Here is a 57671-nt window from a genome sequence, read left to right as displayed (position 1 = left end):
AATCCGCCGCTGAAGGAAGTTGAGCGGAATAATCCTTCCGAGTCAAATAACGGTAGTCAGTAAGCAAATTTTTTGTAAGTCGCTGCGCCAGCACAGAACCGCATGTCGCAGCGACTGGCTGAGCATGTTAAGCTGTTCCTTTGGGCGCAGCCCTACATTTTTTGTATCTCATAACCTGTTACAGGACACCCATGTTGCGAACTATTTATGCGCTTTGCGCCATAATTGCTGTGTTTGCCAATGCTCATGCTCAAGCAGCTTCCATCGAATACAATGCAACCTGTTATACAGCACCGAATGACAGCTATGCCGCCATGCAAGCCCAGTTTTTGCAACGCAATCCGGGGCGAAGCGCAGAACAATTTCAGCAGCGTCTAAGTGAAGATACGTTCAATGCCATGCGGCGCGATATTAATTGTCGCTGGATTGTTTATCAACATGACGGTGTTTATATCGGCGGCTTTGCCCTCATCCCACGCAACGTTGAAGGCCCTCTGCCAGTCATTATTTATAATCGTGCAGGTCACGGACCGACTGGCGCCGTGAATTTTGATCAGCTCGTGAACGAACTACGGCCATTGGCCGAAGCCGGTTTTATGGTCATTGGTAGTCAGTATCGTGGCGGTGGTGGCGTGTTCCCGCAAATGCCCAATGGCACCGACGAATATGGTGGCGCTGATGTGTTAGATGTTTTAGCCCTGCCAAGTGTTGCCGCGCAAATTGCCGACATTGACGAACAGCGTATTGGCCTACTCGGCCGTGTACGTGGCGCGATGATGAGTTTCCTCGCCGCCAAGGCACAACCGAACACCTTCAAAGCGATTGCTTCTGCAGTGACGATTAGCGACTTGAATGCGTGGGTCAACGACTGGGGCGCTGAACACCATCCGGCCAGTCGTTTTATTCCTAATTTTGTCACTGATGGTGAGGCACAAATGCGTGCCCGTAGTGCCGTGCAATGGGTCGATGAACTTCCCGCCAATCTACCCATTTTACTTATTCATGGTGGCCGCGATTGGGAAGTGGATCGTGCTCAGTCCGAACAGTTTGCAGCTGCACTTGAGGCTGCTGGGCGCCAGCACGAATTGACAATATACTCCCATGCCAACCATCAACTGGCGCCTTATCAAGACGATTTTATCACCGATGTGATCGCATTTTTTCGGGCCAATCTGTAATCACAGAGTCGGCCTAAGCGTTAGCAACTGCGTTGGCAGTGGCCTTGTTCAGTTAATGCCTTGCGCAAATTCTCATCGTCACTAGCAAACTGTTCAGCGGCACTAAAAAGCTGCTGAGCCTGTTCGTCGTTTTGTCGATGCTGTTCGACCTGAGCCAAGCGCAATTGCACCCAACCTTGGCTCATGCCTTCTGGTAAGCGGTCTTCCGCAAGCAAGTAAGCGAGAAACTCGGCGCCTTGGTCAAGCTCTTGCCCCGATACTGCGGCTAACTTACCCCATTGATACTGTAACTGGGTCAATACTCGGCTATCTGCTTCATCGTCACTTGTAACAACCAGTGTTAGCGCAGCCTGTAGCTGTTCGAGCGCACGTTCATACTGTTCCTGATTGATCTTTTGTGCCGCATAGTTAACACGAATTTGGGCATTCTCCGGTTGCGACGCAAACAGCGCGTCCCACGCGGCTAACTCGGCAGCTTCATCTTCTTGCACCATGGCAATGACAATATCTGCCATAAAGCGGTGCTCGCTGTCGAGCTCGTGTAAACGGTCTCGATGTTTGAGTGCATCGTCCAAACTACCGCCGACGATTCCTGGTGCGTTGGCGAGATATTGCACCAAGCTAAAATGTGCTAACTCATGATTCGGATCATACTCTACGGCTTGTAACCAATGATTGCGCATCCGTCGCGCTAAAAAAGGTAAGCGCAGCGCACCCGCATCATTCATTTGCAAGAGCGTGACGATACCGCTGAGAAACTCAAAGTCGGCAGTTTTACCATGCTGTCGCTCCAAGCCCTTCAGCACCCGTTGTGCAGCCTTGTGATCGCCATCACGAAACGCTTCTGCTAGCGGCTGGTAAACTGGGTCAAACTGTTCGAAGTTAATATTCTGCTGTGCCATTGCAGTACCGCCAAAGGCGGTCGCGAGGCCAATTAATACTGCTAAAATCCAGTGCCGCATGAGAATTCCTTGTTGTTATTGTTCAAACGTTCGACTCTATTGACACAGATTAGTGCCGATCGGGTAAAAAAAATAGCGGCCGGAGCCGCTATTTTTGTCATCAATTGTCACGCTTAGTCGTTATTTTCTTGCTGCGCACGGCGACGTTCAATGCGAATTTCACGCACTTTTTCACCGGCTAACTCGCGTGCTTCGCGGGCTTTCTCGCGAGCTTCACGAATAAGCTCACGATCTTCATCACTCAGATCACGCATGTGAATCACACGCGAACCCTGCTCGATGCGACGTTCTTGGCCCATCGCTTGAAAACGCTCCACAAACGTTTCTTGGTCAATGCGGCCTGTACCTGCTTGGTCAAGGCGCTGGAACATGCGCTCAGCGCTCTCCTTCGCTTGATTGACCATGTACTCAGTCACTTCGTCTTGAGTAATGTAGCCATCACGATTCAAGTCAAAGTTCTCGAACTGCTTTTCGAGAGCAGCTTCACGATGAATCATCACGCGGCCACGAATTTCTTCACGGCTCAATGGCTCGCCGTCGCTGTCAGTTAAATGTTGGGTCCACATCATCCGTTGGCCGCGCATGTCGCCACGTGCTCGACGCGCCTCGTCCATATTCACAGTGACTTCGTCACCCTGAACCGTAATCACGCGAATTCGCTCGCGCTTCTCTTGTGGCTCGTCAGCTGCAACCGTCGCGCCGGTCACTACGAGTGCTGGGAGTACAAGCGCCATCAGGCTGGCAAGTTTAGTCATTTTTTTCATCATCACTTCCTCTCATTACGAGATACATTTAAGTCAAACTTTGGGAGAGTTCACTTCACACGGTACTGACTTTACCCCCTGACCATGGAGAGAATATGCTGAAATTATGGAGAAATTGTGGAGAAAATTTATTCGGTATAACGGTAACCAACCCCGTACACCGCCTGAATCACGTCATCAGCGCCAGCCGCTTGTAGCTTCTGGCGCAAATTCTTGATGTGACTGTCGACTGTCCGATCACTGACGATGCGATGATCATCGTACGCAGCGCTAATCAGTTCGTCGCGGCGAAAGACGCGTTGCGGGTGCTTACTCAGGGTGTGCAGTAAGCGAAATTCGACTGGTGTTAAGTCTAAAACCTGCCCTTGCCAGCGGGCGACGTACGACTCGGTATTCAACTGTAAACCCGTCTGCACAACCTCTGCTTCAGCGCGCCAGCGTGCACGTCGCAACAAAGCCTCAACGCGGGCAACCACCTCACGTGGACTAAACGGTTTGACGATGTAATCGTCAGCGCCCATGCGCAAGCCCACAATCCGATCCACTTCGTCATGCCGAGCGGTAATAAAAATCACGGGTACATGCGAAACTTCGCGCAATTGCCGGCAGACTTCTAAACCGTCCAAACCGGGCATCATGACATCCAGCAGCACTAAGTCGGGCTGCTCTGTACGCGCTTGGCTCAGCGCATCGTTGCCATTGTCGACAGCGACTGTGGTGTAACCGCTTTGCTGCAAATAATCGACCAACAGCTGGCGAATATCCTGTTCATCTTCGGCGATTAATATTGTACTCATGACCGTTCCCGTGGCAGTGATATGGTCACTTTGAGGCCGCCGAGCGCACTTGGTTCCGCGCAAATATCGCCTTGGTGCGCTTGGCAAATTTGACGGCTAATCGCTAAGCCCAAGCCACTGCCGCCGGAGCTGCGTTGGCGATGCGATTCAGTCCGATAGAAGCGTTCAAAAAGATGTTCAAGATGTTCGTTAGCAACACCTGGGGCGCTGTCTTCAACTTCAATAAGCACCGCAGTGCCACTTGTTGTCAGGGTTACCTGAATCACGCCAGGCGCTTGGGTATAACGTAGGCTATTTTGGAGCAAATTCTGTAGTGCTTGTTGCAAGCGTGCCGAGTCTGCAAACACAGTGATCTCAGCCGCAGCGGTGGCAGTGAAACGCAGGTCCAGTTGCTGTTGCTGCGCAAGCGGTTGGAATTGTGCGATCTGCTGCTCAAGCCACGCGCGAATGGCAAGGCTTCGACGTTGGTAACTCATGCCGCCGGCTTGAGCCTGCGCCAAGGTGTCGATGTCGGCGACCAAGCGAGTTAACTGCTCGGTTTGCTGTTGCAAACGCGCACAGAGCACCCGATCGGGCTCGCGAATACCATCTTCAACGGCTTCAAGCTCACCTTTTAGCACAGTTAAAGGAGTGCGCAGTTCATGCGCAATATCGGCCATAAATGCGCGCCGCTGTTGCTCAGTATTATTGAGGGTCGTTGCCATACTTTGCAGTGCTCGCGCAAGTTCAGCAATGTCATCGCGTTGTTCACTACCCAATAGTCGTGGACTCAGTTCGCTACTGTAGTTCCCCGCCGCAATCTCTTGGGTGGTGCGTTTTAATAACGCTAAACGCGCACGTAACCGACTGGCAATGAGCCATGCAACCAAGGCACCGACCAATAGCGCTAAGGCGCCTGCCCAGAGCAAGGATTGCATTTGCTGCTCGCGAAAAACTTCGTCAAGCGGCTGCATTTGGCTGGTCGGCAGCTCCGTGCTTAAGGTGGCAATAATTTGCCCTTTGGCAAGCACTAACACCGACACGGGTTCACGAATATCCGGCCCGAAAATGCGCTCGCCACTGACGGTTTCAAGCGTGAGCGCGCTAAAACTCAGTTCCGGGTCGAGGTTGACTCGTTCCGGATTAATCACCGAATCGCGTTGAATGGTTTGAATCACTTGACGCCAAAGTTCGCGCTCGGAAAACTCCGCGCGGACGCGAGCCGGCATTTGCCGATGAATGGTTTCGTAATATTCCGACAACACCACCGCAACTTGCTGCAAACGCCGTTGCTCTTGCTCGGCCAAGTAGTCGGAGAAATTCTGCAGGAAGTAGCTGCGCACACCGAGTAACACCACAATCACCAGAAACACTCCGGTACCGGCAATGGCTAAAAAAAGCTGCTGTTGAGTGCTTAAGCGACGCAGCAATGCTGTTTACTCTTGGTTGCTTTTGCCATCGAGCGCATCGAGGCGATCTTCGAGCTCTTCGACACGCTTACGCAGGCGCATAACCAGCTCCTGCTGAATATCCATTTCTTCGCGGGTCACGACGTCGAGTTTGCCTAACTGCGACTGCACCGCTTGCTTCACTTTTAATTCAATATTGTCAGCCGCTTCCCGAACACCAGAAGGAATGCTGGCGGTAATTTGGCGGGCAATTTGTTCAATTTTCTTTGCGTCGATCATACAGTTACACTCTTTTCAGCAGTTTTATTCGTGGTTTCATGACATCGATATTTACTATAGCACGGGCTGAATGGCGAGCGTATTGCTATATTCTCAGCGCAACTCTCGGTACAATACCGCCTCGTTTGTTTCCCCGTTGATCTCTAGCAGGACTTGTTCGACATGCAACTCAACCCACAACAGCAAGCAGCCGTGGAATACATTAGTGGCCCAACGTTGGTGCTCGCTGGTGCTGGTAGTGGCAAAACCCGCGTGATCACCGAAAAAATTGCCTATCTAGTCAATAGTGCCGGCTATAAACCACATCATATAGCTGCAGTGACGTTTACTAATAAGGCCGCCCGCGAAATGCGCGAGCGCATCAATTTGCGTTTAGGTCGGAAAAATTGTCGTGGGCTGCGCGTTTCCACTTTCCATACGCTTGGTCTCGACATGATCCGACGCGAAGTTAGCATGCTTGGCTTCAAACCTGGCTTTTCATTATTTGATGATCAAGACAGTTTTGCGCTACTCAATGCTTTATCGGAAGATAGCATCGACGGTGACAAAGCAATTTTGCAGCGCTTGCAGCAAAAGATTAGCCACTGGAAGAACGCGATGTTGCTACCTGAGCAGGTACAACCAACGCCTGGCGACGTCGAAGAGCAGCTTTTTGCTGAACTCTACACGGCCTACCAACGCAACATGAGAGCCTGCAATGCGCTCGACTTTGACGACCTAATCTTGTTGCCGACCTTGCTCTTACAACAAGTCCCGGAAGTGCGTCAGCGCTGGCAACAGCGTATTCGTTATCTCCTTGTCGACGAATATCAAGACACCAATAGTAGCCAGTATCAGTTAGTGCGCTTGCTCGTCGGCGAACGTGCTCGCTTCACTGTGGTTGGCGACGACGATCAGAGTATTTACTCATGGCGCGGCGCGCAGCCGGAAAACTTAGGATTACTGCAGCAACATTTTCCAAGTTTAAAAGTGATTAAACTTGAGCAAAATTACCGTTCGGTTGGGCGAATTCTAAAAAGTGCCAACATCTTAATTGCGAATAATCCGCACTTGTTTGAAAAGAAATTAGTGTCGTCCATGCAGTACGGCGACCCGTTGCGCGTGATTTACGGCAAGAACGAAGAGAACGAAGCCGAACGCGTGGTGGCCGAAATTATACGTGAGCGCTTTTTAGACAATACCCGCTATGGTGACTACGCCATTCTCTATCGTGGTAATCATCAATCGCGCTTGTTTGAAAAGGCACTGATGAACAACCGTATTCCGTATAAAATTACCGGCGGACAGTCGTTTTTTGCGCGGGCGGAAATCAAAGATATTCTTGCTTACTTGCGTTTAGTGGTGAATCCCGACGACGACAATGCGTTTTTGCGGATCGTGAACACCCCTCGTCGTGGCATCGGCCCGCAGACCATGGAACGAATTGGCGAGTTTGCCCATCAGGAAAATCTGAGTTTATTTGCCGCAGCTTTGCATCCCGGTTTAAAAACGATTTTGGCGACTCGAGCTTTCCAAGACTTGCAGCAATTTTGTCAGCTGATTCAACATGCGGCGCGCGAGTCTGATTCGGGTGAACAGCACGCCACGAATGCGGTGAAACAGCTCTTGCAAGACATTCACTATGAAGACTGGTTGTTTGAAACCAGTGGCAGTCCGACTGCGGCGGAAATGCGCATTAAAAACGTCAACGAGCTCTACCGTTGGGTCAGTGAAATGCTGATGGGCAACGACGACAACGAGCCGATGTCATTGGAGCAAGTTGTCGCGCGCTTAGTCTTACGCGACATGCTCTCGCGCCAAGAAGAAGACGAAGACGGCGACCAAGTGCAGCTTATGACGTTACACGCTTCTAAAGGTCTCGAGTTTCCTTATGTGTTTTTGGTAGGTATGGAAGAAGGCCTGCTGCCCCATCAAACCAGTATCGATAATGACGATATCGAAGAAGAACGACGCTTAGCATACGTTGGCATTACTCGCGCCCAACAAAAGTTGACCTTTACATTGGCCAAAGAACGTCGCCAATATGGCGAAGTATTGCGCCCTGAAGTGAGCCGCTTTTTAATGGAATTACCGCAGGACGATATTGAGTGGGAAGATCAGCGTAAACCGGAGTCATTAGAACAGAAACAGCAACGAACGGAGTCGAATGTCGCTCGCCTACGAGCGATGTTGCGCGATAAACGTTAACCGGCCTGAATTGTTTTTTTCGATATTTTTGGTTCTTCGGCTTGCTGCTCAATCATTTCTGAAGTGGTCACAATACCTGCTTCACCGAGCAAATTACCTTGGCCGATGCGGACCCCAAGGTCGAGCAGGACTTCAATCTGATCATCCGTTTCAATACCCTCGGCGGTTAACTCAATCCCAAGATCTTGGCATAACGTGACGATATGGCGAACCATGGCCTGAGCTCGCTCTTTATGCCCGACTTGCTTAATAAATCGGCGGTCGAGTTTAATAATGTCGAACGGAAAATTGTAGATAAAGTGCAGTGGTCCTGTCGTTCGACCAAAGTCGTCGAGTGCAAGGGTAAAACCGGCGTCCTTAAGTTTACGCAAGCTCGCCATGGTACGCCGCGTATCTTCTTGCTGCAGTGCCTCTTCTCCGAATTCCAACACAATCTTGGTTAAATCAGCCTTCTGTTCCGTCGCGACATCAATGAGCGCTTGAATGTGACGTGGTCGCAGTAAATGTTGCACGCACACGTTGATATGCACCGGCGCGCATTCGCGTTGGCTACTGCCGGCCTTTTGCTGAACTTTAATCGCTTCACTCAACACCCAGCGGTCGATCTCGATAATGGCACCCGATCGTTCCGCGAGTGCTAAGAACTCCGCAGGTAACACCATGGTGTCACCACGCCGCCAGCGCACAAGTGCTTCAAAGGCAACCACACGGCGACTTTGCGGATGGCTCGCTAAACGATAAAGCGGTTGCATCCACAAAATGAAATCTTTCTTCGCTTGCGCGTGTCGCAGCGCAACTTCTTGGTTTAAAGCGGAGACCAAGCCATTGCGAATGGTCTCGTCGAAAATAACGTAACGCCCTCGACCCATGCTTTTTGCTTCATACATGGCAGCATCCGCATCGCGCAGCAGACGATCCACGGAGTCATTCGGTCCATGACAGGTGGCAATCCCGATACTGGCACCGGAAAAATGCTGTTGATCATTGAGTTCGAATGGCTCTTTCATGACGTCAATAACACGCATAGCGACGTCTTTTGCGTCATCAATATTTTTAATCGGCTCGAGTAAAATAACGAATTCGTCACCGCCTAAACGCGCCAAAAAGTCAGGCTCGCGAATTGCGCCAGTAATTCGGCGACTCACTTCTAATAAAAATTCGTCTCCGGCTGAATGTCCTAGCGTGTCATTAATATTTTTGAAGCGGTCGAGGTCAACGAATAACAAGGCAAAATTCTCTTTCGGGAAGCGTTTCTGCCGCGCCAATGCCTGTTTCACCCGCTCCGTGAACATCGCACGGTTAGGTAAGCCCGTTAAATTGTCGTGATGGGCATCATGATACAACTTGGCTTCAATTTCTTTCCGCCGCTCAATTTCCTCAACCAATTCTTCAGTTCGTTCTGCAATTCGACGCTCCAAGAACGTATTGGCTTTTGCCAGTTGCTCTGCTGCGCGCCGACGTTCGATTGCAACCGATACGTGATGGGCAACGAAGTTGAGTAGTTCAAGATCTTCTGGCGAAAACGGCTTTTCTTTCGAATACGTCTGAGTGGAGATAACACCAAAAGTTTTGCCGTCTGCCATCAGCGGCGAGCCAAGCCATTGGTGTGCAAGCTGACCGCGCGACTCAGACACCGCCACTTCACCTTTAGTCACCAAGGCGTCACGCACTTTATGGTCGACGAACAAAGGCTTACGTGAACGAATAACGTACTCGGTTAAGCCTTTTTGTAGACTTCGCTGCTTCGCTTTGAAGCCACTTTCATCAATGTAATACGGGAAATACACTTGCTGACGGTTTTCTGTCAACAAGGCAATAAAGAAGTTGTCTGCGGTAATTAAGCGCGACACTTGGCGGTGTAAAGCTTGATAAAAGCTCTGCATGTCCGCGGCCGAGTTTGTCAGTTCGGAAATTGCGTAAAGCACCGCATTCTGTCGTTCGGCTTTCTCGCGATCGATAATTTCACGACGCAAGTTCTCGTTAATGTCACTGAGTTCGGCAGTTCGCTTGGAAACTTCCGACTCGAGGTATTCACGGTGACGGAAACGCTCAAGTGCATTCACAACGTGTTGTGACACGAACATCAATAACTCAAGATCGTCGTGCCGATAACGGACGTCTTCGGAGTAACTCTGAACGACCATCGCACCGATAAACTCGTCATTGGCAATTAAAGGAACACCTAACCAGTCCACCGGCAATGATCCGAGGAAGTGAACCTCGCCTTGCTCGACCAATTCATTGATTTTATCGCGAGAGGCCAATAGCGGCTCTCCGCTGCGCAAGACGTATCCCGTCATGCCACGCATCAGATTTTCGACGGGAATTTCTGCGATCGAACGAGCGTCGTCGTACTGGTCGACAAAGTAGGGGAAGTTAAAGGTTTTACGGTCGTCGGAGTAGAGGCAAATGTAGAAGTTCTTCGCTTCCATCAATTTGCCGATGATGCGATGAACCGAGGTATAGATCTGGTCCATGTTCTGCGCAGAAGTGGCTAGCTCGGAAATGCGAAACAGAGCCTGCTGAATAACTTCAGCTTGCCTGTACTTATTCGTCAATATTTTTAAGCGAGCGACCACCTTTTCCAGGCGTCGTATGGCTACTGACGAATCCTGTCCCTTTCCTGCAGCGCTCATTCCCTCGCGCATCTCCCCTTACTTGTTATTGCTATTGTAATTGTTGTCCCAAAAAAGAAATGGTTGGTTAACAAGTAACCTGACTAAATAGTGAACCGACCTTCAGTATATAATGAGTTGTAGAGAAAGCAACGAATTTGTTAACAAAACGTAGCAATAAAAAAACCGCTCAAAAAGAGCGGTTTTTCAGGTAACTAGCGGGCTTTAGAGATCGGCAATCATGTACTCAATTGCTGACTCGATTTCTTCGTCAGTACAGTTCATGCAGCCACCGCGCGGAGGCATTGCATTGAAACCGTTAATCGAGTGCTCGAGTAACACGTCCATGCCTTGTGCTAAACGGTCCGTCCAATCTTCAGCGACGTTTTTGCGTGGTGCACCTAACACACCACCGGTGTGACATGCAGCACAGGCTTGGTTGTATACCTGCTCTGCCGTACGGCCACCTTCAGCGGCTTGTTGAGCATTGGCTTGCGCAGTTTCATCGCCGGCTAAACGCACCTTCGCCACTGGTTTAATACGCTCTGCAATGGCTTCACGTGACATGTCTGATGACATGGCCATCACACCACCGGCAACGGCAATGCCTGCGACTACAGCGACAACTTGTTTCCAATTTAAAAGATTTGACAACTTCACGGCCTTCTCCTGATCAATTCAGTGGCGAACACTCCGACGACTCGGAGTTGATTTGTGGCGATTATAACGCCAAATTTCGGTGGATGAAACTCCTGTTCCGCACATTTCCTGAAAGCACCGAATTTTTATCGGTTGTGGTACGATGACGTACCGTATTTTTAACGCGAGTGAGTCGAATTTGGTTCAGTCACATCAGGGTTCTCAGGAAACTTCTCGGGCCCGTAAAATCGCTTTGCTTGATCTCGACGCGTTTTTTGCGGCCGTCGAAGTACTTGATCAACCTGAACTAAAAAATAAACCATTTGCCGTCGGTGGCGGCGGCGAGCGCGGCGTTGTTGCCACGGCGAATTACCACGCGCGCAAGTACGGTGTCCGCAGCGCCATGCCTGGCCATCAAGCACGTAAATTGTGCCCTGAGCTGATCTTTGTAAAGCCAAATATGGCTAAATACAAAGCGGCTTCCAAACGCGTCTACGAAATTCTTACCCGCTACACGGATTTAATTGAACCTGCATCGATCGATGAATTCTATCTCGATTTAACCGCGAATCAGGCTTTTCAAGGTAGTGCCACCTTAACGTTAGAATCGATTCGAGCTGAGCTGCGGCAATTGGGAATCACCGCCTCGGCTGGAATTTCTTGTCAAAAAATGGTCGCCAAAATTGCCTCAGAAGAGCGCAAACCTGATGGCCAATTTGTAGTACCACCGGATCAGGTTCTAAGTTATTTAGCCGAACTACCGATCCGTCGCATCCCTGGTGTCGGGCCGAAAAGCCAAGAGCGTTTAGCCGCAGCAGGCTACCATGTGGTCCGTGATATTCAGCAAACCGATCCCGCTCGCTTACAACGCATTCTCGGCGACCATTCCGGCATGCTGTTGTTTCAACGTTGTCTCGGTGTCGACGATCGCCCCGTCAGTCTTTCCCGCACACGTAAACAAATTAGCGTGGAAGAGACTTTGCACCGTGACTTTACCCATGCCAAAGACGCCGAACGCTTTTTAGAAAACACGTTATTACCCGCATTGCACCGTCGCATTCAACAACATGCCGAATACCGCGAGCAAGCGACATTGCGTTGGCAAGATGTGCGAGCGAAGGCGCAAACGGTCAAATTGAAGTTTAATGACTTCACCCAAACCACGGTCAGTAAAGTATCAAACCGAGTGTCACCGGCATTGTATTATCAATTGCTGCAAGAAGCATGGCCGCGTGGTCGCGCGCGGCCCGTGCGCTTGATTGGCCTTGGGATTACGCTTCCGGATCCGGATGAGCAGCGTCAGTTGGAGCTTGACTTGGAATAATCGGCTCTTGATGCAAATAGCATCCCGTCTCGTTTTCAACAAATCCAAGCTCGGTCAGTAACTCTTGGGCTTGATAAACATATCGGAGTAGCCAAAGCAAATAGCGCACGTCGCTATGAATCAGACGGTGCCGATCCGCAGAAAAATGCCAGTCGCTCAATATAGCAGGGGTGGTGCTGTCAAAGACTAAACCAATGAGTTCACCGTTAATATTGGTCGTCGGACTACCCGAACTACCGCCGGTGCCGTCCGCTGTGGAGAGGAAATTCACGGTCAAGTCTTCCGTACTTGCCGCGAAACACCCAGCGCCATGCACGGCAACCGCCGCATGCATGGCAAATGGCAATTCATAACGAGCTTCCGTTCCAGCGAGGGCGAGTAACGAGCTTAGCGTGGTATGGCTGGGCTCACCATTGTCGCCACGCACAAACCCACGACTGAGTCGGTAGGTTCGATTGGCATTATCGGCAAGCCGCGATTCCTGCGCGCGTTTAAACTGACGCCAAGCGGCATACCATAATGCATTGCCTTGTTGTTCAAACCCGCGCAACTCACGTTCGGTTAAATCCCAGTCTAAGCGCGCTTGTGCGGTCGTCACTGCAAACTGCAACCAAGGGTCTGGATGGCGACGCAAATCGTTCACATTCATGTTCATGAAAGTCGGTAAGTTATCCGCATCGGCCAACTCAGTCTGCTGATAGAGCGCAGCCACAAAGGCACGAATTTCAGCCCTGCTGCTCTGTTCTTGCAATTGAAAAAAATCGCGGATGAAAGAAATTTGCTGGCGCTCAGGAAGCTGTTGATGCCGTTCAAGTAGGTAGGTGAGCAAATCGACTTCAACTTGCGCATCAAATTGCCGTTGCATACTTAAAAACTGTGCCCGTAGCGCCGGTATTTGCTGAGCCTGATAGCCACGTGTACGACGATCATCGCTACGGCTGTTTTCCTGTGCGAGACGATACAGTTGCTGAGCGAGCATGGGCAATCGCAGTTCTTGAAAGAAGCTCCACCAGATTTGTCGCTCGAGCTGTTCTGCTCGAGTTGTAGTTGCCCGTTTTATTAATTCAACACTCTGCTGATACTGGGCCTCTCGCTCCTCTTCAGCCAGCCAAAGTCGCAGGCTTTCCTGCTCCATCGCGAGCAAGGAAAGTAAATCCTCGGCGTCTGCGGTGGTCTGCATGCCTGCGTAGTTTTGATATCGATTGCCCCAGCGCACTTTCGACGGTGCGTAGCGTAAATGCAGCTCGGCATCCGTGTCGGTTTGCTGCTGGGTAATGGCCAAGAAATCACTCAGATATTGTTGAGCTTGCGGATAAAAGTGCTGTAATGCGAGTTCTGCTTCGGCAACTGGACGATGGCGTTGCGTTAATCCGGGGAAGCCCGCCACAAACACCGCTTCATCCAGCATCGGCGCGGCAGGTGACAATGGTAACCAATGTTCAGGTTGGAAGGGCTTGCCGTCGGCATCATAGACCCGTACGAGCGCGAAATCGGCGCTGTGACGTGGCCATTGCCAATTATCGTCAACACCACCAAAATGCCCGACTTGCACGGGTGGTGCCCAGACTAAACGAACTTCAGAAAACACCCGGTCAGTCACGAGTAAATAACCTTGACCACCATAATAGTCGGCTACACGACATTGTCGGTTCGCCTGCTGTTCACAGCGACGCAAGACGTCATTTCGGTTCGAGGCAATTTGATTGAATCGCGCCTGGCCGGTTAACCGCGATGAAACGCCTTGTAGGACTTGTTCAGAAACATCCTGACGGCTAAGGGTCATACTGACGGTGAAATCGCGCGGCGCAACTAACTCCAGATCCGGCCGTAACGCCAAAAAACCATCTTGAAAATAATTTTGCGCAACCGTCGACCGATACTGCAGCACTTCAAGAATACAATGGTGGTTGGTCAGCACTAAACCATGCGGCGAAACAAACGTGCCGGAGCAGCCTCCAACTTTAACTACCGCCGATTGCGGTGGTTGCACCCAAGGCGGTTGTTGTTCAGGCAACCACATACCCTCTTCAGCGACCGCAAATGCAAGACAGCAGAACAGGCTGGCACAAAGTGTGATGCCGAGTTGCGTAACACGCGCTGCCAAACCCTGCCGCATAATTCCTCCCAAGTCCGTGAGTAAGTGTACGTGAGAAAGTCAAAATTTGGGCATAGGATACTTAAATTTTAAGCAAATGCGACCGCAGAAAGCCGGCGCAGTCGCGTAAATTTGAGAATCCGTGCAAAAAAGGAGCATATGCTGCTATAATCCGCGCCTTAAAATTTTCCGCAACTGATTTGCAGGAGCAAACCATGGCATCTGTGCTGATATTAATGGGTTCGACATCGGACTGGCCGGTCATGCAAGCCGCAGCCCGCATGTTAGAAGACTTAGGTGTAAGTTGGGAAGCTCGGGTGGTTTCGGCACATCGAACACCGGACTTGCTGCCAACCACCATGCAAGAAGCTGAGCAACAAGGTGTCCAAGTCGTCATTGCCGGTGCCGGTGGTGCTGCTCATCTACCAGGCATGCTTGCGGCGTTCACTTATTTACCGGTATTTGGTGTACCTGTGCCAAGCAAGCAGTTGAAAGGGCTCGATAGCCTCTTGTCGATTGTGCAAATGCCAAAAGGTGTCGCAGTCGGTACCTTAGCAGTCGGCGAAGCTGGTGCGGCAAATGCTGGATTACTCGCGGCGCAAGTGATTGCTATCACTGACGCGAACGTTCGCGACAAGGTCATTACCTTCCGCCAGGAGCAGCGCGACAAAGTTCTCGCCAATAGTAAGTTGGAGCTGGAATAAGCATGAAACTTCTGATTCTGGGCAATGGTCAACTTGGGCAAATGCTGGCACAAAGTTGTATTCAACTCGGCCACGAAGTCTTGCTGGTGAACACACGCAGTAATCAAGTGGTTCCTGCTGCAGCCCACATCGCATTCGATATGACCATTGCGGAAGCCATGCAGTGGGCCGACATCGTCAGTTGGGAACACGAGCAGCTTGATCCTGAGCATGTGCAACTCGCTGCGGACAAATTGTTGACCGACGCTGACAAAATCAGACCACTGACCCACCGTCAGTTGGAAAAAGCCATGTGCGATGAGCTCGGGATCAAAACCTCACCTTGGAATGCGTATGACTCGCAAACTGCGTTTGTTACTGCCCTCGAAAAATGGCAACAAGCGGTTGTGATCAAGGCTTCATTCGGCGGCTATGACGGCAAAAGCCAATGGCGCTGGCAGCCCGGCGAAGACGTCCAAGCGCTCGTTGCCCACGCAGGTCAGCAGCCCGGTATTATTGAAGCCATGATCCCGTTTCAATGCGAAGTGTCGATTGTCGGTGCGCGCGCTCGTGACGGGCGAATTCTGTGTTACCCATTAGTAGAAAACGTCCATCGTCAGGGCATCTTGAGCCATACCTTTGCTGCCTTTGACACCTTCCCCGCGCACCTGCAACACGCCGCCGAAGACGCGTTCCGTAAAATTACTGAGCACCTTGGCTATGTCGGCACCTTAGCCATTGAATTTTTCGTGGTCGGCGAAGGCGAAGAAGCCGAACTACTCGTGAACGAAATTGCGCCGCGGGTCCACAATTCAGGGCACTGGTCACTGACCGGCTGTAATGCAAGCCAGTTTGACCTGCACATTCGTGCACTGACCAATATGCCTTTCCCGCAATTAACCGTCAGCCCAACGTTGATGCTCAATGCCATTGGTTGTGAAAAGATTGCGGATGCACTTTGGCAACATCCTCACAGTCAGGTGTTCTGGTACGGTAAAGAACCACGTGTTGGTCGCAAAGTCGGCCACATTAATTTCCGCGACCTCAGCAAAGACCAAGCAAATTCACTCGTCGAAGATTGGACAGAGGCGTTGCAGCTGCTATCGTAATCTTTTCAATTGCTGAAAAGAGAGTCGCCAGTGAGCAAATCGTACATTCTCGCCATCGATCAAGGCACGACGTCCAGTCGTGCCATGCTGTATAACGCGCGCCTGCAGGTAATCGGCCGTGGCCAATTCGAATTCAAGCAATATTTCCCGGTCAACGGCTACGTCGAACATGATCCCGAAGAAATCTGGCAAACCACTCTGAAAGCCTGTCGCCAAGCACTTGCGGATGCCAATGTGCAAGCCCAAGATGTCGCCGCGATTGGCATCACCAACCAACGAGAAACATCCATCGTTTGGGATCGAAAAACCGGTAAAGCCATCTATCGCGCCATTGTTTGGCAAGATCGGCGCACCGCCGAAACCTGTCGCCAGTTACAACACGACGGCCACGAGGCATGGGTTCAAGAACGCACGGGTTTACTCCTTGACCCCTATTTTTCCGCCACGAAAGTCGCTTGGATTCTCGACCATGTTCCGGGTTCCCGCGCCCGCGCCGAGAACGGCGAACTCGCCTTCGGCACCATCGACTGTTTTTTACTTTGGCGTTTAACCAACGGTCAGGTTCACGCCACCGATGCAACCAATGCGTCCCGCACACAATTGATGGATTTACGCAGTCGCAAATGGGACCTGGAGCTTTGTGAATTGTTTCGCGTACCGCAGTCGTTACTCCCTGAAATTCGCGACAATGCCAGCGACTACGGCTACACCGACGCGAACTGGTTTGGTGTTGAGATCCCGATTACCGCCATGATTGGCGATCAACAAGGCGCCTTGGTTGGACAAGCCTGCTTGCAACCTGGTCAAATCAAAAGTACCTATGGCACCGGCTGCTTTGCATTGGTGAATACCGGTGAGCACTTGGTGAAATCGGAACACCGATTACTCACCACGTTAGGTTATCAATTGGATGACCAGCCGACCTATGCACTAGAAGGCAGTATTTTTATGGCCGGCGCTATCGTGCAGTGGCTGCGCGATAAACTTGGCATCATTCAAACCGCCGCAGAAACTGAACGGCTTGCTGAAGGTGTTCCCTGCGATCAAAGTGAATTGTTGATCCCCGCCTTTACCGGTCTCGGTGCGCCCTATTGGGACCCAGACGCGCGTGCTGCTATTTTCGGCATGACCCGCGATACCGGCAAGAAACAGCTAGCCGCTGCGGCATTGCGCAGCGTGGCGTTACAAACACGTGATTTACTGCAAGCGATGATCGAAGATGGTCAAGCCATCGAGACGCTGAAAGTTGACGGCGGCATGACCGACAACGGTTGGTTTATGCAAGCGTTGGCGGACATCACGGGATATCGGGTGCTACGCGCCGATACGGCTGAAATCACCGCTCGCGGTGCTGCCTTTTTGGCCGGCTTGCACGTCGGATTATTTGAACAACTTCATGACCTACAACAACTTTGCCGCTCAAAAGGGACATTTACCGCGGAAATTACCTCCAAAGACCGTGATAAACTCTACCAACGTTGGTTAGCAGCGGTCGCAAAAGTCAGGTAGAATAACTCCCCTTTTTTGAAAAATTAATGAGAGTTGGTATGCCAAACAGCGCCCCGCAAATGAGTGAGCAGGATCTGGTCGCAGCGGTTAAAGAAGCTCAAAAGCAAGCCTACGCGCCGTACTCGAATTTTCCCGTCGGTGCTGTGATTCGCACCGCCAGTGGTGCGGTGTACTCCGGCTGTAATGTCGAAAATGCGTCGTATCCGGAAGGGACGTGTGCCGAAGCTGGTGCCATTGCCAATATGGTGATGCAAGGTGATCGAGACATTGCCGAAATCTATGTCATCGGTAATGGTGACGGTCTCGTGTCACCTTGCGGTGGTTGCCGTCAGCGCATTCGCGAATTTTCCAACCCGAATACGACCATTCATATTTGTGGACCCGAAGGCGTTCGCAAAGTGTTAACCATCAGCGAATTGTTACCTTATTCATTTGGGCCGGAGCATTTGGCTCCAAAGCAAGCAGGCTAAGGAATTTCCATGACCGATTTGAGTTCGCGCCAAGCACAAGCAGCGCAGGCGTTTTCATTACTCGACTTAACCAGTTTAACCGACCAAGAGACGGTGAGTGACATCGAAGCCTTGGTCAACAACGCTAGCTGGCGCAATGCCGATGGTGAGCGTATTCACGTTGCTGCCCTTTGTGTCTTTCCACGCTTTATTCCGTTAGCACGCAAACTACTCGATGAACAAGACTTACAAGCCGTTCGACTAGCAACGGTCACCAACTTCCCCCTTGGCGGCGATGACATCGATATCGCTGTGAAAGAAACCCGTGCGGCAGTCGCTTATGGTGCTGACGAAGTGGATGTGGTGTTGCCTTATAAAGCCTTCATCAACGGTGACCACACCACCGCTCTACAGCTGGTGCAAGCCTGTAAAGCCGAGTGTGGCAGTCGGGCACAACTTAAAGTCATTCTCGAAACTGGCGAATTAAAAACCGCTGAACGTATCGCGCTCGCAGGCCGCATCGCTATTCAAGGCGGCGCTGATCTTATTAAGACCTCAACCGGTAAAGTACCGGTCAACGCAACGCCTGAAGCGGCTGTCGTGATGGTCAGCGAAATTGCCGCTTACGAGCAACAACAAACAAATGAAAAAGCCGCAGCCCATGCGCTTCACCACATTGGCTTTAAACCAGCCGGTGGTATTCGTACCTTGGACGACGCCCTTGTTTACATGAACGCTGTTCGCAGTGTTTTAGGTGACGCAGCACTGGCTGCAAGTCGCTTCCGTTTAGGCGCTAGTTCGGTACGCAATAACCTCGTTGCCATTCTCGAAGGGAACGATGAAGCCACTGCAGCAGGAGGGTATTAAGATGTTACCGCAAGAAATTATCAAAGCAAAACGCGACGGTAAAACGTTAACACGCGAACAAATTGCCTTTTTTATTCAAGGCGTAACGAATGGCAAAGTCACCAATGAGCAAATTGGTGCATTCGCCATGGCCGTCTATTTTAATGGTATGGCGATGCCCGAGCGCGTCGCCTTGACCGAAGAAATGATGAACTCAGGACAGGTCGTGTCGTGGGGCGGTTTTGACCTACCAGGTCCCATTGTTGACAAACACTCAACCGGTGGGGTCAGTGACTCCGTCAGTCTTATGCTCGGCCCAATGGTTGCCGCCTGTGGTGGTTATGTGCCCATGATTGCCGGGCGAGGTTTAGGCCATACCGGTGGTACCTTGGACAAATTCGAAAGTATCCCGGGCTATAATATTCAGCCGTCACAGCAAGACTTTCAGCGCATTGTCAAAGAAATCGGTGTCGCCATTATTGGTCAGACTGCGGAGATAGCGCCTGCGGACAAGCGCTTTTATAGTATTCGCGATGTGACTGCGACGGTCGACTCGATTCCATTAATCACCGCATCTATTTTGTCGAAAAAGCTCTCCGCTGGCCTCGAATCGCTTGCGATGGATGTTAAGACTGGGAATGGCGCCTTCATGACCAGTCTCGATGATTCACGGGCACTGGCAGAAAGCATCGTTGCAGTCGCCAATCGCGCTGGTGTTAAAACCTCCGCGACCATTACCGATATGAATCAAGCGCTCGGTGACACCGCAGGTAACGCGACTGAGATGCGTGAAGCGGTCGAGTACCTCACGGGTGTCCGTCGCAATCCGCGTTTACACGAAGTCACCATGACCTTAGCTGGCCAAATGCTGCTACTCAGTGGCTTAGCGACAAGCAAAGACGAAGCTGAGTTTAATCTTAACCAAGTACTCGATAACGGCAAAGCGGCCGAGATTTTCGGCAAAATGGTGCATGCTCTCGGCGGTCCCGTCGACTTCCTAGACAACTGGCAAGGTTATCTGCCAAAAGCTCCGGTTATCATGCCCGTGTATGCCGACACTCCAGGCTATGTAAGTGAAGTCGCAACGCGCGAACTCGGCCTTGTCGTGGTGACGCTTGGTGGTGGGCGTAGTAATCCGGCTGACGCGATCGATCATGCCGTCGGCTTAACGGATATTCAGCCAATTGGAACCTATGTTGATAGTGTGCGCCCACTAGCATTTATTCATGCGCGTGACGAAGTGAGTGCCGCAGCTGCAGCCGTTGAATTGAAATCTTCGATTGGCTTGAGCGAAAACTTACCCGAGCTTGATCCGGTGGTGTATGAAACAATCTCACCTGAGCAAGTGAAGGCCTAGCCCAAGAAAACCGAGGAGCTAAAGATGGCACGTGCAATTATTCTGATGTTAGATTCGTTTGGTGTCGGCGCCTCCGCCGACGCTGCTGAATTTGGTGATGTGGGTGCCAACACCTTTGGCCACATCGCTGCTGCGTGTGCGCGTGGTGACGCTGACATTGGTCGCAAGGGACCTTTGCAGCTACCAAATCTTGAGCGTCTCGGTTTAGGTTTGCTCGCCGAAGCAAGCACTGGAGAGCGCCCTCCGGGTTTTCATTTCAATGGCCCGGCAGAAGCTTTATATGGTTATGCGCAAGAGCTCAGCCGTGGTAAAGACACACCTAGTGGCCATTGGGAAATCGCTGGTGTCCCTGTGCTGTTTGACTGGCATTATTTTCCTGACCAAGTCCCAAGTTTTCCCGCCGATTTTATTGCCGAATTGATTGAGAAAGGCGATTTGCCGGGTATTTTGGGTGACTGTCATGCTTCCGGTACTGAAATTATTGCTCGCCTCGGTGAAGAACACATTCGCTCTGGGAAGCCGATTGTGTACACCTCGGCCGACAGCGTCTTGCAAATTGCCGCGCACGAAGAGAGTTTCGGGCTTGAAAAGCTATTAACCCTTTGTGAAATGGCGCGTGAACTGCTCGATCAACATGGTTTACGCGTCGGTCGTGTCATTGCCCGTCCGTTCCTTGGTGATCATCCAGACAACTTCAAACGCACGGGCAACCGTCGCGATTACTCGGTTCTACCGCCTGCACCAACCGTCCTTGATAAGCTCGCAGAAGCAGGTGGCGAAGTCATTAGTATCGGTAAAATTGCTGATATCTATGCCCATCAGGGCATTACTCAGAAGATCAAAGTCAGCGGCAACGACGCGATTTTTGACGCGACATTACAGGCCATTCACTCAGCGCCAGCACGAAGCCTTATTTTCCCCAACTTTGTCGATTTTGACATGGAATATGGCCATCGCCGCGACGTGGCTGGCTATGCACGTGCGCTTGAGGCTTTTGATAATCGGTTGCCAGAACTTATCGCTTCATTACAACCGGGAGATCGGGTCTTTATCGCCGCTGATCATGGCTGCGATCCGACGTGGGAAGGTACTGACCACACCCGTGAGTATATTCCCGTGATCTGTTTTGGTCCCGACTTAACGCTACCAGAGACCGGTGGGTTTATTGGACGCCGCGATACCTTTGCGGATATTGGCCAAAGTATCGCGACGCACCTAGGACTGCCAGCAACCGACTACGGTTCGAGCTTCTTATAACGCTCAAACCACGCCAGCGCATGCTCAACCTTCATGATCATGCGCGACGGTCGGCTGGAGACACCATGGGAAGCACCCGGCACGCGCACCATGGCCGTGTCGACACCGAGCAACTGCAAGGCTTGATAGAATTGTTCGCTGTCCGAAATTGGCGTGCGGCGGTCATTTTCTCCGGTAAATAATAACGTCGGCGTTGTCACGTTACCCACCAACGACAGCGGAGAGCGCTGCCAATAATGCTCATGTTCATCCCAAGGTAACCCCGGAAACTGGTTCGGGATCTGCGACAAATAACTATCTGCTGTTAATACCTTAGACACCCAGTTGATCACCGGATTCGTTGCCACTGCCGCATTGAACCGATCGGTCAAACCAATCGCATACGCGGTGGCAATCCCACCCGCTGAACCGCCGGTGATAAACAAATTCGACGCATCAATAAAGCCTTTTGCGATCAGTGCGTCGATACCCGACATGTGATCAGCAAAGTCATAAGGCGACGAGTAGTTGTTATCGAGCAACATCGCAAAGTCTTTACCATACGAAGTACTGCCGCGGTAGTTGTTGTAAAACACGACGTAGCCGGCAGCAGCATAACGTTGCAGTTCCGCTGCAAAGTAAGGGCCATAGGCAAGGTGTGGACCACCGTGAATTTCCAACAGCAGTGGGTATTGCTGCTCAGGGTCAAAGCCCGGTGGCGTAATGTACCAACCATGGATTTCGGTTTCATCGTAACTTGAGGTGTAGCGGAACTCGTGAACTTCACCGAGTTTGCGCTGGCCTAATAAGTTTTCGTTCAAAGCAGTCAAAACACGCTCGTTGCCGCCCTGCCAAATACCAACGTTGCCTAAACGATGCGCAGTGCCATGGGTGAATGCAACCACGCCATTACCTGACGAGGTGAACATTCCGCCCAAGTAAGGACGACCGTTGCTGCCGGTGGCAACATCACTGACCAAGTCGGTTAAACGTCCACCGCGGGCAGCAATTCGGGCGATTTTAAGTTGGCCCTGATCGGCATACTGGAAAACAACGGTGTTGTTGTTTAACCAGCTCGGCGATTCAATCGAGCGGTCGAAGTCACTGAGTAATTCGTTCACGTCGCCACTACGCCAGTCCATCACGTGAAGCTTCGCATTGCGATAGGGCACTGCTTCGCCCGACGCATGCAGGAATGCGAGATAACGACCGTCGGGAGAAAACACCGGCTGCGACTGACGACCTGGTTCAGCCACCAAGCTGCTCACCTCAGCGTTCGCGACATTTACTTGATAAAGGTTCGCTTCGAGGCTGTGGAACTCCCAATCATCGCGGCGGTTGGCCGAGAACACAATCGCGCTACTATCTGGTGTCCATGCTAACGTACCACCATGATTATAATCACCAGAGGTTAATTGCCGCTCGGCACCACCTTCACTACTGACGACAAAAAGCTGGCGATACGCACTGTCGAGCAAACCACGTCCGTCGGCTTGATAATAGGCACGCTCAACCACAATCGCTGGCTCCGACCAACGCGCACCTTCGGGGCGTTTCGGCCGATAGACACTGCGCGCAAATTCGGTCGCTGGTGCTAGCACTTCCTGACTGAAAGCAATGTGCTTACCATTCGGTGACCACGTGATATCGCTTGGCGCACGGCGCACATCGGTGATTCGCGCGGACTTGTCTTGCTCGAACCAATAGACGTGAATTTGTGCCGCTCCGGATTGGTTCGAAATAAACGCCAGACGCTTGCCATCGGGCGACCAACGCGGGCTACTATACTGGTGTTCATCGGCAAAAAGCGGCGAATGTTGACCGCTCTTTACGTCCACCAGCCACAAGCTGCGACGGGTGCTGTCGGTCATAATGTCGTTGCTGTGGCGCACATACACCACGTGCTTGCCGTCGGGCGCGACTTGCACGTCGTTCGCCCACTCCAACGCAAAAATATCCTCTGCGGTAAACACGCGCATTTGCTCATTCGCCTGAGATATGGGCGCAAGACAAAGCAGTGTAAGGAGTAGGGTTGCGACAAATGTTCTCAGCTTCATGGTTGTTGCCTCTTGTTATTTTTAAAACTTATGCAGGTAAAACGCGCTGCAAAAACTGACTAATATCTTGAATCTGCGGCGGACAAACTTGATGGGCCATTGGGTAGGTTTGATACGTGACCGCGTAGCCGCGCTGTTCGAGCCATTGCTTCGCTTGCTGACCGAGTACTTCAGGAACCACGGGATCTTGACTGCCATGCTGAACCAAAAATGGCGTTTGCTGTTGCGCGTCGGTTGGTTGAATGGATGCGTGTGTCGCCAAATAAGTCGATAGGCACATCACCCCAGCTAATGTTTTGTCATAGGTTAACGCCGCTTCATAGGCCACCGCACCACCTTGGGAAAAGCCGGCGAGGACAATGCGATTCGCAGGAATACCACGTTCGATTTCTCGTTCAATTAAAGCAATCGCCTGCGCGGCAGAGGCGCGTAGTTGTGTTTCATCAACGCTACGTTCAATGCTCATTTCGAGAATGTCATACCAAGCAGGCATGGTCATGCCGCCATTAATGGTGACCGGAATCTTTGGCGCATGAGGAAAAATAAAGCGCGCATGGACACCCGCAGCGAGCTGAATGTGCGGAACAATCGGCTCAAAGTCGTGACCATCGGCACCTAAGCCATGCAACCAAATCACTGCGGCGTTGGCGTTTTGTTGTGGATTTACTTCTACACAAGGCAACAAACTCATGACATCCTCTTTTATATTTTATCGACGAGCTGGGTTGGAATTTCTAAATCGGGATTCGATAACGTTTTATGTACGGGGCATTTATTGGCGATTTCTAGCAAACGTTGACGCTGCTCATCGGTTAAGTCGCCTTCAATATGAATATGTCGCTCAAACGACTCTGCGCCCTTTTCGCCGCGCACATGCCGCAAATCCACCGTTATTTTTTCAACCGGCCATTCTTTGCGCTTGGCATACATTCGCAATGTCATCGAGGTGCATGCCCCCAAACCGGCGAGCACCATTTCAAACGGGGCAGGACCTTCGTCTGCACCGCCCAATGACTCCGGTTCATCAGCTAACCAGCGGTGACGATGGGTGGTAACTTGGTTGGTATACGGCGCCATTTTCTCTTCAACACGGACACAACCTTCTTTGACTTCTGCGCTCATGAGCCTACTCCAATGACTAAAAACTGCTAACAAGCTACCTGAGCAGCGCCATGCTTGCAAAAATTTTCAGTTCAGCCCTTGAAAAGCTGCGTTCAGTGCATACATCTAAAGTGTAGGCAGCGGGTCTCAAAGAGAACGCTTCCCCTATAACGTCAATTAACTGTCATCGCTCAAAAAGAGGATACACGACTATGAACACTATTGATTTAACACCACTTTATCGCAGCAGCGTTGGATTCGACCGTTTAGCATCCATGCTCGACAATGCCCTTCGCGGCGACACCGGTACGGGCGGATACCCTCCGTACAATATCGAAGCCACCAGTGAAAATCGCTACACCATTACCATTGCGGTTGCTGGCTTCACTGACAACGAATTAGACATTCAGGTTGAACGCGGCGTACTGACCGTACGCGGAAAAAAAGCAGCCGATGATAAAGAGCGCAATTACTTGTATCAAGGCATTGCTGCACGCTCTTTCGAACGCAAATTTAACTTAGCTGAGCACGTGGAAGTCACCGATGCAGAGCTCAAAAATGGCTTATTGAATATTTATCTGGTCAAAGAAATCCCAGAAGCCATGAAAGCGCGCAACATCTCGATCAAAAGCAGTGATGCGCTCGAACATAAAAAGTAATGAGTGGCGGTTGGCGCTGGGTGAGAGCAGTGCCGATTAAGCCTGAAATAATAAAAAACCGGAGCTTCACCAGCTCCGGTTTTTTTATTGAGCAGCGTCTATTGCGCCGAGTAGAGTTTTGCCCACTCCGCTAGTAAACGAACGCCATAACCGGTGGCGCCCTCTGGATGAATACCGCTTGCGCTTTGATTTAACGCATTACCGGCCATGTCGATATGTACCCACGGCGTGTCACCGGCGAAATGCTGTAAGAAAATAGCGCCGGCTTGCGCGCCTGGAGAACCCGTGTTGATCATGTCCGCAATGCGACTTGACACAATATTTGGATACGGGCCTAACGGCAACTGCCACACCAGTTCTTGCGTGTTTTCACCAGCCTGTCGCAGGGTTGCAACAATGTCGTCATGGTCACTAAAAATCGCTGAATAAGCCGTACCTAGCGCACCAACTTTAGCGCCGGTTAGCGTTGCAATATCAGCAATCGCTCGTGGGTTAAAGAACTCACGGGCATACCAAATGCCATCGGCCAGAATTAATCGACCTTCGGCGTCGGTGTTGCCGACTTCAATTGTCGTGCCGTTGCCTGCCGTCACCACATCACCCGGTAATGTTGCTTCACCTGAAATCATATTCAATGACAACGGAACCACCCCGACCACATTCACTGGCGCACGCTCACCTGCGAGCGCTTTAACCGCACCAACGACTGCCGCACCGCCGGCTTTGTCGGTCTGCATTAACAGAATTGAAGCAGCCGCTGTTTTCAGGTTGTAACCACCCGTATCGAACGTATTTCCTTTACCGACAAATGCAATCGGCTGATCGTCGCTACCTTTCCAGTGCGCAACAAGCAGGTGCGCTTTGTGCTGACTGCCTTGCGACACACTATATAGCGAACCCATACCAAGTTCTTTGACTTGCTCTGGGCCGAGGATAGTCACCTCCACACCGAGCGGTTCAAGCTGCTGACGCGCAATTTCAGCGAAACGAGCAGGATAACCGTCAGAACCAGGTAAATTAGTTAACTCACGCGCCAAAAATACACCTTCAGCCAATGCACGCTTCGCAGCATATTGTTGTTGAGCGTCTGAGTTGTTGACGACCTGCCAGTGCACGGTTTGTGCGGGGCGATCTGCAGGTTTGCTCTTGTAACGGTCAAAACGATAATTACGTAAATCAACACCGTGCGCGACCGCTGCGGTAATACGTGCATTGTGCTCGGCAGCGTCAATGGCGCGCGTGTCGACGAGCACTTGCTCAGACTTGACGCGATTGAAGTACACCGACAATGCCGCGCCAATTTCCTCTGCCGTTGCGCGGGTGACGCTATCAGCCGCGCCTACACCGACAAGCAGTAGTCGAAGTTCTTCAAGACCCGCAGGCGCAATCACTTCGAGCTGTTGCTTCTCTTTACCGCTAAAGTCGCCGGCTTGAATCGCACGGTTCAAATGACGAACCGTTTCCGCTGACAAACCCGTTGGCCAACCTTGTTCAGATACTTCACCTTCAAACTGAGGCAACAGTAGTACGCGTGTGTCAGCAGTTGTCGTTTGATTTGAAAAAGTAAACGTGGTGTTCAAGTAATCAGCACTGGCCACAAACGGCACGAGCGCCATACTCATAACAGCCACAAAGCCTCGCATTAGCTTCATGAATGGATCCTCTTTATCATCGTTTAGGAAAAATGGATTGCAGTAAGGCTGCCGAAATAAACGCAATTACACAAGCAAAAGCCGACAGAGCAGCAAGTTTTAGCGACTACTTATATTTCTCCGGCGGGATTGTATGACGTTCGAAGCGCTGAAGGTCTCACTGCGGGGCTAAAATAAAATCCTTGGAATAAGTCGCAACCATGGTCATGCAGCGCCTGCGATTGCGCCAAGGTTTCCACACCTTCAGCTACGACTTGGAGCTTGAGTGCATGCCCTAAGGCAATAATGCTCGTGATAATTTGTTGCTGGGTTTGGTTCTTATCCATATTCATCACAAATGATTGATCAATTTTGAGCTGATCAATCGGTAAGCGATAAAGATAATTCAGATTCGAGTAGCCGGTCCCAAAATCATCTAGAGCAAAACGTACACCAAGCTGTTTCAGCTGGCTCATTTTGCCAATTGCCGTTTCGGCTTGACCGAGCAGCATGGATTCGGTGATCTCAATAAATAATTGACTGGCTGGCGCACCGGTCGACTCTAAAATTTCTTTCACACTGGTCACAAAGCTTGCTTCGCGTAACTGTTTCACACTGACGTTTACCGCCATTGTCCACGACTTTCGCACCGGGTCTTTCTGCCACTCAACCAATTGTTGACAGGCCGAACGCAGAACCCAACGACCGAGAATTAATATATCCGCGCTTTGCTCGGCTATGGCAATAAAATCGACCGGGCTAATCATTCCGCGAATCGGGTGCACCCAGCGGGTTAATGCTTCGACACCCACGACTTCACCCTTGATGTTCACTTTTGGTTGATAATGTAGCTCTAACTCTTCAGCTAATATCGCTCGGTGTAATTCGCGCTGTAATTCAAGGCGGGCTTGTAAACGTTGCTCCATTTCGGCATCAAAAAATATCGCTAGGTTACGGCCTTGGCTTTTCGCTTCATACATGGCTTGATCCGCCTGCTGGAGCACTTGCTCGACAGACTGAGTTACAGCCGACAAGGTCGCCACCCCAATACTGACTGTCATTTGGTATTGGTCATGATGCAATTGCAATGGCTCGACAAACGCGCTTTGAATGTGCTCAACAATGCGGTTCGCCAGCTCAAAAGCACCTTTTTCTGTCGTGCCCGCATTGGCAACGAGAAGTACAAATTCATCGGCAAGAATTCGCGCCGCAATACCATGTTCATCAACCGCATGCGCTAACCGTTCACCAGCCAAGTAAAGCGCGTAGTCACCTTCAATTTGACCGACACTGTCATTGAGTAATTTAAAATTATCAAGATCGACAGATAAAACTAAACCGACGCAATGGCTTCTTCGAGCTTCGTTTATCGCTTCATAGACGCGTTGATGCAGGAAAGTACGATTGGGTAGCGATGTCACTGTGTCCAGATTGGTCAATTCATCCAGTTGCCGCGTTGCACGCCGCTGCTCGGTCACATCAACCATGACCCCATGCCAAAGGATACCGTTCTCTTCGGTGCTCCCTGGGCGCGAATGAATGACAATACATTTCTCTTCACCCTCAACGAAAAAACGCCCTTCCCATTGCAACGGCTGACTGTTTGCAACTGCCTTTTCTTCCAGCTCAATAAAGCGATTCAAGTCCTCGGGGTGTATCATACCGACAACTTTTTCCATGGCTTGCGTGACCGGCAAGTTGGCGGGTAAGGCGAAAATTCCGCGCGCGCGCTCACTTAGAAACACAAATTGGCGAGGCCCTGCAAAGGTAATCAAGACTTGGTACACCCCTGCCGGCATCATCGCTGTTAACTGCGAGTACCGCGTCAGTGAGTTCATCAACGCCTTCTGCCGAGTTTCAATTTCTTGTTCCGAGGTGTCGATAATTCGCTGAGCGTTGCGATACGCATAAAATAAGACCACAACACAAAATAAAAGGAGTGAGGTTGGCAATATCATGCTACTCAGCCACGCCTGAACAACCGCGCGCTTTGAACGTAAAACCACAATCGTCTGCGCATACGGGTTGGGCTTGCCGATATAGGCAGAATAGCTCATTAACCCATCATGACTGGGTGACGGTCGCAAGTAACTATAAAGCCCAGTCGGCAGCGAAAGTAAGGCGCGCAGCCCAGCTGAAACCGGCTGCGTGTAAACCGTTTGTGGATCATTGAACTCGTCGTCTATCGGATAAAGATAAGTTAGGTAGCCATCAGAACGTACTAATGCAATTTGTGTATCCGCAGGCAAATCGTCTCGCGTCGCCAACGCGAAACCGTCGTCAATACGGTACGCAACCGAAACCGAACCAAGCAATTGTCCACGTGCATTGAATACCGGTTGCCGCAATGGAATGACCCATCGTTGCAATGGGTCGAAAAAATACGGACGACCGATTTGAAAACGTGGTTCGTTCATCATGTCCAAGTAATCACCGAGAATTCGGTTTTCTTCTGGTAACGTATAATTCTCTTGGTCAATGTCGAAGTCGGCTGCAAGAAACCGCCCGTGTGGATCAATCAGCGCTATTCCTTCGACATTCAAATGATATTGCGTCGATTTACGGAGTCTTTCCGCTGCCATCTCTACGAAGTTTTCGTCGGGTATTGTGGCGACATCTTCACCGATTGTCTTTAAAAATCGCTCAATAATACTGAGTTGTGAAATGACGGTTTGCGCTTGCAATTCAGATAAATGAGCAAGTTCACGCTCATGCTGGTTGGTCGTGCGCAACCACAATGCAATCGCGGTAATAATGAATACAGCAACAATCAACCAGCTAACCGACACAATTACACCGCGAAGCGAACGCGTGCCAAACGTTGACTGATTAGGCAGAATCGGCGACGCCTCCTTCGTGCTAACTGATGAATGCGGCTGCTGGCCTGTACTCACAAATTGAAGCCTAATTTTGAAAAAGTGAATCTTTACTTTAATCCTTATTCAAAATAGCCGCAATGCACATTCTCAAATTCGAAATTCACCACCGCCATTTGACCCGACTAGACTAACTGTGTATTATTCGCGCCGCTTACGTGTGTAAGTAAATTTTTTGAGAGAAAAAACATGAATTACGGATGCTTAGATTCGGAACCTCCGAGTTGTAGCTTAACTAAAAACAGTCGGAATACTCGCGGTCTGTTTTTGCATCCTGCTCTCGCCCCACGGTCATTTTCTTCGATCACTCGCTTGATCAAGTAAACTTTCTCTAGGGCAGTGTCGGTGCAAAAGCCACCGTAACACTGACCTATATTTAATCGTTGATTTGTCTTCACAGCTCTGCCTGTGCCTGTTTGCACGCTCTTCTTTCAGCGCTCGCATGTCATCGATTTTCTAATCAGTGAATAATTCCGACATCCAGCACATATGAAGGAATGCTGTGATGAAGAAATTCAAACTAAATCCATTCAATTGGGTCGGCGCAACCGCGCTTGTCCTGATAGCACCGACGGCGCTAGCAAATGGTGGGCACTTTCTCGTCGACGACGCGGCAATTACCGATCCGGGGCATTGCCAACTGGAGTCGTGGGTCAGTCGTGTAGATTCACACACGACACTCATTGCCGTCCCCGCATGCACGACACAGCGCGGTTGGGAACTGTCTGTCCCCTTCGTTTACGACTGGCAGAACAGCCAAGTCGCTGCGCTCGGCTTTGAAGCAAAAACAATGTTGGCAGAGGGGCAATCGTCTGCTTTAGCGATTTCAAGTGGCATTGAATTCGATCAAGTTGCCGACACGTTTGCCGGTGGCTTTATCAATGTTCCTTATTCACATGCTCTGAACAGTGCCATAGAGCTACACGTGAATTTAGGTACTGCCTATACACATGAGGACAGTGCTTGGGACGCCACTTACGGCTTAGCAACAACGTTCGCAATTGCAGCAAAAACCGCCTTGATTGTTGAAGGCGCCGCTGTCGGTGACGATCGTCCAACGCTTGCTGTTGGTCTGCGTCATGCAACCGGACGTGTCGAACTCGATACCAGTGTTGCGCGTGACCGTGAGAATCGCGAAACCATCTACACTATTGGATTAAACATTGCGTTTTAACGCAATGGGCTAGAGGAGAGTCACCATGACCAGAGAAGAATTACACGCCAAAATTAAAGCGCAGCTAGCCGCGTTCGATGCCAATGATTGGTTATTACTAATTCGCGAACAACAAGCAGCGGATATTGCTGACGAATTACAACAGATGGACGCCAACGAGGTGCAGCAGTTGCTCGTCGCGCTGCCAGATCGTGAACTGGCGGACTTATTCGGATATTTCACACCGGCACAGCAAGACACCTTGTTAGCATTGTTCGATAAAAACGATAGCGCTCGGCTGTTGGCCGAAATGGCGCATGACGAACGGGTCGACATTTATAATCGCCTTTCCGACGAGAAACAGAAGGCTATCCTGCCAAAACTTGCGAAAAAAGAGCAAGAAGACATTCTGCGTTTAGCGGCATATGAAGAAGGGACTGTCGGTGCCTTAGCCACCTCAGCTTACGTTGCCCTTCGTGCGCACATGACCGTTGCTGAAGCTTTGCGCTATGTTCGGTCACATGCAGAAGGTATGGAAACCATTTACCAACTTTACGTCGTTGACGGCAAACAAACCTTGCTTGGTACCTTGTCACTGCGCGATTTGATGACGAGCGATGATGATGCTGCGGTTGCTGAAATCATGAACACCGAACTGCTCACGGTCAATGCCCTTGAGCCGCAACAAGCCGCCGCTGATATGATTCGTCGGTATGATCTACTGGCGTTGCCGGTCATCAATGGTGGTGATCGGTTTATCGGTATTGTCACCGTCGATGACGCCATGGACGTCGATGTCGAAGAAAGCACCGAAGACTTCCATAAAGGCGGGGGTACGCTCGCATTAAAAGACGTGTCTCTGCGCGAAGTAAGCACCTGGACCATGTTTATGAAACGGGCGCCATGGCTACTTATATTGGTGTTTGCCAACATGTTCTCGGGCGAGGTGCTTGAGTACTACGAGGACACCATTATTACCTATGTGGCACTCGTATTCTTCTTGCCATTACTTGTCGATAGTGGCGGTAATGCCGGTTCGCAGGCCGCAACACTGATGGTGCGTGCATTAGCCACCGGCGACCTACATATGAAGGACTGGTTTAAAACCCTCGGTAAAGAATTCTGGGTTGCTCTATTGCTCGGGATCGCCATGTCGGTTGCAGTATTCGGACTGGGCGTCTACCGCGGAGGCGTCGAAATAGCCATGGTGGTGTCTATTTCTATGGTCGCCGTCGTCCTCGCTGGTAGTATGATCGGCATGTCACTACCGTTCTTGCTGAGCAAGTTAAAACTCGACCCGGCGACCGCAAGTGCACCGTTAATTACATCGATCGCCGACTTTGTTGGGGTACTGCTATACTTCTACATTGCAGTGAAGCTACTCGGGATGCCGGATATCGGTTATCTACCCATTTAGGGTAAGACCACAAAGCAAATAAGTAATAAAGGGCGAGTTTCAACAGAAAAATTGAGCTAGATCAGCACTTTTATGCCATGATCACTTACAGTTCGATTGGTTTCTGTGAACTCGCCCTTTTAGCAAAGAAAAATAATCGCTTATGTTGCTGCTGATCCTACTTTTGCCCCTGCTATTTTTGCCGGGTCCGCTCTTGCTGCGTCACGCGCCCCGCTGGGCTGTTGGACTGGCTAGCCTACCGCCTCTAATTGCGTTTATTCTGCTATTACAGTTACTTCCAACCGTCATGCAAGGCCAAGTCTTACTGTATCAGTTTGACTGGGTTCCTGAACTTGGGTTAACCGTCGCCTTGCGACTTGACGCACTGTCTGCGCTATTTGCATTGCTGATTACCGGTATTGGCGTCACGGTCATGTACTATGCCCATCACTATTTTGCCGGTAAACCTGAAGCCGCGCGCTTTTATACCCTGATACTTGCCTTTATGGCGGCAATGCTCGGTATCGTGCTCGCCGAGAACTTGATCTTCATGCTCATTTTTTGGGAGCTCACCAGCCTCATTTCGTTCTTGCTCATCGGTTTCTATGGCAATAAACAAATTTCTCGGCGCGGAGCCCGGCTATCATTGTTTATCACTGGCGGCGGCGGTTTAGCGCTGCTCGGCGGTATTATTTTAATGGGTCAAGTTGTCGGCAGTTATCAACTCACCGACATTCTCGCAGCGCGTGAACTCATTCAAAATGATAGCCGATTCCCGTGGATTCTTGGCCTGATCTTACTCGGTGCATTCACTAAATCTGCGCAGTTCCCTTTTCATTTGTGGTTACCCCATGCGATGTCGGCGCCGACGCCAGTTTCTGCCTACCTTCATTCCGCTACCATGGTGAAAGCAGGTATTTTCTTGTTGATCCGTTTGTTCCCTGTATTTAGTGGCCACGAATCTTGGTTTTATTGGGTGGCCGGAATTGGCGTGGTGACTTTGTTAGTCGGCTCGTTTGTTGCCATTTTCATGCACGACATGAAAGGCTTGCTGGCTTATTCAACCATTAGCCATTTGGGGCTTATTACACTGCTCATTGGCTTCGGTACCCACGGTGCTTTAACCGTCGCCCTCTTCCATTTAGTTAACCATGCACTCTTCAAAGCACCGTTGTTTATGATGGCTGGCGTCGTCGACAAGGCCGCGGGCACTCGTGATCTGCGGCAAGTGAATGGCATGGCCAAGCACTTTCCACTCCTGATGCTATTGAGCTTTATTCCAACCGCTGCAATGGCTGGACTGCCCTATTTAAACGGCTACTTCAGCAAGAAACTGTTCATTGTTGAAAGCCTCAATGGCCCGCACTCAGGCATGATTGCGACACTTATTCCAATTTTGGCGATTCTTGGCGCCGCTTTCTCGGTCGGTTATGCCTTGCGGTTGTTCCACAATACCTTCTTCAATGGTAAACCGGTCGATTTGCCGAATTGGCCACCGAAAAAACCTAGCAGTTGGACTTATGCACCACTCGTCTTTTTCGCTGCTGCCTGCGTCATTCTTGGCCTCTGGCCAGAGCTTATGTTGCATGGACTCATTGCCGCCGCAGCAAATGCAGCGAATGTCAGTTCCGACTTATTAATTCCCGCCACAAGTGCGCCACATATCGTCAGCTATGACCTTTCGGTGATTCAAGACCATCCGTGGTTGTCTCTGATTTCGGCCGTGACCTTCCTCGGCGGTCTCGCTATGTATAGCGCACGAAAAACATTGTTCGCGTGGCATGCAAAGCTGCCGAACTTAAATGCCAAAGATCATTTTGAAAAGCTCATGCAAAAGCTGATTGGCTGGTCACAAGATGCCGTGCACATGGTCGAAAATGGTTCGTTGCAACGCTACGTTTTATATTTACTGGTGACCGCTTTGGTGTTCACCGGTTGGCCGTTAATTGGCTTAGAGATCTGGCAAGGGGAACGTGAACTCATGCCCATCGACGCCATGACTGCCGGTGGCATTGTCCTGCTTGCGGCAATGGCATTAGCGGTCAGCGTATTGCACCATCAACGAATTACAGCGCTACTGTTTACCGGTGCGACCGGCTTGTTCATTACCATTGGTTTTGCGCGCTTTTCCGCGCCTGACCTCGCGCTGACTCAGTTTTCCGTTGAAGTCATGGCCATCATGATCATGATGTTGGCACTCTCATTTTTGCCACAAACCTCACCGCATGAATCCAGTCGTTTGCGCTGGTCTCGTGACGTGGTCATCGCCAGTATCGCCGGCATTGGCGTGGCGTTGCTGAGTTTTGCGGTTATGACGCGACCGCAGTCGTCGATTTCTGATTACTTCCTTGCCAACAGCGTATCCGGCGGTGGCGGTACCAACGTGGTCAATGTGATTTTGGTCGATTTTCGTGGCTTTGACACCCTTGGCGAAATCACGGTTCTGGCCATTGCAGCCCTCGCCGTGTTCGCCTTGACCCGAAACTTGCGCTTAAAAGACCGGCCGAACCATCAACAGAATGAGTACTGGAATGGCTTTGCCGAGTCCCACCCGTTGTTTTTGCGGGTACTCGCACGGCCAATTTTACCGATGGCTTTACTGGTATCGGCTTATATATTCCTGCGCGGCCATAACCTCCCGGGCGGTGGCTTTATTGCTGGGCTAATTACCGCCGCAGCCCTTAGCTTACAGTATGTCGCCTGCGGCATTCGCTGGGCGCATGTGCGCATGTTGACTCAGTTCCGCCCACTCGTTGGCGCTGGTTTATTAATAGCCGGCACCACAGGCGTCGGCAGCCTCATATTCGGCAAACCATTCCTAACCTCATGGTTTGGGCATTTTGAATTACCGTTTATTGGTGAATTTGAACTTGCCACCGCGTTACTGTTCGATTTAGGCGTGTATGTCACCGTTGTCGGTGCCACCCTATTAATTCTGGCCAATATGGGTCGTCTTATGACCATTCACGGCCCTGGCAAGGAGATTGGCTAATGGAAGCTTTAGTCGCCATTCTTTTAGGTGTTTTAACCGCAAGTGGTGTCTTTTTAATTTTACGTGCACGCACATTTTCGGTCGTGCTCGGCCTAACCTTGCTATCGCATGCGGTGAATTTGTTTTTGTTTAGTATGGGGCGCCTGCATACCAATGCGCCCGCAGTGATCGGCGAAGCGGCACAACACGCCGACCCACTGCCACAAGCGCTGGTACTGACTGCAATTGTTATTGGCTTTGCCATGACCGCATTCGTTGTCGTCTTAGCTCTGCGCTCCGTGCTAGAGCTGAAAAATGATCACGTCGATGGCGTCGATAAAAATGAGGAGCCGATTTAACCATGCACCTCATGATTTTACCGATTCTCATCCCATTATTCTTCGGTGCCATGCTCACCGTGTTACATGCGCTGAACATCAAAGATCAACGCGGGCTCAGTTTACTCTCTGCCGGTGCGCAAGTTGTCGTCGCGATTATCCTGCTCCAACATGCGATGAGTGGTGACTACAGTATTTATCAGCTTGGAAACTGGCAAGCACCGTTTGGTATCGTTTTAGTATTAGACCAACTCAGCGCACTCATGTTGGTGCTGATCGCAACCCTAAGCGTATTCTGCATTGCCTACGCCACTACCGGCCACAAGAAGACGCACGACCAAGCTGGGGCGCACTTTCATGCACTAATTCAGTTTCAGTTGCTCGGCTTGAATGGCGCTGTTCTGACCGGTGACATGTTCAACCTATTCGTCTTTTTTGAAATACTACTTATTGCGTCATACGCTCTGTTGTTACATGGCGGTGGTCGTGCTCGCAGCCGTGCAGGCCTGCGCTACGTTATTATCAACTTGGTCGGTTCGGCGTTATTCCTCATTGCTTTAGGCGTACTGTACGGTATTACCGGCACCCTAAACATGGCCGACATGGCATTACGCATTAAGGCCTTGCCAGCGAGTGAATTACCATTTATCCACGCTGCGGGCGCGTTATTGCTCATCGTGTTTGGTATCAAAGCGGCCATGCTGCCGTTGTTGTTCTGGTTGCCACGCGCGTATGCAGCTGCCGCCGCACCGATAGCTGCGCTATTCGCAATCATGACCAAAATAGGCATTTACGCCATTATTCGCGTGTTTTATTTGGTTTTTCAAAACGATACAGGACTGAATGAGCAAATATTCCAATCGCTTTGGCCGCTTGCGCTGGCAACACTAGCGTTTGGCGCCGTTGGCGCACTCGGCGCTTGGAGCTTACGAGGCCTAACCGCTTGGATGGTGATTGTTTCTGTTGGGACTCTGTTAGCGAGCGTCGCTCAGCACTCACAACCAAGCTTAGCGGCAGCCTTATTCTACTTACTGCACACGACACTACTCACCGCGGTATTCTTTCTTTTGGCGGATATTTTTCACCACTACCGCCCTGGGCCACGCGACTACTTTGTTACCGGCCCGCGCAGCCAAGATCGCACGTTACTCGGTGGTTTGTTTTTCCTAGCTGCGGTTGCCTTTGCTGGCTTACCGCCACTTTCTGGGTTTATTAGTAAGTTCTGGATTTTACAAAGTACCACCGCGCCTTGGGCGTATGCCCTATTCTGGCCAATCTTGCTGGTGTCGAGCCTGATTATCATAATTGCCTTAAGTCGCGGCGGTAGTGCGTTATTGTGGCGGCAAAACAAACAACCTGCCACAACCGTGCGGGCACCGCTATTAGCCACCGGGATTGTCATGACCATGCTGTTCGGCAGCATACTGCTGAGTGTGTTTGCGCAACCCATCATGGAATTTACGCAAAGCACCGCTGCGCAACTACTGGCACCGGAACGCTACATTGAAGCTGTGTTAGGAGGCCTTGCTAATGCAAACCACTAAACGTCATCCGAAAAAACTGCTTCCACACCCACGTTTTAGTATTTTCTTGTTGGTGCTTTGGTTGCTCATGAACGAAAGCCTAGCATTTGCGCACATTGTGCTCGGTCTTGGTTTAGCCTGGGTCATTCCGTTTAGCTCACAGCAATTTTGGCTCGAACAGTCCAGTGTGCATCATCCAACGTTGGTGGTTCGCTATGCTTGGCGCTTAGCGGTCGATATTGCCCGCTCCAATGTTGCCGTGGCAATTCGCATTCTGCGCGGCGCCAAAGGCTTACAGCCAGCGTTTATCGACTACCCACTGACTGTTCAACATGACTTTGCCATTACCATTTTGGCCAGTACGATTTCCCTTACCCCGGGCACCGTATCGGCGCATATCAGTAAAGACAAAAAGCATTTACTGATTCATGTCTTACACCTTGAAGACGAAAAGCAATTGCGCAACGACATTTTCGAGCGTTACGAACAGCCATTAAAGGAGATCTTCGAATGCTAGATTACGCCGTGACCATCGCGCTGGCGCTATTCTCCATCGCGATCTTATTCACCCTATATCGACTCATTGTTGGCCCCGACGTGGTCGACCGCATACTTGCCCTCGACACCATGGCAGTCAACCTCATCGCTGTCATCGTCCTTACCGGTATTCGCATGGGCAGTAATATTCTGTTTGAAGCAGCCTTACTTATTGCCTTAATGGGTTTTGTCAGCACCGTCGCTTTAACGCGCTATTTAATGCGCGGCGATTTAATCGAGTAAATGGATTATGGTGATCTTAGAAGCAGTCATTAGTTTGTTTTTGGTGATTGGCGCCTTAATTGCGCTCATCGGCACGATTGGCCTTGCTCGCCTACCGGACATCTACACCCGCTTACATGGCCCAGCCAAGGCCAGCACACTTGGCGTGGGCGCGACTTTATTTGGCTCGTTCTTGTATTTCACTTTCTTTACCGAAGGCGTGAGTATGCAAGAAGCGTTAATCACCGCCTTCTTGTTTGTGACCGCACCGGTTAGCGCAAATATGATCGCCAAAGCTGCTTTGCACCGACGCGTGAAATGCAGCGAAAACACGCAAAATAAGCCGTTCGACTAGTTTTTTTGCAAACTAAATTGCCAGGTGTAGCGCGTCTGCTCCCACATCCGCGCAGCGACGGCAAAATAAAGCGACATGAACAGGGCAAAGAACCACTCGATGATGTTTTCACCCTGCGACGCCCAAATCACACCACTGGTGTTAATCGCCAAACTGATCATCGCCAAGAGCCAACACACCACAATAAATGACAGTTGAACTTGCATAAGTTTGCGTAGCTTACTGACTGCTTCGCCACCGCACTTGTGCAGCGCATTAATTGACAACATCTGCGCCAGCACAGTACCAGCAAAATAAATGATGACCCCATGACGGCGCATAAAGCGATTAAAGTCACCGCCGGTGCCGAGGTAGTTCACATAAAGAATGAGAAACAACGCACCAATGGTTCCAATTAAGAAAATAACCTTGTGGCTGCGGCCTGTCAGCTGCTGCAACCAATTGCTCTGCAAGTACCAAAAGAGCACCAACAGCATCGCTAAGGGCATCATCAGTCCACGAAACAAGAAAATCGCGTCACCCATACGCGCCGCCCGACTAATGGTGGTGCAGCCTTCTAAGTAAGGAATGCACACATGCGCAACCCCTTGATAGAGGCCAATAAAATAAGCACCGTGCACGGCAATAATTGGAATAATAAAAACGATCCAAGCCAGATGTTTCGGTTGCATAGAATGGCCTCATGAGTAGCGCGTCAGCAAGTGAATAAATAATAACCAGTTCCGTTGTTGATATTCAAATCAACACTGGTCATAAAGCACGCAACTAACTTAGCGTTCACGATGTAGCGCTGATTTCCACTAGACATTAAAGCGCAAATTCCCTACAATCCCCGCCTGCATTTCAAGCACAAAATTTGCGCCCGTAGCTCAGCTGGATAGAGCGCTGCCCTCCGGAGGTAAAAGTCGGACGGCGAAATGGTGTTTAGAGTTGAAGTCAAAATTTGAAATATGCGCCCGTAGCTCAGCTGGATAGAGCGCTGCCCTCCGGAGGCAGAGGTCAGAGGTTCGAATCCTCTCGGGCGCGCCATCAAAGGCTTTCAGCGCATCTCCCTCTTCAAATTCTATTGTTTTTCTTTTCATGGGTTGAAGTCATCTTCAAATCACTGTTGACCTTTGCCCGAAATCGCCCACATATCCGGAAAATGGTCCTGTGACACATACGTGACAAATCCGTGACAAGAATTTTTTCTTGGTTTTTTCAAGTCGGGGTTTTTGACCTTTGCCCACCCTCTCGCTTGGCGTCATGCATCGATGGTCAACATTTGCTCAAACCTATATGATCTTGTAATGTCGGGTAATAGATAAATGCGTAGTCAGGGAGTTGGATGATCGCGATTTTCGGAAGCCAGCCTTGGTTTTTACTCATGGAATCACCTTTCGTAAACTCCCCATTTTAGATTGTTAACGTGCATGCCGGTTTATCGGAGATACGCGGCGTGCTTAGTAATACAATGTTAGGCATAAGGATTATGAGCATTTCGAAAGAATCAGAATTTGCAGGAACCCTTATTGATGGTGCTCGTATGTACGCAGCATCGGCCGATGCGGTAAATGAAAAATATCCGAATGCTCTTCACGTTCTGAATCACCTATTGGGCATGAGTACGGAATTGGCGCTGAAGGCCTACTTGGTAAACAATTCCGTAACCAAAAAAGAGCTTCGTCGGCTTGGCCATGATTTAACGGCCTTGTATGAGAAAGCCAAAGAACTAGGCATAACGGATACCGGCAGTCGGACTTTTCGGCTGTCAGTACTCGGTGCTAATTACAAGCCACGCATATTTGCCTACCCAGAGACAGGTAACCTAACGGTTATCCAGCCACGCAGTTTGCGAGAGATTAACCGGGAGATACTTTGTGAGGTTTTTAAGGCAGTAAAAGGATATGAATTATCTATAAAAATGCAGAACGAACCGGGGCTGGCAATTTTATCCACATACGCGGACGACCTAGATTCTTCGGCCTGGGCCCAGTGAGTGCCCAACAAGCCGCTGCACCTGACAGCTATTACACTGTGCTTCATAGCGGCAGGTGAGCTTTGCGTCAGGTTGCGGAGAGAGAGCGTATCAATGCCTGAAAGTGAATTTCAATGCTAGATTTGTGGTTCTCCGGCGGATAGCGCAAAACACAAATTTAAGAAATCTGACCTCGTAAGGGCTCACGGCAAAGGCCCTTACAAGGAAGACGGCCAGCGTAACGTGTACAAATACTATGCGAAGAGCTTCGATTGCCGTTTGGTGGATGCGGGGCATGCTGTGCCATCCGATGTCGTACAGCTTTTCGATAGGCCCCACTTCCAGACGGCCCTGCGAATTACCTTTTCGGTAAACGAAGATGTGTTGATTCTTCCAAAGGAAAATCGTGATGGATTTATCGGTCAATCAGATCTGCGCGCTTGGCTGGAGGGAGGTCGCCCAGAACAAATAAACGGGTATCAATCCAGCGAGCACGTTTCATGGTTTACTGCTCACTTTTGGTACGGATTAATTCCCGATGGTGCATGCGGATCATCTTGGGTTGCCGACAATCAGTTTGTATATTTGGGGAGCGTCGAGCCGTTGACGCCAGAGCAGAGAAAGGAGGCTAAGAACCGTGCAGCAGCAACCTAACAACCGTCAGGTGCAACGTAGGCGTTACCTTGGCAGGATTAACTAATGGACTTTAGAGCTAAAACCATAAACGCAGAGTTTTGGTTTACGCAAGCAAATCAAATGTTGGCTGCAGCCGAAGTGTTATTTTGTACTATGTCGTCACGATATTCAGAAATGGAGACGTCGGTTGGGTGTCATAAAGGTTCAATGTTTCTTCTTGGCATCGCTCTTGAAAATGCTTTTAAAGGCGTCGTTGCATCGCAGGGGAAACTTATTGTCGGTGGGGCAAGAATTGACACCAAGAAATCGTTCCCCGGATGCAAAAATCATAATTTGTCCGATCTTGCTAAATTAATTAGCTTAGAGACAAATCAAACGGAAAAAGAATTGTTACAACGCCTAAGTATTTACACTATTTGGGCTGGAAAGTACGGTACGCCTTTGAGTGAGGCTGAATATACTGACGCACAAGGGCGTCAACATCAGAGCACCCGGGATTTTGAAATTGCAAAGAATTTAATATTTGAGCTCAGAGCTAGGAGTGATTTTGATGCACAATCTGGTTGGCCTGAGCTTCCAAGTTAGGATTAAACCAAGTTGATTCGCGAGCCGAGTTAAACAGTCGAGATCAATAGATTAAAACTCGGTTACACTAATGAAGCAGATATACAAAATCACCTACCCCACAGGCAAGATTTACATTGGGAAGGACAGTGTTGGCAGCTACCGTTATTTTGGCAGCCCAGATATGCAGGTCATCAATAGTGATTTTACCCCCCTTTCCGTGTCGGTCCGCCAGGACTATACGATTCGCAAACAAATTATTTGGGAGTCTGCGGATTGCTCTGAGGCAGAGTTATCGGCCAGGGAGGTTGAATTCATTCGCGCATTCCGCTCGAATAACCCCCGAGATTGGATACAACCGTTGGCCTAAGTTCAATAGTAGTGCTTCTCAGAATATTGAAGACGAGGTTTCCTTAATGAAAGAAAAATCAGTCCAAGTCACTCAGGTGGTTTCTGATATTACCTGCGATATTTGCGGGCAGAGCGTGGTGAACGAGTCTCAGAAAAATAACATGACTAACCTTGATAGCTTCGCTGAGTATGCTCGCCTAGTTGCGGAGTTTGGTTACGGCTCTAGCCGTGATGGTGAGAAATTTCATTTCGACTTTTGCGAGGGTTGCTTTGACGATTTACTGGTCAAAATAAACGAACTCAAGAGATTGCATAATAAAGGCAGCTAATCCCAAAGCCCTCCACTGCTAACTTACTAAAGCACTGATGATCTTCCGCAGTTTCTGTTTCTTTGTCAGTGTGGCTATGTCACTCGTTGGAAGCAGATCTAGCATTTGCAGCAAGACTTCTCTGACTATCCCTTGCTCCGCTCTGTTGTTGGAATGTTCTGCCTTTACGTAACACTTCAAAAACTTCTCGGGTATATGTCGTACGCCACTGGCGTTTTTTCTCGACGGCAGCTTACCGGAGGCGATATAGCGCTGAATGGTTCGATGCGACAAACCGGTGTAAGAGCTGGCCTGTGCAATTGTTAGGTATTTTTCTTTTGTCATGATCTGTCGTATGACATGGCGTACGTAAATGTCGTACGCCATGTCTGCCCTCTTAAAATTCGTAGCGGCTAAATATCCAGTCGTGTAGGTCGTGCTGGAGCAACGGAACGAATACAGTAATGCAAAGATTTTCTGGAGATAGTTCGCGCTCGTCAATGACCCGCTCAATCCAACTAATCATGGCTTCCAAGTTATTCTTTTCAGTTCCATTTCCTAGAGCTAGGACCAATGAATTGTCGCTGGTGATGCTAAAGCCATTCATTAAAGTTTCAGCCATACGACGAATTTTGGGCTTATAAAACTCTTTACGATAAAATTTATCCATGATGTTCACCTTATACATTTGAGAATTCAGCGTTAAGCAGGCGAGCAAAAGCAGAGCCGTCTTGACGTGTGAGGTTGGGTACATAACGAGAGTAGACACGGAACAGCATCTCAGTTGTGCTGTGTCCCATCTGTCTTGCTATCCATTCTGGACTCTCCCCTGCAGCAAGCCAGAGCGTGGCGGCAGTATGCCGGGTCTGATACGGCCGACGTTTAGGAAGCCCCAAGTAGCGCAAAAGTGGATACCACACACGCTTAGTGACATTGTTATGCGACAGTGGCGTACCGGCAGAGCTACAAAACACGAATACGAGCCTGCCAGTTACTTCGTGCTGTGCTTGCAATGCCTCCATGGTGAGATCATTCATGTCGATAGCTCGGTATGAGCTGTCGTTCTTAGTGTCTTGGATAATGCCTCTGACCAACGCCCGTTTTACAATGATCTGGCGTCGAGTAAAATCGACGGCGTCCCACTGCAGTCCATCCACTTCTGCCGTGCGCATTCCAGTAAAGAAGCGAACCGTGTAGTAGTTCTTAAAGTCCGGGCGTACCGACTGCAAAATCAGCCGAACTTCATCAATGCTGAATGGCTCTACGTCAGAACGCGGCACCTTGAGCGATTTTATTCCTTCATAAGGTGAGCTAAAATTGTAACGGTTGGCTGCCTCGTGCAGAATCATGCGCAGTGGTGTCATGATGTGGTTTATCCGCGACGGAGATAATGGCTTATTGCTTCGAGTGATCACTTTGGCGAGGGATGCTCGAAACTCTAAGATATCCGCTTTGCTGATGCAGCCAACTGCCTTCTCTCCGAAATGCGGCAACAAATAAACCCGTAGTGCGGTTTGTACTTTTTCTTGATGGGATGGCCGCCACTGAATTTGCATTTCGCTGAACCAGGTGTCAGCGAATTGAGCGAAAAAAGGCGTTGTTAGTTCCCTTCCATGGAGTTGCACCGCTTTAAACTGCTCTGCCCGAGGACTGTCCGGGAAGTGGCGCCCATATTCAAAGGTTCCCAAGGTAATGTCAGCCTCTACGCGCTCTAGAAATGCTTTTACCTTTTTACGATTTGCAGGCGTGTCCTTTAATTCAGTTTGTTCACGACACCGCTTACCGCGATAATCAAAGTCCATAAAGAGCTTGTTCGTTTCTTTCCTCGCATACACTCTACCCATGCGCCATCCCTCCTCGCGCCATTGGTAAGAAAATCCCTGCCGACGATGCCTTCACCATGTCCTTTTGAATAGTCTCCCAGACAAATAGGATTTTTCGGCCACCAAATGGGCGAATGTAGTGGACGCCCTCAAGCAGTACAGAGTCCTTCAACTGCTCACGAATGGTGCGCGCGTCATATTTGATACGTTTAGCAAGCTCGTCGGTCGTTAAATATGTCATGTCATTTAACATGGCATCCTCCTGTCGTTAATGGTAGATTGAATGGCAATAAGTATTTTATAAGTTCAAATTGCCATCCTGAATGACATATTAGCACACATAATGACATTTTCAATATCTTTTTGTCATTTAGGATGACTTTTTTCTTGGGGTGGTTATGGTTAAGTGTCATTTAGCAAGAATGATGGGTGAGCGAAAACTCAAAATTATGGATGTTGCGCGCGACACCGGATTGAACAGAAACACCGTCACGCTACTGTATAAAGAAACCGCACAGCGCATCGATTTTTCAGTGATAGAAACGCTTTGTCGGTACTTTGATTGTGAGGTTGGGGAGCTACTTGAGCTGGTGGATGATTAAGCTCTTGAGGTAATAAAGAACAACATCAGCAGCCTTAAAAGCACACGAGCAACAAAAAAACGTAACGAATGAAAGCAGGGATTAAATAATGACGAGCAACCAACAACGTGCCGCACTACAACGCCAAATCTGGGCCATTGCCAATGACGTACGCGGTTCAGTAGACGGATGGGATTTCAAGCAGTACGTGCTCGGTACTTTGTTCTATCGGTTTATTAGCGAAAACTTCGCTGCATACATTGAGAACGGTGACGAGAGCATCAACTATGCAGCGCTTGATGACTCGGTGATTACCGATGACATCAAAGACGATGCCATTAAAACCAAAGGCTACTTCATCTACCCCAGCGAGTTGTTTGTGAACGTGGCTAAAAACGCCAACAACAACGAAAGTCTAAACACCGACCTTGCTCGAATTTTCGGCTCCATTGAGAACTCAGCTAATGGCTACGCTTCTGAGCAAGATATTAAAGGTTTGTTTGCCGACTTTGACACCACTAGCAATCGCTTAGGCAATACCGTTAAAGACAAAAATTCGCGTTTAGCGCATGTGCTTAAAGGGGTCGCAGGACTTGATTTTGGCAACTTTGAAGACAATCAAATTGATTTATTCGGCGATGCTTATGAGTTCTTAATTTCAAACTATGCCGCAAACGCCGGTAAGTCAGGTGGTGAGTTCTTTACCCCACAGCATGTCTCCAAACTGATTGCGCTGTTAGCTATTCATGGGCAAGACCGCATTAATAAAATTTATGACCCAGCAGCGGGCTCCGGCTCGTTGTTAATGCAAGCAAGAAAGCACATTGATGTGCACAGCATTGAAGAAGGATATTTCGGCCAGGAGATTAACCACACCACCTACAACCTTGCGCGCATGAACATGTTCTTGCACAACATTAACTACGACAAGTTTGATATTCAGCTAGGCAATACACTGACCGACCCACGCTTTGCCGACGAAAAGCCGTTTGATGCGATTGTTTCTAATCCGCCTTACTCAGTGAAATGGATTGGCAGTGACGACCCAACACTGATTAATGACGAACGTTTCGCTCCAGCGGGCGTTCTGGCACCCAAGTCGAAAGCCGATTTTGCCTTTGTACTGCATGCACTGAGTTACCTTTCAAGTAAAGGCCGTGCGGCTATTGTTTGCTTCCCTGGCATTTTCTATCGTGGCGGTGCCGAACAAAAGATTCGCCAGTATCTAGTGGAAAATAACTACGTTGAAACGGTTATTTCTCTGGCACCAAATTTGTTCTTCGGCACTACCATTGCTGTGAACATTTTAGTGTTGTCAAAACACAAGCAAGACACCACCACGCAGTTTATTGATGCGAGCGGTTTATTCAAAAAAGAAACCAATAACAACATTCTGACCGACGCCCACATTGACGAGATTATAAAGGTGTTCGCCAGCAAGGAGAATGTTGAGCACTTTGCGAAATCGGTGCCGAATGAGCAAGTCGCCAGCAGCGACTACAACTTGTCGGTGAGCAGCTATGTCGAAGCCAAAGACACCCGTGAAGTGATTAACATTAGCGAACTCAACGCCGAGCTAAAGACCACCGTTGCCAAGATTGAACAATTGCGTGCAGATATCGATGCGATTGTGACTGAGATTGAAGGAGCGTGAAATGAGTGATCTAAGTTTCGTTGAGCGGTTGTTGGATGGAATCGAGGTAAAGTGGGTACCCATTAGTAAAGTGATGCAGCGCACCAGTAATATAAGTTGGCGAGAAGTTAATCGTGATTATAAGTATATCGATTTGTCTTCTGTCAGTATTGAAACGAAGCAAATCACAGGAACATCATGGATATCATCAAATAACGCTCCAAGTCGTGCCCAGAAGCTCGTTGAAAAAAATGATGTGATTTTTGCGACTACTCGGCCAACCCAAATGCGCTATTCTCTGATTGGTGAGGAATATCACGGACAAGTAGCCAGTACTGGCTACTGTGTGTTGCGTGTTAAAGGCGATAAGGTGCTACCAAAATGGATTTTACACTTGATATCATCGAGCGAATTTAAAAGGTATCTTGAAGATAATCAGAGCGGTTCAGCCTATCCAGCAATTTCTGACGCAAAAATTAAGGCTTTCGAAATCCCAATCCCTTGCGCTGAAAATCCAGAAAAGTCGCTGCAAATACAAACTGAAATCGTCCGGATCCTGGACACATTTACCGAGCTAACCGCCGAGCTAACCGCCGAGCTAACCGCCGAGCTTAGAGCTCGCAAAAAGCAATACAACTACTACCGCGATAAGCTGCTCAGTTTTGAAGACCATGAGGTGGACTGGAAGTCTTTGGGGGAGCTTGCAGAAAATTTGGATTCAAAAAGAAAGCCGATCACGAGCGCTCTCAGAGAAAGTGGTGATATTCCATACTATGGCGCTTCAGGCATTGTTGATTACGTAAAGGAATATATTTTCGACGAAGATTTGCTACTAGTTTCTGAAGATGGAGCGAACTTATTAGCCCGAAACACACCCATTGCATTCAGTATTACCGGTAAGACTTGGGTAAACAACCACGCCCATGTGTTGAAATTCGAAACATATGCAGAACGCAGATATGTTGAATACTATCTGAACAGTATTGATTTAACCCCCTATATATCAGGCGCTGCTCAACCTAAGTTAAATAAAAAGAACTTAGAGAGTATTCCCATTCCGAATCCTTCTTTAGCGGTAAAAGAAGAAATTGTGCTCACTTTAGACAAATTCGACGCCTTAACCAACTCAATCACCGAGGGTCTCCCGCGCGAAACGGAGCTACGGAAAAAGCAGTATGAGTATTACCGTGACATGCTGTTGAATTTCCCCAAAGCTGAAGAGGGAGATGCATGATATGGGAATGACGCTGGCCGAAATTGCTCAACAGCTGAGCACGCCAAAGACAGTAAGAAAAACTGTCCCCGATAACACGAAGGAAATTGACGAAGTTAAACCTGTTCCGAAGGTACAACTGATCTACGCCTTCAATGGCACAGGCAAAACCCGCTTGTCGCGAGAGCTTAAACAGCTGATTGACCCCAAGTCTGACAGAGATGATGAAGACGATACGGGCGAGTTATCACGCAAGAAAGTTCTCTATTACAGCGCTTTTACCGAAGACTTGTTCTATTGGGATAACGATCTGGAAGAGGATGCGGAACCCAAGCTTATAATTCAGCCTAATACGTTCACTGATTGGGTGCTGAAAGAGCAAGGTCAGGATATGAACGTCATCACTACGTTTCAACGTTATACCATTGATAAGCTCACGCCTCGATTCAATGTAGAGCGAAAAGAAAATACCAAAAACAAGAACGGTGATGAAGTAAATATTACTATTAAGGCTTTCTCAGAAGTTACCTTTTCGATTGAGAGCGGCGATGCAGAACACTCGGGATCCTTAAAAATCTCCAAGGGTGAAGAAAGTAACTTTATCTGGAGTCTTTTTTATACATTGCTTGAGCAGGCTATTTTTACGCTAAACGATATTCAACCAGACTACCCTGAAGCCACTCCATTTGACAGCCTGGAATATGTGTTTATCGATGACCCTGTTAGCTCGCTGGACGATAACCACCTGATTCAATTGGCGGTGGATTTAGCACAGCTAATAAAATTAAATAAATCCAGTATAAAGTTCATTATTACGACGCATAATCCACTTTTCTTCAACGTGCTTTGCAATGAGTTCGGAAGCGATGATAAAACGGAGCACTATAAATGGAAGTCGAAATGGTTCAGCAAGTTACGTTTGGACAAAAATGAGGACGGTAGCCTCGAGCTGTTGAAGCAACCGAACGACTCTCCGTTTTCATATCATCTGCACTTGATATCGCAGCTTGAAGAGGCAATAGAGAGCGGGCAGATTGAAAAGTATCATTTCAACCTTTTGCGAAACCTACTTGAAAAGACGGCAACATTTCTTGGCTATAAAAGGTGGGAACACCTTCTGCCACGCGAGGAGAATGGTTTACCTAACCCGTACGCAAAAAGAATTATAAACCTATCAAGTCATTCCAAACATGCTGCTGACGAAGCTCAGTCCTTGAAGCCGGAAGAAAAGAAAGCTCTTGAAGGCCTGGTTAAGCACATTGTTGAGCAACATCGATTTTGGCAGGAAAGCCTCTAAAGCAAGGAAGCTTATATGAATAATGGGATTGAAATTTACACAACCGACGACGGTCAAGTGCAGTTACAGCTTCGGTTGGAGCAAGAAAGTCTGTGGCTGACTCAAACGCAGATGGCGGAGTTATTTGAAACATCAAGTGATAACATCAGTTTGCACTTGAAGAACATATATCAAGAGGGCGAACTGCAAGAGCAGTCAACTACCGAGGATTTCTCGGTAGTTCGACAAGAAGGTAAACGGCAGGTAAAGCGGCGGATCAAACATTACAATCTCGATGCCATTATTTCCGTCGGCTATCGCGTAAGTTCAAATCGCGCAACACAATTCCGTATTTGGGCCACTCGCACACTCAAACAACACCTTATCGAAGGTTACACGATAAACCAGCGTCGGTTGCAAGAGCGAGGCGTTGAGTTTGAACAAGCCATTGCCTTACTTTCTCGTACCCTAGCGAGCCAGCAGCTAGTGAATGATCAAGGCCAGGTTGTACTTGCCGTTATTAACGACTACGCACGCAGTTGGAGTTTACTTCAGGGTTATGACGAACAAAACCTGAGCTCACTCAGTAACAAGCAAACGGACATGCGGTCGTTAGATTGGGATGATGCACTTACCGCTCTCGCCGAACTCAAAAAGACACTAATCAAAAAAGGCGAAGCCACTGAGTTGTTCGGCCAGCTTCGCGGCGATGGCTTGGCTTCCGCGCTGGCCACGATTGAGCAAGGCTTCGCCGATGAGTTATTTTACCCAAATGTTGCCAGCCGCGCGGCTCACCTACTTTATTTTGTGATCAAAAATCACCCGTTGGCCGATGGCAATAAGCGCACTGGCTCATTTTTGTTCTTGTGGTTTTTGCGAGCAAATCAACACCTGTTAGCAAAGCCCGTTGAGCAATTGATTAATGACAATACGCTGGTGGCTTTAGCGCTACTTGTAGCCGAGAGCTTGCCCGACCAAAAAGAGCTGATGATTCGTTTGGTTGAACATTTTATTTTGTTAAAAGCGGACGATAAAAGTGGGTAGTTACATTTTGGAACCAACCACTCGAATTCATTTCACTAAAGCGCTGCAGCAGAAAAAGGACACAAAGGAATGAGCACATACACGTCGATTGCTGAATCAAACAATTTCATCGTACTGGATAGGTACGTGAAGCAATGGGAAGTCGCTGAAAGCTACCAAAGCGAAAGCGATTTAGAGCGCGAGCTGATTCGAGACTTGGTGAATCAAGGCTATGAATACGTGCCTGGTTTGACGAATCCCGAAGCGATGTTGGCGAATGTACGGGTGCAACTTCAGGCGTTGAATAACGTTACTTTTAACAACGGCGAATGGCTGCGGTTTGTCGAAACTTACCTTGATAAGCCAAGTGACAACAGCACGGACAAAACACGGAAAATTCATGACGACTACATTCACGATTTTGTGTTTGACGATGGCCGCATTCAAAACATCTACTTGCTTGATAAAACGACCGTTTCTCGCAATAAAGTACAGGTGATTAAACAATTTGAGCAAACAGGATCACACGCGAACCGCTACGACGTGACGATTTTGGTCAACGGCCTGCCGCTGGTGCAGATTGAGCTGAAAAAGCGCGGAGTGGCCATTCGTGAAGCATTCAATCAGGTACACCGATACAGCAAAGAGAGCTTCAACGCCGAAAGTTCGTTGTTTAAATACTTACAGCTATTTGTGATTTCCAATGGCACCGACACGCGCTACTTTGCCAACACAGTACAACGCAACAAGAATACCTTCGATTTCACCATGAACTGGGCAAAGTCAGACAACGGCCTGATTAAAGATCTAAAAGACTTCACCGCGACATTCTTTCAGAAAGACACCTTATTGAAGGTATTACTGCATTATTCGGTATTTGATGTGAGCAATACCTTGCTGGTGATGCGGCCCTATCAAATTGCCGCCACCGAACGTATTTTGTGGAAAATTAAGAGCTCCTACCAAGCCAAGACTTGGAGTGACACTGAGAGTGGCGGCTATATTTGGCATACCACAGGCTCGGGTAAAACCTTAACCAGCTTTAAAGCAGCACGGCTAGCAACCGATCTTGAATTCATCGATAAAGTATTCTTTGTGGTGGACAGAAAAGATCTCGACTACCAAACCATGAAGGAATACCAACGCTTCTCGCCCGAGAGTGTTAATGGCTCGGACAGCACCGCTGGCTTAAAGCGAAATCTGGCTATGGATGACAACAAGATTGTTGTCACTACGATCCAGAAGCTTAATAACTTGATGAAAACAGAACGCGACTTGCCGATTTATCGCCAGCAGGTGGTGTTTATTTTTGATGAATGTCACCGCAGCCAGTTTGGTGAAGCACAGAAAAATCTGCAGAAGAAATTTAAGCGATATTATCAGTTCGGTTTCACAGGTACACCAATATTCCCGCAAAATGCACTTGGTGCTGAAACCACCGCCAGCGTGTTTGGCCGTGAGTTGCATTCGTATGTGATCACAGACGCGATACGCGATGAGAAAGTATTGAAGTTTAAGGTGGACTACAACGACGTGCGTCCACAATTCCGTGGCATAGAAACTGAGCAAGACGAGAAGAAGTTAAGTGCGGCCGAGAACAAACAAGCCTTGTTGCACCCCGACCGTATCCGCGAGATCACCCAGTATATTTTGACTCACTTCCGGCAAAAAACGCACCGCATGAAGGCGGGGGGCAAAGGGTTTAATGCTATGTTTGCCGTAAGTAGTGTCGATGCTGCCAAGTCGTATTACGAAGCATTTAAACTACTACAAGAAGATGCTGAGCGGCCGTTACGTGTGGCGACAATATTCTCGTTTGCGGCGAATGAAGAGCAAGACTCAGTTGGCGAAATACCCGATGAGAGTTTCGAAGTCTCAGCCATGAATAGCAGCGCCAAAGAGTTCTTAAATGCAGCGATTGCCGACTATAACTCCATGTTCAAGTCCAACCATGGCGTGGATAGCAATGGTTTTCAAAACTACTATCGTGATTTAGCGAAACGAGTTAAAAACCAAGACGTTGATCTGTTGATCGTGGTAGGTATGTTCCTGACGGGCTTTGACGCCCCATCCCTCAATACCTTGTTTGTGGACAAAAACCTGCGTTACCACGGACTGATCCAGGCCTATTCCCGGACCAACCGCATTTATGATGCCACGAAGACTTTCGGCAATATTGTCACTTTCCGAGATTTAGAAAAAGCGACTATCGACGCTATTACCTTATTTGGTGATAAGAACACCAAAAATGTGGTGCTGGAGAAGAGCTACACAGAATATATGGAAGGCTTTACCGACGTGGTTACGGGTCAAGCACGGCGAGGCTTCATGGAAGTTGTAAGCGAGTTAGAGCAGCGTTTTCCGAATCCCGATGAGATTGAGTTAGAAAAGGACAAAAAGGACTTTGCCAAGTTATTTGGTGAGTTTTTGCGCGTTGAAAACATCTTGCAAAATTACGATGAATTCGCCAGCCTCAAAGCACTGCAAAAAATCGATACCAGTGACGCTGAAGCTGTTGAGGCATTCAAGATTGAACATCACTTAAGCGACGACGATATTGCAACATTGCAAACCATACGGATACCACCCGAGCGTAAAGTTCAGGACTATCGCTCTACTTATAACGATATTCGCGATTGGATTCGCCGTGAAAAGGCAGCTGAGAACCAAGCGCAATCAACGATTGATTGGGACGACGTTGAGTTTGAAATTGACTTGCTGAAGTCACAGGAAATCAACCTAGACTACATTCTTGAACTCGTCTTCGAGCAGAACAAGAAAAACAGAAGTAAAGGCGACCTGATTGACGAAGTCCGCCGCATGATCCGCGCAAGTTTGGGCAATCGCGCCAAAGAAACCCTCGTCGTCGACTTCATTAACCAAACCAACCTAGACGAGATGCCCGACAAAGCTGGCATTATCGATGAGTTTTTCAAATTCGCCCAAGCCGAACAAGCTCGAGAAGCTGAAGAGCTTATTCGCTCAGAAAACTTGAATGAAGATGCCGCCAGGCAATACCTACGCGCGTCGCTACGCCGCGAGTACGCCACCGAAAACGGTATCGAGCTTAGCTCAACACTGCCGAAACTAAGCCGGCTGAACCCAGAATACAGAGCAAAGAAGCAGTCGGTGTTTCAGAAGATCTCGGCGTTCGTGGAGAAGTTTAAGGGTGTTGGCGGGTCTGTCTAACTAGGGATATTTATACAGATTAGTACCCATAACATAACAATCATTAGCTCCCCGCATCTCGATTTTAGGATCGAAGAATAGAAGGCCATAAAAAATGACGATCTCGACATATAAGGAGTTCATTAGTGGTGTAAAGCGACACCCAGAGAATTTTTATATCATTCATTATTCATGTCAGAGCCTAAATGATGAAAATGAGGGGTTATCACCACGAATTACATCGATAGCTGTACAGCATTTGTCAACGGATCAGACTGTAAGCTTTTCAATGCATGCGGTAGCCGAAGAGTTAAGAGTCCCGAAAGACGATGTTAAGTCGCGAATGGATGAAGTTGAAACCGTGCTTCTTAGGGAGTTCAATGAATTTATAAGAGACCGGCGAGATAAGTACTGGATTCATTGGAATATGCGAAATCTCACTTATGGCTTTGAACACCTACAGCATCGCTATCGCGTCCTCACCGGTACTGAATTAGCTGCTATCCCGGTAGAGCGAAGGATTAATCTGAGCGACATGCTTAGGCTTAGGTACGGTAGCGGATATGTACCTCATCCTCAGCTTATAAACCTAATGGAAATAAATGGTGGGCGGCATCGACACTTTTTAACTGGAGCCGAGGAAGTCGAAGCTTTTTCCGCTGGGGATTATATGAGAATGCATGGCTCAACTCTATGTAAAACTGGGTTTTATCGAAGAGTCATTAATAAATTAATCTCTGGCAAACTAAAAACTAAATCGAACAGTATCGGGGTACTAGTAGACCGATTGTTAGAGAGCCGCATCGCAAAAGTGATAGCTCTAACATCGGCCCTATTTGGTATTATGACTAGCATTCTATTGATGCTATAACAACGCAAAGTCTAAAGGCGCCAGTGGCGGGAATTAAATATTGCCTCCATCACGAACGCTATTGATACCTCACATCAAGGATAATAATGATTGTTGAAGCGCAACATAAAAGCGAGCTACAACATCGTCAGGTTTAATAATTCTGAATTTAAGGACAGTAATATGGATCACCTAATAATTAAGGTCTCAGAAGGTAGTTTACAGTGGTCTCTTGAGTCAAAACTACCAGAAAATTTAGGCCGTTTAGTCGACGTTTATATTCAAAAGCGTGACAAAAACGAAATCATGAGGATTTATTTAAATACCGGCTTTTATAAGTGCGATGACAGAAACCTCGTTCACTTAGCTCCTTTTGTTAACAACAGTAATAGTGACGACCTGCAGTTAATGCTCTGGGGCGAAGAAGAATGTTTTGATAAGTATTTCAAACGCCCTGATGCCGTCAAAAGCATCAGAGCTCTTCTAGAATCGGTGGACGAACTTCCAGACTCTATCCTTAAGCGTGTAACTCCTGAAAAGCAATGAGCTAATTCACAAGTAACCCAGTAAAACCGAAAAACGTGGTGTTATTTCAGGGGAAAGATCACCTGAATTCGGGTTTAATAATTACTCTCGTACAAATAGGATTTTGGATTGGTCCTCTTAGCCCTCCCGCTTTAATTTATAGTAGTACCAAGAAAACGCTGGTAAGCAATATCAAAGACTCCTAACTCTCAGGAATCATAATCGCCAGCAAGTGGCAAACAAACTTGAACCCATTGCTAGATTTGCGCGGCATGGTGTCTTTTTGGGACGGATCCCTTGGGTAAAGAAAATGCACGTAAACCCGGCCCAAGGGAAACTTCCTGGTTTTCACAGGGTTATTTGTCATGCTTATCGTCAAGCATTGATCTACCTGCTTCCATGTCTTCAAAGCATCTGTCGCATACTCCTCGGGTGGGTCGAGCCTAATTTTCCAGTCCTCCGCTATGGTTAACTTCGACGCAACCTTCATAAATCTCTCAAAAGTCGCAACATCATTAAAAATGATATAACTATGACTGTTCATTGCGTTCGTGACTACAAAGTTTATTAACCAGACTAGTTCTACCTTAGAGGCCTTATACAGAACTCGTGCGCGCCGGATGATTGTGTCTGCCTTCGCCTGCTCCAATGCTGAGGGAGGTGGGATCGGCGCCAATTTATTTTTAGACCCGCTAGGAAAAAGACGAGGGCTGCCTTTCGTCGTCGAGAGACCCGCCAATTCTCGCGCGCTCTCAAACCACAAGAATAGCTGCGCGGCGTCGACACCCAGCTGAACAGTCACTTGTGTAAGAGTTTTGCCTCGCTCTATAGATTTTAGTGCGCTTAAACATTCCTGATAGGTCACTTTTCGTGGACTCAATTGAAACTCTACCCCACCAGCCGCTCGCTCCTGGCCGAGTTTACTTGCTGCTTTTTTACCGCAAAGCAGCTCAATGAGCACCGCTTGAATCTCTTCGTTTTCGGGATGATCAGTGGCACAACGCCGCGTAATGATGTGCTTTGAAACATCGGCTAAGGCTTCCCAATAGTCGCGATGCATGCTTTCTTGGTTTTTCGTCAAATGTTCGAAAAGTACGATATCCGTAAAATGCATGTAGTTATGAAAGGTTATTTTCGGACTGAGATGACCAGCAAATGTGGCAATTTGATAGATGACATCTCTACCGACTAGCGTTTGAAAATATTTTCGAATCATTGCAGTTTGTGCTTTCTCATAAGGTAATGCACCAGCAAGTAGGCTTGAGCAAAGCACGGCCTGAAATACGGAAATCGCCTTGTGCCGAAGATGATAGGTATGCACAGATTCACCACAAATACGAGTCAACGGCTTACTAAACTCTCTGTGAAAATCCATAAGTGTATATGGCAAATTTGCGTTCGCGCATGAAGGAAAAAGTAAATAGTTTCTCTTTTCCCCAATGTCATGTGCGCGCCGCGTGAAGTAGCGCTTAAAAAGGCAGAACTCTTTCGGCGGTAGCATAATCGACAAAGGGATTTTTCTTCTCGCTGAGTATGTTTTATTCGTACCGTATTGATTCTCCCTGATGAAAATATAATGCTCAGCTGACGGCTCTACATCCTTGACGCGAAGCTTAATGACTTCAGAAGGCCTGAGCCCACAGCGAGCCATTAGGATTAAGCACAGAACAAGTCCCTCTCCTATTAAGTTTTGGTGGTCTGGGTTTGAGCTGATTTCATTGCAGAGCGTTACAAAGTTCGTTTCACTAATCACGTAATTACGCACGTTCTGAACCGAATTAAATTGCCCGCGACTTGAATCAGGCAGTTCCAGACCAAACACCTTATGGTTGAATGCGAAAAGTTGATTTAGAACGCCGGCTTTTTCGCCCGCAGAAACGTTATCCTCAGACGCTTTCATTAACAGATCGAATAACCTCGTCATTTGGCTCGAATTCAGCTTTTCAACTGCCAAGTCATCTGTTTCTGTCAGCCAGGGGGCTGCGATATGGGAAAGATAAGTGTTTGCGGAAGAGATTGCCCAACCTTGGTTGCAAATTCCGTGAATCATGAACTCCAGCAACAGCATTTCTGCAAGTGAATGCTCACATTCATTCAAAGCTAACAGTTCATCAATTACTCTTTCCCTCGGAATCAATTGTTCTTTGCTATCTTTGATACGAAGTGCACGACGCAATCTCGAGAGAAAGCTTTTGCTACTGATACTAGGCTTGCCTTTAATGTGAGCGGTTACCGTTCGAGTACTCTCAAGAGTGTCGCTTTTCCCTGGTTCAGTTTCTGACGACGTCGCCCCCCACAAACTTTGTAATGATGATGCGCTTATACTGATTGAGCTAGTCTCTCCTGTCATGAAACGCGCTAAGTACGCAGGCAAAGCAATTTGTGCGCTGTCTATTACAAACATTGAAGCCGCTTTACAGAATTGCTTCATACTTGAGAAAGATTGATGCGTCGTCCTCTTAGTGACCCGCTCGTTAATGATTTTGAGCAGCGCTTTCTCTGTAATTGAGCCGAACTGCCTCTTTTTCGGCTCTTTCACTAATGCGTAAATGGCCGCTAACGTGTGGGGATCTGGAAACCACCTCAGAAAGCTTTTATTCCTCTCTTCTGCCGTTGGCTCACAATTAAACTCTACGTAACAACCGATTTGGCATACTTGCAGTTCAACACTATCCGTTGCAACTCGCCTCACTAGTTCTACCAAGTATTGAGGTTTTGCTAGGCCTCCGCGCGAGCTCGCTAAAATAACTAATCTCGCTACTTTTTCTGAGCGTAGCAAAAAGCCGGTGTGGTCTGTTAAGTCAGTGATACTGGTCTCAAAGAGCTTGGAGAATGTTGCGGCTATGTCGAATGCTTTTTTACTCCATGGTGACGTCTCCCGCTGATTCGTTATCATAACGTCACCTCCAATGCATTTACATCCAGCATTTGGAGCTGTTGCTCAATAGCATTAGAAACTTTACGAAGCTCAAGGGTCTCAAGGGTGCTGAATCGGGAAAATGACTCATCCAGTAGGTTTTCATGCGCCATAAATGCGTCGACTGCACTAACATCAACATGTGATTGGCTCGCTAAATGTTGACGAATCCAGTGCCGATGCCAATTTGATGAACCGGGTATAGGTGAGCTGCAGTGATCCCTCACCGTGCTAGCACTATAAAATGTAATGCCTCTTGTACTTCGTAACCGAAATAGAGGGGCTTCACCAGACAAGCTCTGCTTAAGTTTTTCTGCTTCACTGGGGTGACTGTATTTAACTATGCCGGTGAAGTCTTCCAAGAACGAGAGGTAGTAGCGTATTTGCAATTGGCTAAGTATGTTTAGAGGAACTAATCGACTAGCCTCTTCACGCGCCTTTTTATCCTGAATCCATACCACTTCGCGATTGAGATCAAAATTACGGCTATTTGCATTCTAGGGTTGGAATCACTGTTTTTCAATCCTAATTCAACTTCTGTCAACTAGTCCCTGACTGGTTGGATTTATTAAACTAAGAAGGTGTTTCTTGTAGCTATGGTCTGGTTGGT

General features: G+C 48.9%; 52 protein-coding genes and 1 tRNA gene (1 of these 53 running past the window's edge). 34 read left to right on the top strand and 19 right to left on the bottom strand.

Going from position 1 to position 57671, the window contains the following annotated elements; genetic code table 11:
• Positions 1-63, top strand: the 3' portion of a protein-coding gene (locus LAT77_RS06745) for a hypothetical protein (protein ID WP_290563800.1). The gene continues 159 nt to the left of window position 1, outside the view; 63 of the gene's 222 nt are visible here — the last part of the coding sequence; its start codon lies off the left edge, out of view; its stop codon occupies positions 61-63.
• Positions 64-191: 128 nt separating this feature from the next.
• The gene (locus tag LAT77_RS06740) at positions 192-1178 is read left to right on the top strand and encodes a prolyl oligopeptidase family serine peptidase (RefSeq protein WP_290563799.1); all 987 of its coding nucleotides are present in this window, start codon (positions 192-194) and stop codon (positions 1176-1178) included.
• A gap of 20 nt (positions 1179-1198) precedes the next feature.
• On the opposite strand, the gene LAT77_RS06735 is transcribed toward LAT77_RS06740, so the two are convergent.
• The 5 genes from LAT77_RS06735 to LAT77_RS06715 form a co-directional block, all read right to left on the bottom strand.
• On the bottom strand, positions 1199-2140 hold the full coding sequence (locus LAT77_RS06735) for a hypothetical protein (protein WP_290563798.1): 942 nt from the start codon (positions 2138-2140) through the stop codon (positions 1199-1201).
• Between the two features lie 113 nt (positions 2141-2253).
• Positions 2254-2904 (bottom strand): EF-hand domain-containing protein, encoded by a 651-nt coding sequence (locus tag LAT77_RS06730; protein ID WP_290563797.1) that lies wholly within the window; start codon positions 2902-2904, stop codon positions 2254-2256.
• A gap of 128 nt (positions 2905-3032) precedes the next feature.
• Positions 3033-3701, bottom strand: a complete 669-nt coding sequence (locus LAT77_RS06725; RefSeq protein WP_290563796.1) for a response regulator — start codon at positions 3699-3701, stop codon at positions 3033-3035.
• The gene (locus LAT77_RS06720) at positions 3698-5110 is read right to left on the bottom strand and encodes an ATP-binding protein (RefSeq protein WP_290563795.1); all 1413 of its coding nucleotides are present in this window, start codon (positions 5108-5110) and stop codon (positions 3698-3700) included. Before LAT77_RS06720 ends, LAT77_RS06725 begins: the two co-directional genes overlap by 4 nt.
• A gap of 6 nt (positions 5111-5116) precedes the next feature.
• Positions 5117-5368: an accessory factor UbiK family protein gene (locus LAT77_RS06715; RefSeq protein WP_290563794.1), complete on the bottom strand. Its 252-nt coding sequence runs from the start codon at positions 5366-5368 to the stop codon at positions 5117-5119.
• Positions 5369-5530: 162 nt separating this feature from the next.
• On the opposite strand from LAT77_RS06715, the gene rep reads away from it, so the two are divergent.
• Positions 5531-7555, top strand: coding sequence for a DNA helicase Rep (gene rep / locus LAT77_RS06710; protein ID WP_290563793.1), 2025 nt, complete (start codon positions 5531-5533; stop codon positions 7553-7555).
• On the opposite strand, the gene LAT77_RS06705 is transcribed toward rep, so the two are convergent.
• Together LAT77_RS06705 and LAT77_RS06700 are read right to left on the bottom strand one after the other, a co-directional pair.
• Positions 7552-10191 carry an EAL domain-containing protein gene (locus tag LAT77_RS06705; RefSeq protein WP_290563792.1) on the bottom strand — a complete coding sequence of 880 codons (2640 nt, stop codon included), beginning with the start codon at positions 10189-10191 and terminating at the stop codon, positions 7552-7554. The two genes, rep and LAT77_RS06705, sit on opposite strands and share 4 nt — an antisense overlap.
• Positions 10192-10395: 204 nt before the next feature.
• Positions 10396-10830, bottom strand: a complete 435-nt coding sequence (locus LAT77_RS06700) for a cytochrome c5 family protein (RefSeq protein ID WP_290563791.1) — start codon at positions 10828-10830, stop codon at positions 10396-10398.
• 142 nt (positions 10831-10972) lie between these two features.
• On the opposite strand from LAT77_RS06700, the gene dinB reads away from it, so the two are divergent.
• Entirely contained in the window at positions 10973-12133 is a 1161-nt protein-coding gene (gene dinB / locus LAT77_RS06695; RefSeq protein WP_290563790.1) for a DNA polymerase IV, read from the top strand.
• Here dinB and LAT77_RS06690 read toward each other — a convergent pair.
• A complete protein-coding gene (locus LAT77_RS06690; RefSeq protein WP_290563789.1) occupies positions 12081-14249 on the bottom strand; it encodes a S46 family peptidase in 2169 nt (722 codons plus the stop codon). The genes dinB and LAT77_RS06690 overlap by 53 nt on opposite strands.
• A 194-nt stretch (positions 14250-14443) precedes the next feature.
• On the opposite strand from LAT77_RS06690, the gene purE reads away from it, so the two are divergent.
• Genes purE through LAT77_RS06655 form a run of 7 tightly spaced genes read left to right on the top strand, consistent with a single transcriptional unit; the run spans position 14444 to position 21438 of the window.
• Entirely contained in the window at positions 14444-14932 is a 489-nt protein-coding gene (purE, locus tag LAT77_RS06685; RefSeq protein ID WP_290563788.1) for a 5-(carboxyamino)imidazole ribonucleotide mutase, read from the top strand.
• A 2-nt stretch (positions 14933-14934) separates the two neighbouring features.
• The gene (locus tag LAT77_RS06680; protein WP_290563787.1) at positions 14935-16020 is read left to right on the top strand and encodes an ATP-grasp domain-containing protein; all 1086 of its coding nucleotides are present in this window, start codon (positions 14935-14937) and stop codon (positions 16018-16020) included.
• 30 nt (positions 16021-16050) lie between these two features.
• A complete protein-coding gene (glpK, locus tag LAT77_RS06675; RefSeq protein ID WP_290563786.1) occupies positions 16051-17529 on the top strand; it encodes a glycerol kinase GlpK in 1479 nt (492 codons plus the stop codon).
• A gap of 38 nt (positions 17530-17567) precedes the next feature.
• Positions 17568-17999, top strand: a complete 432-nt coding sequence (cdd, locus tag LAT77_RS06670; RefSeq protein ID WP_290563785.1) for a cytidine deaminase — start codon at positions 17568-17570, stop codon at positions 17997-17999.
• A gap of 9 nt (positions 18000-18008) precedes the next feature.
• Entirely contained in the window at positions 18009-18845 is an 837-nt protein-coding gene (deoC, locus tag LAT77_RS06665) for a deoxyribose-phosphate aldolase (protein WP_290563784.1), read from the top strand.
• A 1-nt stretch (position 18846) separates the two neighbouring features.
• Positions 18847-20181, top strand: coding sequence for a thymidine phosphorylase (deoA, locus tag LAT77_RS06660; protein ID WP_290563783.1), 1335 nt, complete (start codon positions 18847-18849; stop codon positions 20179-20181).
• Positions 20182-20205: 24 nt separating this feature from the next.
• Entirely contained in the window at positions 20206-21438 is a 1233-nt protein-coding gene (locus LAT77_RS06655; protein ID WP_290563782.1) for a phosphopentomutase, read from the top strand.
• Here the strand turns inward: LAT77_RS06655 and LAT77_RS06650 are convergent.
• The 3 genes from LAT77_RS06650 to LAT77_RS06640 are packed head-to-tail and all read right to left on the bottom strand — an operon-like array spanning position 21417 to position 24596.
• Positions 21417-23474: a S9 family peptidase gene (locus tag LAT77_RS06650; RefSeq protein ID WP_290563781.1), complete on the bottom strand. Its 2058-nt coding sequence runs from the start codon at positions 23472-23474 to the stop codon at positions 21417-21419. The two genes, LAT77_RS06655 and LAT77_RS06650, sit on opposite strands and share 22 nt — an antisense overlap.
• Positions 23475-23502: 28 nt before the next feature.
• Entirely contained in the window at positions 23503-24165 is a 663-nt protein-coding gene (locus LAT77_RS06645) for a dienelactone hydrolase family protein (RefSeq protein ID WP_290563780.1), read from the bottom strand.
• Between the two features lie 11 nt (positions 24166-24176).
• On the bottom strand, positions 24177-24596 hold the full coding sequence (locus LAT77_RS06640; RefSeq protein ID WP_290563779.1) for an OsmC family protein: 420 nt from the start codon (positions 24594-24596) through the stop codon (positions 24177-24179).
• 191 nt (positions 24597-24787) lie between these two features.
• Between LAT77_RS06640 and LAT77_RS06635 the strand changes: the two genes are divergently transcribed.
• Positions 24788-25234 (top strand): Hsp20 family protein, encoded by a 447-nt coding sequence (locus LAT77_RS06635; RefSeq protein ID WP_290563778.1) that lies wholly within the window; start codon positions 24788-24790, stop codon positions 25232-25234.
• 98 nt (positions 25235-25332) lie between these two features.
• Here LAT77_RS06635 and LAT77_RS06630 read toward each other — a convergent pair whose 3' ends face one another.
• Together LAT77_RS06630 and LAT77_RS06625 are read right to left on the bottom strand one after the other, a co-directional pair.
• The gene (locus LAT77_RS06630; protein WP_290563777.1) at positions 25333-26886 is read right to left on the bottom strand and encodes a M17 family metallopeptidase; all 1554 of its coding nucleotides are present in this window, start codon (positions 26884-26886) and stop codon (positions 25333-25335) included.
• A gap of 110 nt (positions 26887-26996) precedes the next feature.
• Positions 26997-29654: an EAL domain-containing protein gene (locus LAT77_RS06625; protein WP_290563776.1), complete on the bottom strand. Its 2658-nt coding sequence runs from the start codon at positions 29652-29654 to the stop codon at positions 26997-26999.
• A 592-nt stretch (positions 29655-30246) separates the two neighbouring features.
• On the opposite strand from LAT77_RS06625, the gene LAT77_RS06620 reads away from it, so the two are divergent.
• From LAT77_RS06620 to LAT77_RS06585, 8 genes are all read left to right on the top strand, one after another.
• The gene (locus LAT77_RS06620; protein WP_290563775.1) at positions 30247-30915 is read left to right on the top strand and encodes a hypothetical protein; all 669 of its coding nucleotides are present in this window, start codon (positions 30247-30249) and stop codon (positions 30913-30915) included.
• Between the two features lie 25 nt (positions 30916-30940).
• The gene (gene mgtE, locus LAT77_RS06615) at positions 30941-32311 is read left to right on the top strand and encodes a magnesium transporter (protein ID WP_290563774.1); all 1371 of its coding nucleotides are present in this window, start codon (positions 30941-30943) and stop codon (positions 32309-32311) included.
• A 142-nt stretch (positions 32312-32453) separates the two neighbouring features.
• The gene (locus tag LAT77_RS06610; protein WP_290563773.1) at positions 32454-35282 is read left to right on the top strand and encodes a monovalent cation/H+ antiporter subunit A; all 2829 of its coding nucleotides are present in this window, start codon (positions 32454-32456) and stop codon (positions 35280-35282) included.
• Complete coding sequence (locus LAT77_RS06605) at positions 35282-35620, top strand: Na+/H+ antiporter subunit C (RefSeq protein WP_290563772.1); 339 nt, start codon at positions 35282-35284, stop codon at positions 35618-35620. The genes LAT77_RS06610 and LAT77_RS06605 overlap by 1 nt, the downstream gene beginning before the upstream one ends.
• Before the next feature lie 2 nt (positions 35621-35622).
• Positions 35623-37143 carry a monovalent cation/H+ antiporter subunit D gene (locus LAT77_RS06600; protein ID WP_290563771.1) on the top strand — a complete coding sequence of 507 codons (1521 nt, stop codon included), beginning with the start codon at positions 35623-35625 and terminating at the stop codon, positions 37141-37143.
• A complete protein-coding gene (locus LAT77_RS06595; RefSeq protein WP_290563770.1) occupies positions 37130-37639 on the top strand; it encodes a Na+/H+ antiporter subunit E in 510 nt (169 codons plus the stop codon). The genes LAT77_RS06600 and LAT77_RS06595 overlap by 14 nt, the downstream gene beginning before the upstream one ends.
• Entirely contained in the window at positions 37633-37902 is a 270-nt protein-coding gene (locus LAT77_RS06590) for a K+/H+ antiporter subunit F (protein WP_290563769.1), read from the top strand. The genes LAT77_RS06595 and LAT77_RS06590 overlap by 7 nt, the downstream gene beginning before the upstream one ends.
• 7 nt (positions 37903-37909) lie before the next feature.
• On the top strand, positions 37910-38236 hold the full coding sequence (locus tag LAT77_RS06585; RefSeq protein ID WP_290563768.1) for a Na+/H+ antiporter subunit G: 327 nt from the start codon (positions 37910-37912) through the stop codon (positions 38234-38236).
• Here the strand turns inward: LAT77_RS06585 and LAT77_RS06580 are convergent.
• Positions 38233-38907, bottom strand: coding sequence for a hypothetical protein (locus LAT77_RS06580; protein WP_290563767.1), 675 nt, complete (start codon positions 38905-38907; stop codon positions 38233-38235). The genes LAT77_RS06585 and LAT77_RS06580 overlap by 4 nt on opposite strands.
• 281 nt (positions 38908-39188) lie before the next feature.
• Here LAT77_RS06580 and LAT77_RS06575 point away from each other — a divergent pair.
• The 6 genes from LAT77_RS06575 to LAT77_RS06550 all read left to right on the top strand — a co-directional run bounded on the left by LAT77_RS06575 (position 39189) and on the right by LAT77_RS06550 (position 42073).
• Positions 39189-39265 (top strand) — tRNA-Arg (locus tag LAT77_RS06575).
• A 442-nt stretch (positions 39266-39707) separates the two neighbouring features.
• Positions 39708-40214: a hypothetical protein gene (locus tag LAT77_RS06570; RefSeq protein WP_290563766.1), complete on the top strand. Its 507-nt coding sequence runs from the start codon at positions 39708-39710 to the stop codon at positions 40212-40214.
• Between the two features lie 222 nt (positions 40215-40436).
• Positions 40437-40847 carry a hypothetical protein gene (locus LAT77_RS06565; protein ID WP_290563765.1) on the top strand — a complete coding sequence of 137 codons (411 nt, stop codon included), beginning with the start codon at positions 40437-40439 and terminating at the stop codon, positions 40845-40847.
• A 45-nt stretch (positions 40848-40892) separates the two neighbouring features.
• Positions 40893-41414, top strand: coding sequence for a hypothetical protein (locus LAT77_RS06560; protein ID WP_290563764.1), 522 nt, complete (start codon positions 40893-40895; stop codon positions 41412-41414).
• Positions 41415-41484: 70 nt separating this feature from the next.
• On the top strand, positions 41485-41763 hold the full coding sequence (locus LAT77_RS06555) for a hypothetical protein (RefSeq protein WP_290563763.1): 279 nt from the start codon (positions 41485-41487) through the stop codon (positions 41761-41763).
• A 46-nt stretch (positions 41764-41809) separates the two neighbouring features.
• Positions 41810-42073: a hypothetical protein gene (locus tag LAT77_RS06550; protein WP_290563762.1), complete on the top strand. Its 264-nt coding sequence runs from the start codon at positions 41810-41812 to the stop codon at positions 42071-42073.
• Positions 42074-42091: 18 nt separating this feature from the next.
• Here the strand turns inward: LAT77_RS06550 and LAT77_RS12380 are convergent, their stop codons facing one another.
• Genes LAT77_RS12380 through LAT77_RS06535 form a run of 4 tightly spaced genes read right to left on the bottom strand, consistent with a single transcriptional unit; the run spans position 42092 to position 44128 of the window.
• A complete protein-coding gene (locus LAT77_RS12380; RefSeq protein ID WP_367118137.1) occupies positions 42092-42397 on the bottom strand; it encodes a helix-turn-helix domain-containing protein in 306 nt (101 codons plus the stop codon).
• 52 nt (positions 42398-42449) lie between these two features.
• Complete coding sequence (locus tag LAT77_RS06545) at positions 42450-42722, bottom strand: hypothetical protein (RefSeq protein ID WP_290563761.1); 273 nt, start codon at positions 42720-42722, stop codon at positions 42450-42452.
• A gap of 10 nt (positions 42723-42732) precedes the next feature.
• Complete coding sequence (locus tag LAT77_RS06540; RefSeq protein ID WP_290563760.1) at positions 42733-43896, bottom strand: DUF3596 domain-containing protein; 1164 nt, start codon at positions 43894-43896, stop codon at positions 42733-42735.
• Positions 43889-44128 (bottom strand): hypothetical protein, encoded by a 240-nt coding sequence (locus tag LAT77_RS06535; RefSeq protein ID WP_290563759.1) that lies wholly within the window; start codon positions 44126-44128, stop codon positions 43889-43891. The genes LAT77_RS06540 and LAT77_RS06535 overlap by 8 nt, the downstream gene beginning before the upstream one ends.
• Positions 44129-44273: 145 nt before the next feature.
• Here LAT77_RS06535 and LAT77_RS06530 point away from each other — a divergent pair, with 145 nt between their 5' ends.
• The 8 genes from LAT77_RS06530 to LAT77_RS06495 all read left to right on the top strand — a co-directional run bounded on the left by LAT77_RS06530 (position 44274) and on the right by LAT77_RS06495 (position 54165).
• Positions 44274-44477 carry a helix-turn-helix transcriptional regulator gene (locus LAT77_RS06530; RefSeq protein WP_290563758.1) on the top strand — a complete coding sequence of 68 codons (204 nt, stop codon included), beginning with the start codon at positions 44274-44276 and terminating at the stop codon, positions 44475-44477.
• Between the two features lie 88 nt (positions 44478-44565).
• Entirely contained in the window at positions 44566-46110 is a 1545-nt protein-coding gene (locus tag LAT77_RS06525; protein ID WP_290563757.1) for a type I restriction-modification system subunit M, read from the top strand.
• A 1-nt stretch (position 46111) separates the two neighbouring features.
• Positions 46112-47323 (top strand): restriction endonuclease subunit S, encoded by a 1212-nt coding sequence (locus tag LAT77_RS06520; RefSeq protein WP_290563756.1) that lies wholly within the window; start codon positions 46112-46114, stop codon positions 47321-47323.
• Between the two features lies 1 nt (position 47324).
• Complete coding sequence (locus tag LAT77_RS06515; protein WP_290563755.1) at positions 47325-48599, top strand: AAA family ATPase; 1275 nt, start codon at positions 47325-47327, stop codon at positions 48597-48599.
• Positions 48600-48614: 15 nt separating this feature from the next.
• On the top strand, positions 48615-49622 hold the full coding sequence (gene rhuM, locus LAT77_RS06510) for a virulence protein RhuM/Fic/DOC family protein (protein ID WP_290563754.1): 1008 nt from the start codon (positions 48615-48617) through the stop codon (positions 49620-49622).
• A 69-nt stretch (positions 49623-49691) separates the two neighbouring features.
• Positions 49692-52790 (top strand): HsdR family type I site-specific deoxyribonuclease, encoded by a 3099-nt coding sequence (locus LAT77_RS06505; protein ID WP_290563753.1) that lies wholly within the window; start codon positions 49692-49694, stop codon positions 52788-52790.
• 94 nt (positions 52791-52884) lie between these two features.
• Positions 52885-53640 carry a hypothetical protein gene (locus LAT77_RS06500; RefSeq protein WP_290563752.1) on the top strand — a complete coding sequence of 252 codons (756 nt, stop codon included), beginning with the start codon at positions 52885-52887 and terminating at the stop codon, positions 53638-53640.
• Between the two features lie 162 nt (positions 53641-53802).
• A complete protein-coding gene (locus LAT77_RS06495) occupies positions 53803-54165 on the top strand; it encodes a hypothetical protein (RefSeq protein ID WP_290563751.1) in 363 nt (120 codons plus the stop codon).
• A gap of 181 nt (positions 54166-54346) precedes the next feature.
• Here LAT77_RS06495 and LAT77_RS06490 read toward each other — a convergent pair whose 3' ends face one another.
• Positions 54347-57040 (bottom strand): site-specific integrase, encoded by a 2694-nt coding sequence (locus LAT77_RS06490; RefSeq protein ID WP_290563750.1) that lies wholly within the window; start codon positions 57038-57040, stop codon positions 54347-54349.
• Positions 57041-57671: the final 631 nt, after the last annotated feature.

The organism is Aliidiomarina sp., from assembly GCF_022565475.1.
GTDB lineage: Bacteria > Pseudomonadota > Gammaproteobacteria > Enterobacterales > Alteromonadaceae > Aliidiomarina.
This window is presented reverse-complemented; position numbering and strand designations above follow the sequence as displayed.

Coding starts and splice junctions, on each gene's coding strand:
- LAT77_RS06740 (WP_290563799.1), top strand. CDS start 192: ATGTTGCGAACTATTTATGCGCTTTGCGCCATAATTGCTGTGTTTGCC.
- LAT77_RS06735 (WP_290563798.1), bottom strand. CDS start 2,140: ATGCGGCACTGGATTTTAGCAGTATTAATTGGCCTCGCGACCGCCTTT.
- LAT77_RS06730 (WP_290563797.1), bottom strand. CDS start 2,904: ATGAAAAAAATGACTAAACTTGCCAGCCTGATGGCGCTTGTACTCCCA.
- LAT77_RS06725 (WP_290563796.1), bottom strand. CDS start 3,701: ATGAGTACAATATTAATCGCCGAAGATGAACAGGATATTCGCCAGCTG.
- LAT77_RS06715 (WP_290563794.1), bottom strand. CDS start 5,368: ATGATCGACGCAAAGAAAATTGAACAAATTGCCCGCCAAATTACCGCC.
- rep (WP_290563793.1), top strand. CDS start 5,531: ATGCAACTCAACCCACAACAGCAAGCAGCCGTGGAATACATTAGTGGC.
- LAT77_RS06705 (WP_290563792.1), bottom strand. CDS start 10,191: ATGAGCGCTGCAGGAAAGGGACAGGATTCGTCAGTAGCCATACGACGC.
- dinB (WP_290563790.1), top strand. CDS start 10,973: ATGACGTACCGTATTTTTAACGCGAGTGAGTCGAATTTGGTTCAGTCA.
- LAT77_RS06690 (WP_290563789.1), bottom strand. CDS start 14,249: ATGCGGCAGGGTTTGGCAGCGCGTGTTACGCAACTCGGCATCACACTT.
- purE (WP_290563788.1), top strand. CDS start 14,444: ATGGCATCTGTGCTGATATTAATGGGTTCGACATCGGACTGGCCGGTC.
- LAT77_RS06680 (WP_290563787.1), top strand. CDS start 14,935: ATGAAACTTCTGATTCTGGGCAATGGTCAACTTGGGCAAATGCTGGCA.
- cdd (WP_290563785.1), top strand. CDS start 17,568: ATGCCAAACAGCGCCCCGCAAATGAGTGAGCAGGATCTGGTCGCAGCG.
- deoC (WP_290563784.1), top strand. CDS start 18,009: ATGACCGATTTGAGTTCGCGCCAAGCACAAGCAGCGCAGGCGTTTTCA.
- deoA (WP_290563783.1), top strand. CDS start 18,847: ATGTTACCGCAAGAAATTATCAAAGCAAAACGCGACGGTAAAACGTTA.
- LAT77_RS06655 (WP_290563782.1), top strand. CDS start 20,206: ATGGCACGTGCAATTATTCTGATGTTAGATTCGTTTGGTGTCGGCGCC.
- LAT77_RS06650 (WP_290563781.1), bottom strand. CDS start 23,474: ATGAAGCTGAGAACATTTGTCGCAACCCTACTCCTTACACTGCTTTGT.
- LAT77_RS06645 (WP_290563780.1), bottom strand. CDS start 24,165: ATGAGTTTGTTGCCTTGTGTAGAAGTAAATCCACAACAAAACGCCAAC.
- LAT77_RS06640 (WP_290563779.1), bottom strand. CDS start 24,596: ATGAGCGCAGAAGTCAAAGAAGGTTGTGTCCGTGTTGAAGAGAAAATG.
- LAT77_RS06635 (WP_290563778.1), top strand. CDS start 24,788: ATGAACACTATTGATTTAACACCACTTTATCGCAGCAGCGTTGGATTC.
- LAT77_RS06630 (WP_290563777.1), bottom strand. CDS start 26,886: ATGAAGCTAATGCGAGGCTTTGTGGCTGTTATGAGTATGGCGCTCGTG.
- LAT77_RS06620 (WP_290563775.1), top strand. CDS start 30,247: ATGAAGAAATTCAAACTAAATCCATTCAATTGGGTCGGCGCAACCGCG.
- mgtE (WP_290563774.1), top strand. CDS start 30,941: ATGACCAGAGAAGAATTACACGCCAAAATTAAAGCGCAGCTAGCCGCG.
- LAT77_RS06610 (WP_290563773.1), top strand. CDS start 32,454: ATGTTGCTGCTGATCCTACTTTTGCCCCTGCTATTTTTGCCGGGTCCG.
- LAT77_RS06605 (WP_290563772.1), top strand. CDS start 35,282: ATGGAAGCTTTAGTCGCCATTCTTTTAGGTGTTTTAACCGCAAGTGGT.
- LAT77_RS06600 (WP_290563771.1), top strand. CDS start 35,623: ATGCACCTCATGATTTTACCGATTCTCATCCCATTATTCTTCGGTGCC.
- LAT77_RS06595 (WP_290563770.1), top strand. CDS start 37,130: ATGCAAACCACTAAACGTCATCCGAAAAAACTGCTTCCACACCCACGT.
- LAT77_RS06590 (WP_290563769.1), top strand. CDS start 37,633: ATGCTAGATTACGCCGTGACCATCGCGCTGGCGCTATTCTCCATCGCG.
- LAT77_RS06585 (WP_290563768.1), top strand. CDS start 37,910: ATGGTGATCTTAGAAGCAGTCATTAGTTTGTTTTTGGTGATTGGCGCC.
- LAT77_RS06580 (WP_290563767.1), bottom strand. CDS start 38,907: ATGCAACCGAAACATCTGGCTTGGATCGTTTTTATTATTCCAATTATT.
- LAT77_RS06570 (WP_290563766.1), top strand. CDS start 39,708: ATGAGCATTTCGAAAGAATCAGAATTTGCAGGAACCCTTATTGATGGT.
- LAT77_RS06560 (WP_290563764.1), top strand. CDS start 40,893: ATGGACTTTAGAGCTAAAACCATAAACGCAGAGTTTTGGTTTACGCAA.
- LAT77_RS06555 (WP_290563763.1), top strand. CDS start 41,485: ATGAAGCAGATATACAAAATCACCTACCCCACAGGCAAGATTTACATT.
- LAT77_RS06550 (WP_290563762.1), top strand. CDS start 41,810: ATGAAAGAAAAATCAGTCCAAGTCACTCAGGTGGTTTCTGATATTACC.
- LAT77_RS12380 (WP_367118137.1), bottom strand. CDS start 42,397: ATGACAAAAGAAAAATACCTAACAATTGCACAGGCCAGCTCTTACACC.
- LAT77_RS06545 (WP_290563761.1), bottom strand. CDS start 42,722: ATGGATAAATTTTATCGTAAAGAGTTTTATAAGCCCAAAATTCGTCGT.
- LAT77_RS06540 (WP_290563760.1), bottom strand. CDS start 43,896: ATGGGTAGAGTGTATGCGAGGAAAGAAACGAACAAGCTCTTTATGGAC.
- LAT77_RS06535 (WP_290563759.1), bottom strand. CDS start 44,128: ATGTTAAATGACATGACATATTTAACGACCGACGAGCTTGCTAAACGT.
- LAT77_RS06530 (WP_290563758.1), top strand. CDS start 44,274: ATGGTTAAGTGTCATTTAGCAAGAATGATGGGTGAGCGAAAACTCAAA.
- LAT77_RS06525 (WP_290563757.1), top strand. CDS start 44,566: ATGACGAGCAACCAACAACGTGCCGCACTACAACGCCAAATCTGGGCC.
- LAT77_RS06520 (WP_290563756.1), top strand. CDS start 46,112: ATGAGTGATCTAAGTTTCGTTGAGCGGTTGTTGGATGGAATCGAGGTA.
- LAT77_RS06515 (WP_290563755.1), top strand. CDS start 47,325: ATGGGAATGACGCTGGCCGAAATTGCTCAACAGCTGAGCACGCCAAAG.
- rhuM (WP_290563754.1), top strand. CDS start 48,615: ATGAATAATGGGATTGAAATTTACACAACCGACGACGGTCAAGTGCAG.
- LAT77_RS06505 (WP_290563753.1), top strand. CDS start 49,692: ATGAGCACATACACGTCGATTGCTGAATCAAACAATTTCATCGTACTG.
- LAT77_RS06500 (WP_290563752.1), top strand. CDS start 52,885: ATGACGATCTCGACATATAAGGAGTTCATTAGTGGTGTAAAGCGACAC.
- LAT77_RS06495 (WP_290563751.1), top strand. CDS start 53,803: ATGGATCACCTAATAATTAAGGTCTCAGAAGGTAGTTTACAGTGGTCT.
- LAT77_RS06490 (WP_290563750.1), bottom strand. CDS start 57,040: ATGATAACGAATCAGCGGGAGACGTCACCATGGAGTAAAAAAGCATTC.